At 44.0% G+C, this 57,671-nt stretch carries 52 protein-coding genes (1 of these 52 only partly in view); 10 read left to right on the top strand and 42 right to left on the bottom strand.

Annotated elements, in window-relative coordinates; translation table 11 throughout:
• The 5 genes from N6H06_RS12315 to N6H06_RS12295 all read right to left on the bottom strand — a co-directional run.
• On the bottom strand, positions 1-35 hold the start of the coding sequence (locus tag N6H06_RS12315) for a cytochrome P450 family protein (RefSeq protein WP_263706870.1). The gene continues 1,225 nt to the left of window position 1, outside the view; 35 of the gene's 1,260 nt are visible here — the first part of the coding sequence; its start codon is at positions 33-35; its stop codon lies beyond the left edge, outside the window.
• A gap of 125 nt (positions 36-160) precedes the next feature.
• Entirely contained in the window at positions 161-1,174 is a 1,014-nt protein-coding gene (locus N6H06_RS12310; RefSeq protein ID WP_213029181.1) for an NAD(P)/FAD-dependent oxidoreductase, read from the bottom strand.
• Between the two features lie 355 nt (positions 1,175-1,529).
• On the bottom strand, positions 1,530-2,735 hold the full coding sequence (locus N6H06_RS12305; protein ID WP_263706868.1) for a sensor histidine kinase: 1,206 nt from the start codon (positions 2,733-2,735) through the stop codon (positions 1,530-1,532).
• Positions 2,736-2,999: 264 nt separating this feature from the next.
• A complete protein-coding gene (locus tag N6H06_RS12300; RefSeq protein WP_062748476.1) occupies positions 3,000-4,262 on the bottom strand; it encodes an AAA family ATPase in 1,263 nt (420 codons plus the stop codon).
• A 106-nt stretch (positions 4,263-4,368) separates the two neighbouring features.
• A complete protein-coding gene (locus tag N6H06_RS12295) occupies positions 4,369-5,037 on the bottom strand; it encodes a GntR family transcriptional regulator (RefSeq protein WP_062748478.1) in 669 nt (222 codons plus the stop codon).
• A gap of 171 nt (positions 5,038-5,208) precedes the next feature.
• Here N6H06_RS12295 and N6H06_RS12290 point away from each other — a divergent pair, with 171 nt between their 5' ends.
• Positions 5,209-6,270 (top strand): tartrate dehydrogenase, encoded by a 1,062-nt coding sequence (locus tag N6H06_RS12290; protein WP_263706863.1) that lies wholly within the window; start codon positions 5,209-5,211, stop codon positions 6,268-6,270.
• Between the two features lie 213 nt (positions 6,271-6,483).
• On the opposite strand, the gene N6H06_RS12285 is transcribed toward N6H06_RS12290, so the two are convergent.
• Both N6H06_RS12285 and N6H06_RS12280 read right to left on the bottom strand, forming a co-directional pair.
• On the bottom strand, positions 6,484-6,684 hold the full coding sequence (locus tag N6H06_RS12285) for a hypothetical protein (protein WP_062748482.1): 201 nt from the start codon (positions 6,682-6,684) through the stop codon (positions 6,484-6,486).
• A 13-nt stretch (positions 6,685-6,697) separates the two neighbouring features.
• Positions 6,698-6,976, bottom strand: coding sequence for a YuzF family protein (locus tag N6H06_RS12280; RefSeq protein WP_263706860.1), 279 nt, complete (start codon positions 6,974-6,976; stop codon positions 6,698-6,700).
• Positions 6,977-7,191: 215 nt separating this feature from the next.
• Between N6H06_RS12280 and N6H06_RS12275 the strand changes: the two genes are divergently transcribed.
• A complete protein-coding gene (locus N6H06_RS12275) occupies positions 7,192-8,475 on the top strand; it encodes a glycosyltransferase family A protein (RefSeq protein WP_263706858.1) in 1,284 nt (427 codons plus the stop codon).
• Positions 8,476-8,613: 138 nt separating this feature from the next.
• On the opposite strand, the gene N6H06_RS12270 is transcribed toward N6H06_RS12275, so the two are convergent.
• Complete coding sequence (locus N6H06_RS12270) at positions 8,614-9,090, bottom strand: GNAT family N-acetyltransferase (RefSeq protein ID WP_062748488.1); 477 nt, start codon at positions 9,088-9,090, stop codon at positions 8,614-8,616.
• Between the two features lie 259 nt (positions 9,091-9,349).
• On the opposite strand from N6H06_RS12270, the gene N6H06_RS12265 reads away from it, so the two are divergent.
• Both N6H06_RS12265 and N6H06_RS12260 read left to right on the top strand, forming a co-directional pair.
• A complete protein-coding gene (locus N6H06_RS12265; RefSeq protein ID WP_263706857.1) occupies positions 9,350-10,693 on the top strand; it encodes a nucleotide sugar dehydrogenase in 1,344 nt (447 codons plus the stop codon).
• Positions 10,693-11,385 (top strand): glycosyltransferase, encoded by a 693-nt coding sequence (locus N6H06_RS12260; RefSeq protein ID WP_263706855.1) that lies wholly within the window; start codon positions 10,693-10,695, stop codon positions 11,383-11,385. The genes N6H06_RS12265 and N6H06_RS12260 overlap by 1 nt, the downstream gene beginning before the upstream one ends.
• A 104-nt stretch (positions 11,386-11,489) precedes the next feature.
• Here the strand turns inward: N6H06_RS12260 and N6H06_RS12255 are convergent, their stop codons facing one another.
• The 4 genes from N6H06_RS12255 to N6H06_RS12240 are packed head-to-tail and all read right to left on the bottom strand — an operon-like array spanning position 11,490 to position 14,969.
• Positions 11,490-12,395 (bottom strand): glycosyltransferase family 4 protein, encoded by a 906-nt coding sequence (locus tag N6H06_RS12255; RefSeq protein WP_213029175.1) that lies wholly within the window; start codon positions 12,393-12,395, stop codon positions 11,490-11,492.
• A gap of 57 nt (positions 12,396-12,452) precedes the next feature.
• Positions 12,453-13,148 (bottom strand): glycosyltransferase family protein, encoded by a 696-nt coding sequence (locus N6H06_RS12250; protein ID WP_062748495.1) that lies wholly within the window; start codon positions 13,146-13,148, stop codon positions 12,453-12,455.
• 16 nt (positions 13,149-13,164) lie between these two features.
• Complete coding sequence (locus tag N6H06_RS12245) at positions 13,165-13,992, bottom strand: hypothetical protein (RefSeq protein WP_062748497.1); 828 nt, start codon at positions 13,990-13,992, stop codon at positions 13,165-13,167.
• Positions 13,989-14,969: a glycosyltransferase family 4 protein gene (locus tag N6H06_RS12240; protein ID WP_062748499.1), complete on the bottom strand. Its 981-nt coding sequence runs from the start codon at positions 14,967-14,969 to the stop codon at positions 13,989-13,991. The genes N6H06_RS12245 and N6H06_RS12240 overlap by 4 nt, the downstream gene beginning before the upstream one ends.
• A gap of 204 nt (positions 14,970-15,173) precedes the next feature.
• Between N6H06_RS12240 and N6H06_RS12235 the strand changes: the two genes are divergently transcribed.
• Entirely contained in the window at positions 15,174-16,106 is a 933-nt protein-coding gene (locus N6H06_RS12235; protein ID WP_213029172.1) for an SDR family oxidoreductase, read from the top strand.
• Positions 16,107-16,434: 328 nt separating this feature from the next.
• On the opposite strand, the gene N6H06_RS12230 is transcribed toward N6H06_RS12235, so the two are convergent.
• The 15 genes from N6H06_RS12230 to N6H06_RS12160 all read right to left on the bottom strand — a co-directional run bounded on the left by N6H06_RS12230 (position 16,435) and on the right by N6H06_RS12160 (position 30,217).
• Positions 16,435-16,986, bottom strand: a complete 552-nt coding sequence (locus N6H06_RS12230; protein WP_263706850.1) for a GNAT family N-acetyltransferase — start codon at positions 16,984-16,986, stop codon at positions 16,435-16,437.
• 12 nt (positions 16,987-16,998) lie between these two features.
• Positions 16,999-18,222 carry an MFS transporter gene (locus N6H06_RS12225; protein WP_263706848.1) on the bottom strand — a complete coding sequence of 408 codons (1,224 nt, stop codon included), beginning with the start codon at positions 18,220-18,222 and terminating at the stop codon, positions 16,999-17,001.
• Between the two features lie 5 nt (positions 18,223-18,227).
• The gene (gene tsaA, locus N6H06_RS12220; protein ID WP_062748506.1) at positions 18,228-18,707 is read right to left on the bottom strand and encodes a tRNA (N6-threonylcarbamoyladenosine(37)-N6)-methyltransferase TrmO; all 480 of its coding nucleotides are present in this window, start codon (positions 18,705-18,707) and stop codon (positions 18,228-18,230) included.
• The gene (locus tag N6H06_RS12215; RefSeq protein WP_062748508.1) at positions 18,704-19,057 is read right to left on the bottom strand and encodes a hypothetical protein; all 354 of its coding nucleotides are present in this window, start codon (positions 19,055-19,057) and stop codon (positions 18,704-18,706) included. Before N6H06_RS12215 ends, tsaA begins: the two co-directional genes overlap by 4 nt.
• A gap of 10 nt (positions 19,058-19,067) precedes the next feature.
• Positions 19,068-19,826 carry a class I SAM-dependent methyltransferase gene (locus tag N6H06_RS12210; RefSeq protein WP_213029169.1) on the bottom strand — a complete coding sequence of 253 codons (759 nt, stop codon included), beginning with the start codon at positions 19,824-19,826 and terminating at the stop codon, positions 19,068-19,070.
• Positions 19,819-20,499, bottom strand: coding sequence for a hypothetical protein (locus tag N6H06_RS12205; RefSeq protein ID WP_062748512.1), 681 nt, complete (start codon positions 20,497-20,499; stop codon positions 19,819-19,821). The genes N6H06_RS12210 and N6H06_RS12205 overlap by 8 nt, the downstream gene beginning before the upstream one ends.
• An 11-nt stretch (positions 20,500-20,510) precedes the next feature.
• Positions 20,511-21,947 carry a coproporphyrinogen-III oxidase family protein gene (locus N6H06_RS12200; protein ID WP_062748514.1) on the bottom strand — a complete coding sequence of 479 codons (1,437 nt, stop codon included), beginning with the start codon at positions 21,945-21,947 and terminating at the stop codon, positions 20,511-20,513.
• 11 nt (positions 21,948-21,958) lie between these two features.
• A complete protein-coding gene (locus N6H06_RS12195) occupies positions 21,959-23,251 on the bottom strand; it encodes a radical SAM/SPASM domain-containing protein (protein ID WP_062748515.1) in 1,293 nt (430 codons plus the stop codon).
• 239 nt (positions 23,252-23,490) lie between these two features.
• Complete coding sequence (locus N6H06_RS12190) at positions 23,491-23,622, bottom strand: hypothetical protein (protein ID WP_011245356.1); 132 nt, start codon at positions 23,620-23,622, stop codon at positions 23,491-23,493.
• A gap of 173 nt (positions 23,623-23,795) precedes the next feature.
• The gene (locus N6H06_RS12185; RefSeq protein WP_263706838.1) at positions 23,796-25,235 is read right to left on the bottom strand and encodes an SLC13 family permease; all 1,440 of its coding nucleotides are present in this window, start codon (positions 25,233-25,235) and stop codon (positions 23,796-23,798) included.
• Positions 25,232-26,419 carry a glycerate kinase family protein gene (locus tag N6H06_RS12180; RefSeq protein WP_263706836.1) on the bottom strand — a complete coding sequence of 396 codons (1,188 nt, stop codon included), beginning with the start codon at positions 26,417-26,419 and terminating at the stop codon, positions 25,232-25,234. The genes N6H06_RS12185 and N6H06_RS12180 overlap by 4 nt, the downstream gene beginning before the upstream one ends.
• Before the next feature lie 179 nt (positions 26,420-26,598).
• The gene (locus N6H06_RS12175; RefSeq protein ID WP_062748520.1) at positions 26,599-27,150 is read right to left on the bottom strand and encodes a PepSY domain-containing protein; all 552 of its coding nucleotides are present in this window, start codon (positions 27,148-27,150) and stop codon (positions 26,599-26,601) included.
• 220 nt (positions 27,151-27,370) lie between these two features.
• Positions 27,371-28,093: a PepSY domain-containing protein gene (locus tag N6H06_RS12170; protein WP_263706835.1), complete on the bottom strand. Its 723-nt coding sequence runs from the start codon at positions 28,091-28,093 to the stop codon at positions 27,371-27,373.
• 78 nt (positions 28,094-28,171) lie between these two features.
• A complete protein-coding gene (locus tag N6H06_RS12165; protein ID WP_062748524.1) occupies positions 28,172-29,527 on the bottom strand; it encodes a sensor histidine kinase in 1,356 nt (451 codons plus the stop codon).
• 3 nt (positions 29,528-29,530) lie between these two features.
• Positions 29,531-30,217, bottom strand: a complete 687-nt coding sequence (locus N6H06_RS12160) for a response regulator transcription factor (protein ID WP_062749100.1) — start codon at positions 30,215-30,217, stop codon at positions 29,531-29,533.
• Positions 30,218-30,565: 348 nt separating this feature from the next.
• On the opposite strand from N6H06_RS12160, the gene N6H06_RS12155 reads away from it, so the two are divergent.
• The 4 genes from N6H06_RS12155 (at position 30,566) to N6H06_RS23085 (ending at position 34,734) form a co-directional block, all read left to right on the top strand.
• Positions 30,566-31,306 carry an SIS domain-containing protein gene (locus tag N6H06_RS12155; protein ID WP_062748526.1) on the top strand — a complete coding sequence of 247 codons (741 nt, stop codon included), beginning with the start codon at positions 30,566-30,568 and terminating at the stop codon, positions 31,304-31,306.
• An 84-nt stretch (positions 31,307-31,390) separates the two neighbouring features.
• Positions 31,391-32,101, top strand: coding sequence for a GntR family transcriptional regulator (locus N6H06_RS12150; RefSeq protein WP_062748528.1), 711 nt, complete (start codon positions 31,391-31,393; stop codon positions 32,099-32,101).
• A gap of 56 nt (positions 32,102-32,157) precedes the next feature.
• The gene (locus N6H06_RS12145; RefSeq protein WP_062748530.1) at positions 32,158-33,510 is read left to right on the top strand and encodes a DapH/DapD/GlmU-related protein; all 1,353 of its coding nucleotides are present in this window, start codon (positions 32,158-32,160) and stop codon (positions 33,508-33,510) included.
• A 642-nt stretch (positions 33,511-34,152) separates the two neighbouring features.
• Positions 34,153-34,734: a 3D domain-containing protein gene (locus tag N6H06_RS23085; RefSeq protein ID WP_318527552.1), complete on the top strand. Its 582-nt coding sequence runs from the start codon at positions 34,153-34,155 to the stop codon at positions 34,732-34,734.
• A gap of 114 nt (positions 34,735-34,848) precedes the next feature.
• On the opposite strand, the gene N6H06_RS12130 is transcribed toward N6H06_RS23085, so the two are convergent.
• The 12 genes from N6H06_RS12130 to N6H06_RS12075 all read right to left on the bottom strand — a co-directional run bounded on the left by N6H06_RS12130 (position 34,849) and on the right by N6H06_RS12075 (position 54,152).
• A complete protein-coding gene (locus N6H06_RS12130) occupies positions 34,849-35,730 on the bottom strand; it encodes an ROK family protein (RefSeq protein WP_263706826.1) in 882 nt (293 codons plus the stop codon).
• Between the two features lie 47 nt (positions 35,731-35,777).
• Complete coding sequence (locus tag N6H06_RS12125) at positions 35,778-37,226, bottom strand: ABC transporter substrate-binding protein (protein ID WP_263706824.1); 1,449 nt, start codon at positions 37,224-37,226, stop codon at positions 35,778-35,780.
• A 29-nt stretch (positions 37,227-37,255) separates the two neighbouring features.
• Positions 37,256-38,110 (bottom strand): carbohydrate ABC transporter permease, encoded by an 855-nt coding sequence (locus tag N6H06_RS12120; protein ID WP_238583345.1) that lies wholly within the window; start codon positions 38,108-38,110, stop codon positions 37,256-37,258.
• Between the two features lie 150 nt (positions 38,111-38,260).
• Positions 38,261-39,190 carry an ABC transporter permease gene (locus N6H06_RS12115; RefSeq protein ID WP_062748535.1) on the bottom strand — a complete coding sequence of 310 codons (930 nt, stop codon included), beginning with the start codon at positions 39,188-39,190 and terminating at the stop codon, positions 38,261-38,263.
• A gap of 97 nt (positions 39,191-39,287) precedes the next feature.
• Entirely contained in the window at positions 39,288-40,784 is a 1,497-nt protein-coding gene (locus tag N6H06_RS12110; protein ID WP_062748537.1) for a response regulator transcription factor, read from the bottom strand.
• The gene (locus N6H06_RS12105; protein WP_193754499.1) at positions 40,765-42,513 is read right to left on the bottom strand and encodes a sensor histidine kinase; all 1,749 of its coding nucleotides are present in this window, start codon (positions 42,511-42,513) and stop codon (positions 40,765-40,767) included. Before N6H06_RS12105 ends, N6H06_RS12110 begins: the two co-directional genes overlap by 20 nt.
• A gap of 71 nt (positions 42,514-42,584) precedes the next feature.
• On the bottom strand, positions 42,585-43,193 hold the full coding sequence (locus N6H06_RS12100) for a YesL family protein (protein WP_062748541.1): 609 nt from the start codon (positions 43,191-43,193) through the stop codon (positions 42,585-42,587).
• A 2-nt stretch (positions 43,194-43,195) separates the two neighbouring features.
• Entirely contained in the window at positions 43,196-44,497 is a 1,302-nt protein-coding gene (locus tag N6H06_RS12095; RefSeq protein WP_263706819.1) for a glycoside hydrolase family 125 protein, read from the bottom strand.
• Positions 44,494-47,181, bottom strand: coding sequence for an alpha-mannosidase (locus N6H06_RS12090; RefSeq protein WP_263706817.1), 2,688 nt, complete (start codon positions 47,179-47,181; stop codon positions 44,494-44,496). The genes N6H06_RS12095 and N6H06_RS12090 overlap by 4 nt, the downstream gene beginning before the upstream one ends.
• A 233-nt stretch (positions 47,182-47,414) precedes the next feature.
• On the bottom strand, positions 47,415-49,352 hold the full coding sequence (locus tag N6H06_RS12085; RefSeq protein WP_213029157.1) for an endo-beta-N-acetylglucosaminidase: 1,938 nt from the start codon (positions 49,350-49,352) through the stop codon (positions 47,415-47,417).
• 291 nt (positions 49,353-49,643) lie between these two features.
• Positions 49,644-52,751 (bottom strand): alpha-mannosidase, encoded by a 3,108-nt coding sequence (locus N6H06_RS12080; protein ID WP_263706813.1) that lies wholly within the window; start codon positions 52,749-52,751, stop codon positions 49,644-49,646.
• Between the two features lie 12 nt (positions 52,752-52,763).
• Complete coding sequence (locus N6H06_RS12075; RefSeq protein ID WP_062748549.1) at positions 52,764-54,152, bottom strand: glycoside hydrolase family 1 protein; 1,389 nt, start codon at positions 54,150-54,152, stop codon at positions 52,764-52,766.
• A 240-nt stretch (positions 54,153-54,392) separates the two neighbouring features.
• Here N6H06_RS12075 and N6H06_RS12070 point away from each other — a divergent pair, with 240 nt between their 5' ends.
• Entirely contained in the window at positions 54,393-54,881 is a 489-nt protein-coding gene (locus N6H06_RS12070; protein WP_263706812.1) for a hypothetical protein, read from the top strand.
• A gap of 197 nt (positions 54,882-55,078) precedes the next feature.
• Here the strand turns inward: N6H06_RS12070 and N6H06_RS12065 are convergent, their stop codons facing one another.
• The 3 genes from N6H06_RS12065 to N6H06_RS12055 form a co-directional block, all read right to left on the bottom strand.
• A complete protein-coding gene (locus N6H06_RS12065) occupies positions 55,079-55,411 on the bottom strand; it encodes a GyrI-like domain-containing protein (RefSeq protein ID WP_318527560.1) in 333 nt (110 codons plus the stop codon).
• Positions 55,412-55,877: 466 nt separating this feature from the next.
• Positions 55,878-56,639 carry an SDR family oxidoreductase gene (locus N6H06_RS12060; RefSeq protein WP_062748555.1) on the bottom strand — a complete coding sequence of 254 codons (762 nt, stop codon included), beginning with the start codon at positions 56,637-56,639 and terminating at the stop codon, positions 55,878-55,880.
• 191 nt (positions 56,640-56,830) lie between these two features.
• Complete coding sequence (locus N6H06_RS12055) at positions 56,831-57,439, bottom strand: TetR/AcrR family transcriptional regulator (protein WP_062748557.1); 609 nt, start codon at positions 57,437-57,439, stop codon at positions 56,831-56,833.
• Positions 57,440-57,671 lie beyond the last annotated feature (232 nt).

Raw genomic sequence — 57,671 nt, 5'->3', positions numbered from 1 at the left:
GCCTGTTCTGGTGCTCTTTGACCTGAATGTTCCATATACAAATCTCCCCTTTTTTGAAATGTAGTGGATATTTAGATCGATGTACGTTGTCCAATAAACGTCCCTTTTTCTTCGTTGTTCGCTCCATCCCCACTTATTTCTTTTTTACAAACATTCTTTCTCACACCACTGATTTATTTTTCTTATCCATTAAGCTAGTGCTGTGCAGCGGCTGGACTTTTGCCGACGGTTCAATGTAAACCTTTGCGTTGCTTACCGCTGTCGCTGCTTCTCCAAACCCTGTCGCAATCAGCTTTATTTTCCCCTCATATGTACAAATATCGCCTGCAGCATAAATTCCTTGCCTATTCGTTTCCTGTCTCGAATTTACAACGAGCGAGTTTTTCTCGATAGCAAGACCCCAATCTTTAATCGGTCCTAGCGACGAAACAAACCCATAACTAACGATCACGTCATCCGCCTCAACCTCGATTTCGCTATCTCCTTTCGCTTCCTTAAGAATGACTTTCTCTAAACCATCCTGACCTTCTAAACAAACCGGTACATAAGGTGTCAAAACGTCTACTCTAGATGTTTCAAGGAGAGCAACACTATGCTCATGGGCGCGGAAGGTATCTCTTCGGTGCACTAAAGTGACCTTTTCAGCAATTGATTCTAACATTAGGGACCAATCAACCGCAGAATCTCCCCCACCAAAAACAACTACTTTTTTATTCGTAAATTTGCTTAAATCATTGATAAAATAATGGACATTTGTGTTTTCTAGACTTTCCGGTACCTCAATAGGAAGTTTTCGTGGCTGAAACGCCCCGTTTCCTGCTGTTATAATGATTGATTTTGAAAGGTGTTTTCCTGTTTCGGTGTAAATGGTAAAAACATCATTCTCCTGTTCGATACGCTGAACCGATTGTCCAAGACACAACGCTGTTTCTTCTTTAAACAGGTTCATTTGTTCTTGTAAATTGTCAACCAATTCTTGAGCCTGTACTTTTGGAAATCCCGCAATATCATAAATGTATTTTTCAGGATACAACGCTGACAGTTGTCCACCAAGCTGTGGCAGGCTCTCAATGATCTTGACTGATGCTTGCCTCATCCCCGCATAAAAAGCGGCAAACATCCCAACTGGCCCGCCTCCAATTATAGTCATATCAAACACTTCATCATTCAGCATATTAACCACCCCTATTATCACGAAAATTGGATAAACACCTTGATATTTCTAAAGAAAGACTTTTCTATAACGAAAAATATACAACAATGAACCAATAAAAAAATCGTACAGTTGGGTAAGGACCAACTGCACGATTGGGTATGAATGCTTTGTGTACAGAATGACGTTCTGAAACACTTCTTTTGTTGAAATATCCATCTTTTTTACCAATTTCTTTCAATATATCACCTTTCTCCTCCCTGAGATCTAGTTACATTTTCTCCCTGTCTACAAATTGGCTAGTTTGTTTGCACCACTCAAAGGGCATCAACCTTATGGACGTTTGGGCAAAAATCAAACTTGAGCAATTTTTCATTTATTTGCCTGTACAAGTTAGAGGAATGCTCATACAGATTCTTGTGCCATTTCCTTTTTCACTTTTAATATCCACTTCCCCATTTAATATGCGAACACGTTCAGCCACGCCAATCAGCCCATAATGGCCAACTTGCTTCCCTATTTTGTTTGTATTAAAACCAATGCCGTCGTCTTGGATTGAAACAACAAGCCTCTCTTTTTCAGACCAAATCGAAATACTTACGCTAGAAGCCTGTGCATGCTTAGCTATATTCATTAGACACTCGCCAATCATATAGATGCAATGTTGTTTAATCAAACTTGTTAAAGGAGGCAACGTCTCAAAAGATCGATTGACCTCAATCGATGTTGCGTCTGTAAATTTTATAATTTCCTTTTCCACCTCATGAACAAAATCGACTTCATCTATGGAATCAGCTCTTAAATCATCAATCGCTTCCCTGGCCTCCTTTAGTGCCGTTCGCGCTTGATACATCGATTCTTGGACAATTTCTTTTGCACGCTGATTATTTTTGTTCTGAAGATGGATATCAACTGCTTCTAATTTCATGATAAGCCCAGCAAGCCCTTGAGCTAATGTATCATGCAAATCTCTGGCAATTCGTTTTCGCTCACTTGCGATCGTAAGCTCTTTAATTTTTTGATTGGCTAACTGCAACTCATATAAATAATATTGCATCCGTCTCCACGCGTTCGCTTGCCTTACGTATAGAATTGAATAAAACACAGCGATAGCGATAATAAAAAATAAAATAGGAATAAAAAAGGGCAGTTCTTGAATGCCATAATTAATACTAATTGCGTAAGAATAAGGCAAGTATAACAGCACTACAATAAAAATCACTTTGAGAGAATGGTTGAATATATGAATGCTTTGAGCAATTAATATTGGTAATAGACCGAGTAACACGGCTGGTGACCCATGTGGCATAATGAATGCTGACACAAATATGATGCTACACTGTAGGAAAAAATAGAGCCACGTATAGCGATGTTTAAACAACCCAGAAAAAATATGCAACGTTAAATATAGGAGCATGAAAACTGTAAAAAAAATAGCTTGTGCGTATATCATCTCTTCTAAAAACTGCAATACAATCGTCGCTACCCATACTAAAACAACCCAAAACAAGATGCGAAACCGATAGATTGGAAGGTTGTCAAAAATATGGTGGTCCTCTATATGTACATTTTCTTTTACCATGTTCCCCTCCATTTTCACTTGACCAGGCCTTCAATCAGAGTTCCTGCGAAATTATTCCCATTATACATGATTTTTTTTGTATAAATCCAAAGATGAGGGCTTAAATTTGCGGATGGTTATCAACGTGGCGGCTACGTTATTGTTAAAAAAGGGGAAATAGATATAGGAAGGAGCCATTCATCGCAGGAATTGATGAATCAGCTCCTAATAGAAATGGAGTTAAACCCATTATGTTTCACACTCGTTTGTTCTTCATGCCTTCTTCTAGTGAAAGCCTAGTTCGTCGCCGCCTTCCCACCACTTGCCGGTTTTGCTTTTCTTCTGTTCTTTTTTCATCGATTTGATCAGTTTGTTCATATCTACTTTGCCAGCAGTATGCTGTTCCATTGCCGCCGCTATAAACAATTCTTTGAGCTGTGCAAAAGAAAACCCTTCAGTTTCACGAACAATTTTGTCTAAATCTACTTCTCGGACGACAGATTGGAAATCAAGAATCTCTACATAATGATGACGTAACTCTTTATTAGGAAGAGGAATTTCATAGCCGCGGTCAAATCGGCCAGCACGATTGATCAAACCTGGATCAATTTCCTCAGGGTAGTTGGTTGTGCCAATTAAGAAAATCCCCTCTTTTGAAGTAGCGCCATCAAGAGTATTTAAGAAATAAGAACGAGCCTCTTCAGGCATAGAGTCAATGTCTTCAATCACTAATATCATCGGCGCAAGACGTGTCGCTGACTCAAACACTTGGCTGATCGATTCACTTGAAGTAAATTCGGTAATTTGCCAATAGGCGACAGGGGCATCAACCGTGCCAGCAATTGATTTAACGAGCGTTGTTTTGCCATTGCCAGGAGGGCCATAGAGCAAGATCCCCCGTTTATAAGGAATGTTAAACTTGGTAAAAAAAGACCGGTCTTCTGCGAAGAAATGATCCAACATCTGGTAAATCTCTTCCTTTACATCAGCCCGCAGAACAACCTCTTCCCGGGAAATAGCGCGCGTTACAGGTTGCTGTTCTTGAATAAACCCGTCCATCCCTTCTTTAAACACAAGCACTTCGTTACGACTTTTATGCCACAGCCGGTTCCGTAACGTTTGCAGGAAGTTCTCCATTTCTAAAGGGCTTGTCGCCAACACACACTGCATGTACATAATGCTTGTATCGTCAAAAACAGGAATACGGGCGAAAGCAATGCCCGCATTTGCATAGGCATAGACATTATTCTGGAGTGCCCGGTGCACCCGATAAACGGGTTCACGGGCTTCTTCATCATATTCGAACGTCTGTGTCTCCAGCTTATCGAAAATTTTGGCTACATGCTCCACTTCTGGATTTTCATTTTTGACGTCTTCTTCAAAAATCGTCCATAACTCAAAATGGGCATCATCCGTTTGATAAGGTTCATAAGTTTTGCCATAGGCGGCAAACAAAGCGTCTTGAATGCCTCCAATCAGCCTTGCATACCCGGGATAGCCTCTCACGTCGTTTTTCTGATCTGCACTTTGCTCATAAATGCACTTCATCTGCGTTTCTCCTTCTCCTTTTCTCTAAAAGAAGTTCCTGAAAAAGTAGCCTTCTTCCATATAAGTATAGCGTAACATTTGACCTAGGAGTATCTGTGCTTATTCATCAGCGATTTCCATCAATCCATGTTTTTAAATGTTCGAGATCGTGGGTAAGGTGTTTCACAATTAGTTCGATTGCTTTTTCTCGCTGGCGCTCTCGCAACGCTTCATAGATGCGACGATGTTCAGCCTCAATAACACTGGCACGGTTTTCTCCTTTCATATTAATGACTCGGCAATAGTAAATGAGCACATCTAAACTTTCCAACTGTTTTTTCAAATATGGGTTATAGCTGTATTTTGCCAACAACTGGTGAAACGTTTGGTTGCAGTCGATAATCGCTTCTTGTGGCTTATTTTCAGCAATCGCTTTTTCAGCTAGGGCAAGCTCTTCGCCAATATGGTCCAAATCAGCATCGCTGGCGTGTTCAATGCACATCTCCACGGCAAGGGACTCAAGCGCAATCCGTATTTTGTAAAGCTGTTCCGCATCCGTAGCAGTTAATTGGCACACGACAGAGCCTGTTTTTTCGTCAGGTTGTAACAAACCGTCTTTTTCGAGAAGCCGCATTGCTTCCCTAATCGGAGAGCGGCTTACACCTAGACGCTTCGCCAACTGCGTTTCGTTGATTTTTTCTCCAGGTGCCAATTCGCCACGGTAAATCATGTTTTTAAGATGGTTGTAGAATTGCAGAAAATAGGGAATCGGTTTTTCCAACTTCGTATTCGTCATGCTATCCCTCCGGCTGTCTTTCCTTAACAGTAACGGAACTTTTTTAGAAAATCAATTTAGGAAAAACCATTACTGCCCTTGCCACATCACCACTGCTGCTATATGATAAACATATCGGTCGACCGTCGACGGGTTTTATGTAAGCGCTATTTTTTATAGGAGAGTGATACGATGCAAACTTTTTCGATTGCCAGCATTCCTGGAGATGGCATTGGCAAGGAAGTAGTCCCACTGGCACAAGACGTCTTGCAAACTGTTTCCGACATCCATGGCGGTTTCCGCTTGTCCTTTACATCTTTTCCTTGGGGCTGCGACTACTACTTAGAGCATGGCAAAATGATGGCAGACGATGGTCTTGAACAGTTAAAATCCTATGATGCCCTCTTTCTTGGCGCTGTCGGCAATGCCAATCTCGTTCCCGACCATATTTCCTTATGGGGCCTATTAATTAAAATTAGGCGCGAATTCCAGCAAGAAATCAACGTCCGCCCTGCTAAAGTCATGGAAGGCATTCAGTCACCTCTGCACCATCCAGCTGATTTTGATTTGGTCGTTGTCCGTGAAAATAGTGAAGGAGAATATAGCTCCATTGGGGGGCGAATTTATCAAGAAGAGAATGAGCTAGCCATTCAAAATGCCGTTTTCTCGAAAAGAGCTGTTTCCCAAGCAGTTCGGTATGCTTTCCAACTCGCCAAAAAACGCAAAGGACACGTCACAAGTGCAACAAAGTCAAATGGCATCGTACATACCATGCCGTTTTGGGATGAAGTCTTTCATGAAGTAGCCAAAGATTATCCTGATGTCCGAACCGATTCCCAGCATATTGATGCATTAGCGGCTTTCTTTGTCACAGATCCTTCTCGCTTTGATGTCATTGTTGCTTCTAATTTATTCGGCGACATTCTAACGGATATCGGTGCAGCAATAATGGGCAGCATCGGCATTGCTCCAGCAGCAAACGTCAACATGAATGGCAAATATCCTTCGATGTTTGAACCTGTTCACGGGTCCGCTCCTGACATTGTTGGCAAGGGAATCGCTAATCCAATTGGCCAGATTTGGACTGCTAAACTAATGCTTGATCATTTAGGCTATGAGGAAGCGGGAACGCTTCTATTAGACGTCATCGAAGGAGTTATCAAGGATGGTTTTATCACCCCTGATGTCGGCGGCACATACAGTTCTAAAGCAGTGACGAACGAGATCATCGCCAGGCTCAAAAAAATAGGATGATCAACGATTCATTTGCTCTCCGATAGTGGCAAAAAACGCGCTTCCCGCCTTTTCGAGACAGGAAGCGCGCAATCGATACACCTCAAGAGCATTTGTCATACAGCCAGTCGCGCTTCTTATAAAGCGTTCCATTCGACAATAACAGCGCGTTCTCTGCTCACTTCTTTAAGGCTACTGGCCGCTTTTGATAGGATTGAATAGGAAGACTAGGTTTTACGGGAAGCGGACAAAGTTGATAGCGCTAACTGCGATGCTTACCTGGATGCTTGGGCCGTACCCATTCGACGTGATAATAACAACAATATTCGCTGTTACACTTAAGAGAATGCCTTCTAAAAGGTTGTTATCTGTTGCGATTTCAACCGTTTGGCCAATTCGGGTCGCCAACTCATCTGTAAATAAATTTTCAAACACGTTTATCCCCCCTTTACTGTCCGCTTACCGCTTCAATTTCTGCAATACGCACAAGCACTTGCGAGCCGGTGTCTTCGATTATCACGATGTAATCAGTCTGGACAGTAAGCAATGTCCCTGTTATCACGCCAAATGGCGTCGTTACTGTTACAGGCTGACCAACTAAGCCAAGCAATACATCCCTAATGCTTCCTGTTCCATTAGGAGGAGTTGAGCCATTTAACTTCGCCAACCTGATTTCCAATAACAAATTTAACAACTGGAGAGTGAGAGATAATTCTCCGTTTGCCATAATGATTTACACTCCTTTCTTGTCTACAATCAATAAATGCGAAATTTGTCATCTTGTATAGATAAGTTCCTACTTTTTAAACCTATTTCGCTAAAATTCCACTGAAACCTAAGTTCCCTTCAAATGGCTTACTTGAATACCATGGTTCATAAGACTGCCGTCTGTCATTTGCTCTATTAGAAAAAAATAGTCGGCAAAATCAGGAGGAATGAACGATGAGCGACATCTCGGTATTTTGTTTAAACTATAGGAGTGGCGCTTTATTGCAACAAGCGCTGTCTTCAATCAGCACTCTTAAACCCCGAATCAAAACGCTTTACCTTATTAATTCGTCAACAGCTGTTGATCAGCAAACATTTCCCTACGAAACAAAAACCATTGCTGTATCCAATCGAGAGATCGCTGGCACTTTAAACAATCTCCTCCCAATATGCGACAGTACGTATACCCTTTTCTTGCATAACGGCGACACCCTGCTTCCAAACGCACTGCCTAACCGTTTCACACTTCCTCCCGATAAAACGGTGATGACATTTAAACAGGCAATTGGGAGCCAGTATGTGGAACAGCCTTTCTTCGTACGGACAGCTCTCTTTCAGGAAAAGCAGTTCGCTGATATCGTTCACTTGCCTTTTCCAGAAGCATTATTTCCCGCTTGGCTGCAAAACGTAGAAACACGTCAAATTGTTCACACAGAGGATCCTTGTATTAAACGGCCAAGAGCCAACACATCAAAAAGCGAACGCGAGAAGTATGCGCTCATGATGAAATACAGCCGCACAAAAGCGGAGATCGCTTCGCCGAGCCTTGCCATCATCATGTCCGCCTTTAATATGACTGATTATCTTGAAACAGCCATTGCTTCTTGTTTTTTACAACAAACACAGCCTGACCAATTGCTCATGATCGACGATGGCTCAAAAGACGATAGCTACGAAAAGATGCGCAAATGGGAAAAACAACGGGGCGTAAAGGCGTTCAAACAAAAAAATCGCGGTAAAGCCCGCGCTTTAAATGCATTGCTCCCTCACGTCGAAACCGATTTTGTGATGGAATTAGATGCAGACGATTGGCTTGACCCCGATGCACTGTTCACGATTAAGAAAAAACTGCAACGTCTCCCGAAACAAGCTGCCGTTTTATACGGCAATTTTAGAAGGTGGAAACAACAGCCAACAGGCACTCTCCTTTATAAAACGGTAGCGAAAGGAAAACCTGTCCGCACGGCAAGTGAACTCTTGTCCTATCCATTTCCACTAGGTCCCCGCATTTATCGCACAGCGATGTTAAAACAAATCAACGGGTTTCCTGTCACGCCTTTTGAGAACGGACGTTTGTATGAAGACGTGAGTGTTTTAGTGAAATTAATCAAGCAACCCGATTCGGTTTTTTGCTATGAAGATTTTACTGTTTATAACATCCGCGAACATCCTACAAGCATTACCCGACTCAATCGCCATAAATGGAATGCGTTTTTGCCTCACGCAGATGGTGATTGATAGACAGATATTGGTTTATCTAGGTTGATACCAATCCATCTTGAAAACAAATAAAGGATTATTCATAGTAGTCCTGTGACTAAAATGAATAATCCTTTGTATCATGAATGATTTTTAATCGGTTGATCAACCAAACCATTATACCTTTAAACTCATAATGAGCTGTTCGCCAATTGGACCGATTTTCCTCTTTCCTGTATCTTGAAATCCCGTTTTTACATACAGTTGTTGGGCAGCTATGTTTTTATGGTTGACAGCCAAAACAATTTCATTGCATTTAGGGAATTCCATAGTGACGAACTCCTTTAGTAACAACATAGCCTGCTTTGCATAACCTTTTCCTTGTTTCGCTTCGTTAATGGATAATGCAGTGAGCAACATAGCCTGTGGATTGTCGGAATACTCTTTTACTCTATCCGTCGAGTGCATTAAAAAGAAGCCCACTGGTTCTGTCTTGTGAAGGATAACGATTCGATACTGACCTTCTGCCACTTCCTTGTAATCGTTTGGCAACGATGTAAATTGAGCTTGCTCTTTAGGCAGTTCAAACGTACTCAATGTATCTATGTACTGGTATGAAAAATGCTTTAATTCTATATGATTGGTTCTCTCCATCGTCACTCCCCCTCGACCTCATTATACAACAAGAACAAATGTTTTGTATCGCCCAACTGCTTTTGCTAACATTTCGTCCCCCGCATTACAGACTACTTCTATTCCGATTTACAAAAACCATTTATCGATTACCGTACCGGCCACACATCGACTTGCCTAATTCGTTCTCCGATGGAGCCAAAAGCCGTTTCCGTTTTTTTGAAACGAAATAGAATGAAGAAGCCGCAAAAAGAATGGTAAGAAAGGAGCTAAAAACCAATTGCGTCCATATGAAAAACCGCAACTTTATGACCCACTTCACACGAAAGTTGGCGTTATTGGTTTAGGATATGTGGGCCTTCCGCTTGCGTTGTTATTTACTAAAAAAGGCTACCATGTTACAGGAATCGACATTGACACAGACAAAGTTGCCTCGTTGCAACAAGCGTCAAGCTATATTCCCGATATTGAAAATCGGGAACTTGCTCAAGTGTTGGCTACAAACAAGTTAACGTTTGCTGCTGATTACCGCGGAATCGAAGACTTGGATATTATTGTCATATGCGTCCCAACGCCGCTAGCAAGCGATAACAAGCCTGATTTGCGCTATTTAAAGCACGTAAGCGAAGCCCTTTATCCTAGACTGCAAGAAGAACAGCTCGTTATTGTCGAGAGTTCGACTTACCCTGGAACGACACGTGAAGTAATCCAACCCATTTTAGAAAAAAGCAATCTGGTTCCTGGTAAAACGCTGCACTTGGCTTATTCGCCTGAGCGGATTGATCCAGGAAACAAATCGCTTTCGATTGAGGAAGTTCCAAAGATTATAAGTGGGCTTTCCGAGCAATGCCTCATGCGTGTTGCAGCCTTTTATGGACGTGTGTTCCACACAATTGTTCCAGCCTCCTCACTGGAAGTTGCTGAACTCGCCAAGCTTTTAGAAAACAGCTACCGCTTTATTAATATTTCGTTCATCAATGAAATGGCGATGTTTTGCGACAAACTCGGCATTGATTTATGGGAAGCGATTTCGACGGCAACTACTAAGCCTTACGGGTACCAGGCGTTTTATCCTGGCCCCGGAATTGGCGGGCACTGCATCCCGATCGACCCTTTATATTTATACTGGGTCGGTGCACAGCGTGGCTTCCACACCCAATTTTTATCGTTATCCGAGCAAATGAACCAGACGATAACATCTTATGTCATCGAACAGATTAAAAAGCTAGCCGAAACAGACAAATCCATTTCCGATTCATCGATTGTGTTATGCGGGCTCTCTTATAAAAAAGATTCCAATGATGTCAGAACCTCTCCTGCACTTGACATTATGAAGGCGCTCATCCAGCTTGGCGCCAACGTCTGTTATCATGATCCCCATGTTCCATCACTGGAAATAGGACAAACGCTCTATTCTTCGCAGCCACTCTCTCAGGAGTTGCTAGAAAATGCCGATCTTGTTGCCATTTTGACCGACCATTCCAACTTGCCAATAAAATCAATTCTCGAACATGCAAAAGTGGTGTACGACACAAAAAATGTGACAAAAGGGTATAAAGGCAAAGCGAAGACGGTTGTGTTAGGAGGCGGGGGAACGAACTACCCAGCAGATGGGAAAAGCTGATGATCTCGGTTATTACATGCACAAACAGAAACGACAATATGAAGATGGTATTTGACAATTATTCGCGCCAAACAATGCAGAACAAAGAGCTTATTGTCATCTTGAATCATGACAAAATGGATCTTAGCGCTTGGAAAGAGCAAGCAAAAAAACTGCCTCGCGTTTCCGTTTTCCAAGTACCAGAGCACCTGTCTGTCGGAGAATGCAAAAATATCGCCGCCGAAAAAACAGCCTATCGCCATATTGCGAAATTTGACGACGACGATTATTATGCCCCGCTCTATTTGGAGACAGCATGGTCTGCCTTTGAAAAACAACGTGAGGTGGATATTGTCGGAAAAAGCAGCGTTTATTTCTATTTCCAAAAAAGCAAATGCTTAGGTTTATTTCCTTCTTTGTATGAAAATCAGTTTGCTGAACAAGTGGTTGACTCGACGTTAGTATTCAAAAAAGAACTACTAAAAGACGTTTGCTTCCCAAAAATGAAAATTGGTTCCGATAAAAAATTCCAAAAAGATTGTGCAGCAAAAGGATATCGGATTTTTTCCACTGATCGCTATAACCACGTCGTGATTCGAAACGAAAACCCTAATTTCCATACGTGGAAAGTAACAGACGAGCAATTATTAAAGAAGTGCACCAACCTTGTACACACGGAAGACTATCAAGCATTGATATCCAGCACTAGCTAATCCGGGCTGACGATTGCAAAAATGACTGTAATAAACTAGGCCATTGGCAAAGCCAATGGCCTACAGACTGTCTATCAACCTGAGTAATGTATTTCTCTGCTCTTTCATTTTTTTAAGGATAAAAAGAATGTCTCCCATTCTTTTTTGCATCGCTCTAGTGTCCAGTGGTTGACGACGGTTTTACGGATCTCCTTAGAGAACTGTTCCCTTTTCGCAGGGCTTTCGATAAGCGTTTTCACGGCCTTCTGAAAGGCATTCGCTTTTCTTGGAACAATGAATCCGTTGGTATTGTCTTTAATAAGTTCTGGGACAATGCCGACACGTGTGGAGATGATCGGCACTCCGCACGCAGCGGCTTCTAAAACAGGCAATGGAATATGTTCGGATGAACTAGAACAAATAAAACAATCTAATTGTTGGTAAAAACCGACCATTTTCTCACGAGGCACACGATCTTGGTACGTGCGTATATCCAGCTCTACATCCAGCTTCTCTAATCCTGCGGTAACGAGGTCATACCCTTTTAGCTCCCGGTAATCTTGTTGGTCTATTCGTCCTACCCATCCTACTTTGAAGCGATCGTTTTCCTTTTTAGGGACTCGGGGCTTAAATTGCTTTTCATTGATCCCCACCCTCGTTTTCTTAATTGGCACCAACGGACGCAACAACGTTGCAATTTCATCAGAGCCGGTGTTTAAGCCGCGGAATCCTTTTAAAAATTGGATAAACGCTTTTTTATCCCCAGCGTTTTTCATGTGGTTGTCAAGAATACGGATCGATGTCATCCCTGTCGCCATTTGATCATAGGGAATGGTCGTTTGTTTATGAAGCTTCCTAGCAATATTCACCGACATCGGATAAAACAAATCATAGCGGCTCCGATCGCCCGCTTTTACTTGATTTACATATTTTAGGTGCAATTTGATTTTTTCATATTGAAGAGACAGTAGATCTTTTGCACGGTAGTCAAACGCCCAGCCAGGCCCCCCTGCCACTAACAGAATGTCCATCGTACCACCACCCTTTCAATTGCCAACTGTATCACTTGTCTTTTTAGCGCCAGCCATTTACATGTTATCACCTTGCTTTTTAAAATAGGCAATATGCTTTTGAAACAATTGGTCGATCCGATTGTCGTAGTCTTTATTTTTCGTAATCGCAGTGGGGCCGGACATTTTTTGGATCCAACTATCAGGCCGTTTGATCGCAATAATAGGAACTCCCTCTTTCGCAGCTTTACAGGCAATAAACGCATCCCTCATGTTCTGATATGGAAAATCGCTTGGTTTTACTACAAAGGAACTGGAATGCATGCATGACGTTCCCACCCCCGGAATGAGGACTTGGGAATCAACGTCTAAACCTTTATAGGAAAGATGGGGGTTCGTTTTGTTTTTAAACACTTGCTTAATAGGGGCTCGGTAGTCAAAACTCGAACCATGCACGCAAGCAATGATCTTGTTGTTATGGGCTTTCATTAAAGCCACCATTCGTTCAACATAGTTTGAAGGGTATATTAAATCGTCGTCTACGCAAAAATAGTAGCCTTGTGTTTGGGGATATCCTCGAAATGCCATTTGCCCACCTAAGTTTTTATTAGAAAAGGACAGTTTGATTTTGCTTTCTTTTTTTAAAAACGCCGGACAATCATTGGCTCCGTTTATATGGATGTACATGAGGTCACACTGTTTTAAAAGAGTCGGTACAATCTTTGGCAAATGGGAAAATCGACTCGGCAGTGCAGCCATGCCAATTGCAATCATGAGCTTCCCCCCTTTCTTAATGCTGTTTAAGTAGTTGTTCCAGCAAGTGGACTTCTTTGGTTGGCACCATATTCTTAATTTCCGTAAACAAACGATCTTGGTAGAAAGCCAACAGCGATTTTTTTAGTGAACGATACGGGGGAAGTTGATGATATGGGTTGGTATGGCCTTGTTCCACATAGTTTTTAAAATGGTCTGGCCCGTTTCGTAATATGCCTAAATGGAAACCATGATGAGGCCGATAATGATGCTTGTCGATGTTGCCAAAACCAATTCTTTTCTCCACTAAGTTATAGAGAAATTCTTCATCGCGGATACCTGTACGAAATGCTTCTTCAATTTTTTCCGGACGTTCCAAGTAATAGGCAATTAAAGAATCCATTTTCTTGTAATATTCCTTTGTTTTAATAAAATGGAGCCCCGTTAGCCGTTTTGACTGTGGGCGAATTTGATTGCTGTAAGGCAAGCCAATCTTTTGGCAATGCTCTAAATGCCCCTCTAATAAGGGAATGTCTTCTTTAATGATTAAAAAATCGACATCGCCGATATAGACATAGTCAAATCCAGCAAATTCACTAGCTGGCAATAAAAAACGCCGTGCTTTGCCTTCATTTGCTAGCGATACTTTTTTTAACAATTTGGTTTCCTTGATTTCCACGTTTTTCGATAATTGTTGTTTGATCCGTTCCAGGCTCGCGTGTTCGTTCGCTGACAGTTGGCCGTTTACAAAGATCTTCACAAAATAATGGGGGTAGCTTTTTAAAAAGCTATAAACGTAATAAGGAATGAACTTTTTGTAATTTCCGTACACATAGGTAGTTACACACAACCGTTTCGAGCTCATGTCGATTCTCCTTTGCTTGGCTTTGGTTTGATCGCAAACAAGACTTCCAACCAATCGCCAATCGTCTTTTCAACTGTAAAATGAGCCACCATTTGCGCCCGCGCTTCTTGTTTCAATTCCAATAGATAATCCTTGTCTGTTTGCAGCTCTCGAATTTTGCCTGCAAAGTCCCGTAATGCGAGGCTGTCGATGATAAGCGACCGGCATTTAGGACCTGCTACAGTTTTGACATAGCCTACATTAGTCGACAATACCGGTACGCCGCTCGCGTAAGCTTCCATCGCTGGAGCCGGGCCCCCTTCGTTGGAAGAAGTAATTAACAGCAAATCCAACTTGTTATAAAAGGATGGCATCTTTTCTAACGGCACCGTAGAAGATCGGGTTGCTTCTACAAAAGCAACATTTGGGTCACTCGCAAATGCTCGCACAAGCGCCTTGTATAATGTATGGTAATTTTTCACTTTACGCTTGTCATTTCCCACCCAGCCGATGACGATTTTCCCCTTATTATCGGCTGGCTTAGTCGGAGACGGGCAGAACCGCTTCGTATCAACAAATGGCCGGATAAAAGAAACCGTTTTATGAGGAAGCCGTTTCTTCACCTCGGATGCCAATTTAGGGCTGATCGCCCCGTATCTAGATGCTTTCATCATGCGCCGAAAGAAGTCATGATTGGCTTTAAAGTGGTCGCTCCATTCCCGGTAAGCTTGGTGGTTTTTCGTCAAGTAATTATAGGATCCGATTTGAGATGAATCGACACGGATGCCAATAAAAGAAAGGGTCTGAGCAATCCCCAACCCCAATGCAGCGATTACGTCGTAAGAAGAATTAATCGCCCCAGCGCCATTTTCGGCCACTCTTCCTTTCAGTTCCGTCAATGAGCAAATTTCTAGAGAAGGATGATGCTGTTGTATCATTTTTGCTTTTGCCCCTAACACCCACCAATCATAATCGTATACGAGCAAGTGTCTGGCCACCCTTAAGCTCTCCTTTGCTATATTTAGGCCAGCTATATTCATGCCTCGGTCTGACCGTTATTCTGATAAACCATCGTATGCCCAAAAGCTTTTTATTATGCGTCGCTAGCACGGTGAATCACGACTCCTGTTCAATTTTGGAAACACCGCATTTTTACCTGCATAAACTAAGATGGATGTTTACAAATACAAGGGGGTGTCCGCGTGGCAACTTACCTAGTTACAGGGGGAGCTGGCTTTATTGGCTCTAATATTGCCAAAGCGCTTGTGGCCAAAGGAGAAAAAGTCAAAATTTTAGACAATTTTAATACAGGAAAAAAGGAAAATATCGCTGAATTTATTGATGAGGTTGACGTTATCGATGGCGACTTTACAAATGAGAAAACGGTCCAATCTGCGTTAAAGCAGGTAGATATTGTTTTTCATCAGGGAGCGATTCCGTCTGTACCAAAGTCGATTCAAAACCCGCTCGGATCGAACCATGCCAATGTCTCTGGTACGCTTCAGCTCTTGCAAGGTGCGGTTGAAGCAAAAGTAAGTCGATTTATCTACGCGGCTTCGTCATCAGCTTATGGGGACTCGGAAACATTGCCTAAACATGAACAATTGCCTGGCAACCCTATGTCCCCTTATGCTGTCAGCAAATACGCAGGTGAACTTTATTGTAAAGTTTTCTATAACCTCTATGGTTTGGAAACCATTTCGCTTCGTTACTTTAATGTCTTTGGCCCTCGTCAAGACCCCAATTCCAAGTATGCAGCCGTCATCCCTAGCTTTATAAAGGCGATGCTAAACGACAAACCACCGACTATTTTTGGCGACGGCACACAATCGCGTGACTTTACGTTTATTGATAATGTTGTTTCTGCCAATTTATTAGCAGCCAACGCTCCAAAACTACAAGGAGAATCGGTAAACATAGGGGGAGGCGCCAGCATTGACCTCAACTCACTGGTAGATGAAATCAATTCGCTCTTGGGCAAACACATTCAGGCAAGCTATGGGCCTGAACGGCCAGGCGACGTGAAACATTCCCTTGCCGATATCCACCTTGCCGAAAAACTCATTGCCTACCGCCCTACTGTTTCATTCCAGGAAGGATTAAGACAGACTGTCGATTGGTTTAAACGCCACTGATTTTGAGCTTACTTATCGCTTAGCCTGTCGATGACCGTGCCACGAAGCTGAGTCAACATAAGCGCATGCTTTTCACATGTAGGTGTATCTTCACTACATTTCGTCGAACTGATCGTTATCTTTTTATTTGTTCCTTGAATACTAGGAGTATGTTTTTATGTATCGGCTTGTTATACGGATGCCTTGCTCGAATGTTGGTCATAACGGATGACCTAAAAAAAACAGCACCTCCATTAGGTGCTGTTTTGCGTGGTGATTAGTCGGGGGGATGACGCTCTGTCACTTTTCCTTCCTGAAAAAGATGGCTATTTTAAAAACAATGCGCCGCCTATTTTACCCTTTCGGCTTCCTTGCCTAAATCGTATCTTCCTAGATCCACTGATTTGTCGTTGATTTTCCCATAGTAGTGGACATCGACAAAGCGGCCATTTTTAAAAACCGCCTCTTTACGGACACCTTCGCGTTCATAGTGGCCTTGTTCCATCATCACCAATACCCGTTCATTGGTGGCCAGCACTTCTGCTTCGATACGCCTTAATCCAATACCGTTAAAGCATATATGTTCTAGTTGGCGAAGAACTTCTGGCCCATAACCGTTTCCCCAAAAGGCAGGCTTAATCATAATCCCTAATTTGCACGTACGGTTTACTCCATGGATATCGTGGATTTGCGCAATGCCAACTGCTTCTTCAGCCATAATCTTAAAATGCTTTTGTGATTTGTTCGTAATCCAAGACTCCAATTTTCCTCTAAGGAGTAATCGGCTTTGCGGGTAGTTGTATCCTAAAATAGCGGTTTGAAACACAGCTTCATCGTTGTACATTTCATCAACCAATTCAATGTCCTCTAGATTCAAAGGCTGAAGAGCCAATTTCATCATTCACCACTCCCTTTAGCTAATTCTTTCAAGCGTAGTGGTCGCTTTCTGATTAAATGGATGGAACCAGTAGCGCACGATCAACGCTAACGATAATATACACAGCAGGGCGAATACGATGCGGATATGGATAAACTCTGCCGCTACACCCCCGATTAAACCAGCAACAGGCAACGTCGACTTGCTTAGCATTAAAAACAGCCCATTGACACGGCCTATTAAATCGTCAGGGACTATTTGCATTCTTAACGTTTTATTGACGACATTAAAAATAATGATCGGCACTGTATGGACCATCATCGCTAGGCCTAGCGTAACCCACCCTGTGCTAAGCGAGATAATACCAATGCCGCCACTGCTGACCATTAAGCATACGAGCAACATCCGGTTCGTTCGTTTGAATGTTTTCGTAATCAATGGAATAAAAAACGTCAGAAGTACTTGCGAGACGGCAGCAATTGTATAAATGAGGCCCGTCTGAGAAGAATCCAAAGCCAATGTATCCCTCGCAAAAAAGACAAGTAAGGCGACAACGACAGCATTGGATATGTTCACCAACATCATAATTAAAAGAAGCGGTTGAAGAACTTCGTGTTTTTTTACGTAGCTTGCTCCTTGGACTAGATGTTTCCAAGAGCTGCCACCGGCAATTTTTTTAATGTTTTCTTTTTTGATTCGGTAAAACAAGACAACCGCGCAAATGATAAAAAACGAAATAGCGTCAAGAAGCAACACGGTAAAACCACCGAACATGCTAATCAACATCCCTGCCAAAGCACTGCCAAAAAGCAGTGACGTGGAGTCAAGGAACTGAAATGACGAATTAACATTCACAATTTTATCTTTTGGAAACATCGACGGAATGATGCTGTTTAATACAACGCTAAACATCGCTCCTCCGCAAGCAATAAAAAATCCGCAAACAAAAATCCAGATAATCGGAATTTGGTTTGCTGCTGCGTTTCCAATCACAATCGTTAACAAAAAGAACCCTTGTAAGAAAGCAGAGAGAAACAGCAACAACTTATGGGAAAAGCGATCCGCCAACAGCCCTGCCAATGGGGAAACGAACAAAAATGGAATCGTCTCTAAAAAGAACATGACGCCCATATAAAAAGAGGAGCCCGTTAATTCATAAATGATCCATGGCATAGCAATCAAATAGAGCTTATCGCCTATTTTCGAGACGAGCGACCCGAAAAAAAAGAGGATGAAATTACGGTCTGCTAATAGCTTCAAGTGCTTCAATCCTTGTAGTAGTTTTTCATCAACTCGGTTATCCACCCCGGTTGCCTAACTTCGCCAATGGGGCCAAACTCGTTGACATAGGGCTTAATGTCAATCACAGGGGTACCATCGATCGCGTCTAACGCTTTTACGGTAAGCCTATTTCCGTTCATTTCCAACAACGCACATCTAGACACACCAATCGCGTTCGGCCTGCCTTTGGCTCTTTGCGCAAAAATGCCGACGCTTGGCCAGCCTGTATTATTGCGTGGATGGCGGTCTTGGTAGACAATTTTGCTTTGGTCAACTTGATCCATGTGGAAGACGATTTCCAAATGGGAAAAAGAATCTAGTCCTTTTAAAGCAGAAAGGGGAATATCCTCGTTCACAACAATTTCGCTAATGACCGATCCCCAATGGTCATCGGTCATTTCAGTTCGCGGCGAACGGACGTGGCCAATGTATTTTATCGTTGTCGTTTGCTGTTTGTCTGTCATGTCCACACCTCGTCTCGAATCAGCAAATGGCCTTTTTCAATTTTTTGCACACAAATGAAAATCTCTTCTTCCTGACAGCCTTCACAACGGGCTATGACTTGCTTGATTTTCGGTAAAAGCGCTTTTAGCTTTTCGGATGAATGGCTTTGTTTGCAAACCATTTTGACAATTGGAGCAGGACAAGGGCTCGTCAGCCAATCTTGTTTATAGGCGTGCTCGATTTTGTTCCACAGTACCCAGCAATGGTCTGTTGGGATCGCCAACTCTTTTGTGACCGTATTGGCGATTTTGCCAAGAACCTCTTGATTCGCGGGACAGTCGAGCGGTGAATGAAGTGTAATCACTGGCATCCCTTTCCCCTCATTTCGTAAGAAGGAACATTGCTGTCCTTACAGGAATGTAAAAATCATCTTCTCGTTTTTCAATTCCCATCGTCTTTAAAAAATGGGCAGGCGCTTGCTCCAATTTAGCGCGGATTTCACGCTCTGCTTCCAAACCAGAAGAAGCGATTTCACACCACCGTTTGATGCTGATGCCTCCTGGCTTTTCGCTTAAATTGCTAAACCCTTCTACTACTGTTAGTCCTTCGTGTATAAAAAGGTCGAGCCATTGTTCATACGAATAGCTTTTAATATGCGTTTCGTCATGGAGGAGCTCCAATTCATGATTGAATTGGTCAACTTGTTTGTCTCCATACCCTTCCAAGTCAATAATCGCTATTGTTCCGCCTTTTTTTACTACTCGTTTCATTTCTTTTATCGCTAACGTGATATCGGTAAAATGGTGGGCTGCAAGCCGCGTTACGACAATGTCAAATTGCTCCGATTCAAACGGCAAGTTCTCGGCATAGGCACAAACGGTTTTAACGCTTTTCCCTTTTGTAGCAGCAAGCTTTTCGACATTTGCCAGCATAGATTCAGAGGGGTCAACACTCGTCAATGAGCGGGGCGCAAGCGCCAACCCCAAATGGCCCGATCCACAGGCAACATCGCAAATCGCTTTGTCATGCACATCTCCTAACAGCGTCTTTAACTGGTCGATCGAGGGACTTGCTTTGTGAACCTCGCTATTTAAAAAATTGTCTGCGATTTGGTTAAACCGTTGGGCACTTTTATTCATGAATCGATTTTCCTCCTCCTACTAGGCGAACAAGATGGACAATTGGCCCTTCCGCCTCACTGTTCATTGGATTGAGCGAGTGTCCCAATCCTTTTAAAATCGATGTTTCGACTGGCGCTGTGCTGTTTATACAGCTTCTGACAGTTTGGCTGTACTTCGCAGGGGCGATCAGATCATCGAGGCTTATATTCTCACCAAACGCAATATAATCCTCGCTTCCATATACAAGACTGATCGCTTCAACTTGTTCGGCAACAGTAACCGCCTCATCGACATATAAGCCAATTAACACAGCTGACGAAGGGCTTGTAACGCTTTGCAGCTTCTCTAAAACGAGATTTGCTCCTAATGACATCCCTATAAACGTAATGCCATACGCAGGGTGTGCTGCTTTTATCCGTTGGTAAACCGCACTTAAACGCGACGCCCGATAGCCATACTCTTCGTCTGATATGCTTTCTCTGCGGTTGACTCGATCTGGAAAATCAAACCGGCAGACACCAATTTTTTCATCGACCAAGCTTGCTTCCAATTGATCATATAGTTGCCGCTCGCCTTCAGCGCCGTCTTCATCGAATTTTCCCATTTGCCCCGATTGGACAATCAAAACGATTTTTTTAGAACCAAAAGGGATGTTTTCGTGCAACCGATATCTGGATGGATTCATTTCCATGCGATATCGCCTTACTTATGGCAAATTTCCGAAGAAAATTGTCCGATTTGCCCGTGGAAATAGACAGAGATAATTTCTTCATGCAGCGCTTCCCCTTCAAGGGTAGGCAACAAGCGGTCGTCATCAAGTTTCATTAATAAATTACTTTCGAGCAATGATCGAATGACTCCTGCATAAGGTTCGTCATTGATCAAGTCGACATGAAACTCTTTTTGGTAACGGCTCAACTGAATTGGTTGGTTTGACTTGTAATTAAACCCTAATGATGTGGAAATCGCTTCATTACCCGTTAGCATTCTGCCAAAAGAAGACGGCGATTCATCGTTTTCCATCCGTTCCACGTAGCGATTAATATCGCTAACATTATGGGTTTGTAAAATAGTGCCTTCCTTGTCATTTAACCAGCCATACACCCCTGGTCCATAGGCAATCATGGAGTCATAGCGCTCCCATTTATTTTTCGAAATTTGTGGAATATTGCCTTCAGGGTAAGTGTTTTTTCGGCTCCACCATCCGCAAGGGCTAGGCTCATAGCCATACTTGAGGAACACCTTCAAAATCTCCTCGCGCATTTGGTATGTTTGCTCCAACGTCGGAAATAGCCCCTCGGCTTCCATTTTTTCCCGCACACGGTCATTATTCCATAATGACACATTGCCAATCCCCATCTTTTGCCTATCGGCATTGCGCAAACGGTAAATTGTAATCGTCGGCACACCCATATCGCAGAGCACTTCGATGTCACGGGCAACACTGTTCGCAGTTTGGTGAGGCAACCCAAAAATAATATCGACATTGAACGGTTTGTTAGACAAAAGCAACTTGTTAATCGCATCAATCGACATTTTTCTGTCATGTTTGCGGCCGACCGCTTTAATCACCTCGTCTTCCAACGATTGCACACCCATGCTAAAGCGGTTAAATCCCATTTCCAGCGCCTGTTCAATTTCATCGCCCTGGTAATTGTCCGGATTTCCCTCGAGTGATATTTCACAGTCATCAGCGATCGTGTAGTGTTCCCTAATGTGTTTAACGATCTTTGCCAATTGGTGCGGTTTCATCAGTGAAGCAGTCCCGCCGCCTAAGTAAATCGATTCGATCTTTGCTTTCGTCACCCAAGGCGCTTGTGCGATCGTGCTGGCTGACTCTTTAATTAAAAGGGTTACCCACCTATCGAGCACTTCTTCTTCTTTTCCATTTTGAGGCAAGTACTTTTTCACGTAATTACAAAAATAACAGATGTAGGAACATAAAGGCACATGAAAATACAATGTTGCTGGCTTGTTTGCGCCATCAAAGTGGTTATACAAATCAGCTAAAGCAGCTCCTTCTACTGTTTCCCCGAAATTGGCAGTTACATTAATGTTATAATTATTGTGAGAAATTTGCAATTCAGGATGCCTCTTAAGCAATTCGCCTACATTCAATTCCGTTTGATTCAGAGCCATCTGTACTCCCCCTATTGGTCAATTTGCAATTGCAATTTGTAACCTGCTCGCTTCCTCTCTTCCCAGTAACGGTTTGCCTCGAGCATAAAGCGCTGCAAATATTCGGTTGCGCCACAACCAAGCTTATCGCCAGAAACATTCTTAGCCAATGGCGGGCAACGGAACTGGCACCAAATGCCTTCTTGGTAAACAGCACAGCTTTGGCACCCTGTAAATTCATCAAATGTAATGCTTCGAAATTCGTCAAAGCCGTGTTCCCATATGTCTTTAAAAGAATGGTCTCGTAAATTGCCTGCTTTGTAATCGTCGTTGCTCATGCAATTGCTGCAAGGATAGACATCTCCAGCACTGTTGATGTAAGCAATCGTCCGTCCACATTTCTCTTGGTTCGTTTCTCGTTCAACTTTTTGGCAAAACTTAACCGTTTCTAAACTAAACATCCGCGTCGCTTCAGCTGGTTCACTGGCAGGTGGTTTCTCGAATTCGGGCTTGCTGAAACGGTCCATGCATTTCTTATAGATAGCAATCGATTTATCGACTAGTTCCGGTGGCAATAAGATGTCGGGATGCATAAGCGCTCGGCCAATTGGATGGGTTTCGAGCCATTGGGGGCGCGGATAGCCGTTTTGGGCACACCATTCAAAAATTTCCTCAGCGTCATCTAAGTTATAGCGATGGACAGAAATGGCCGTCCTGAACGCGTGGCCATACTTTTTCATCCATTCGAACTTTTGTCTCAGTTTTGGAAAATCCATTCCCCCGCGAATCGTCCGTTCCGGGTCAGCGGTATCAAAGCTAATGAAAAAAGACGTGTTTGGCGCCAGCGCCGCCAGCTTTTCTTCTGTAATGAGAAGGCCATTGGTAAAAACTTGTGTATAAAAAGGTTTTGTTCTCGCGTAGTTGATAATTTCCACCGCATCTCGATGGGCGAAAATTTCTCCCCCGCTTAAAAACAGTTGGAGAATGCCAGCGTCTGCAAGTTGGTCAATCGTCTCTTTGATTAACTCGGTTGACATCTCATTTGGCCTTTTGTACGCCGAGTTAGCGTAACAATGCTTGCAGCGCAAATTGCATAAATTTGTTGTTTCAATAAACGCAATCGCAGGCGCGCTTAAATGAAATTTATTTAAATCCACTAACGGGTCAGGGATTATGTAGCGATTTAAAGCTGTGAGGTCAATGCGCTCCCCTTTATTAAACCGGTCGAATTCTGCCTTGGCCGCCTCTTCAAAAAAATGAACTTTCCCGGTCGGCAACAGCCCGACAATCCCCCCGTCGTTTACTTGATACGGAATCATTACCATTCAAACCACCACCCACTATGTTAATGGGAGATGCTGTTGCATCTCCCCTCAAACTGTAGCCAAACGCTCGCATCCTTCGTTGTTCGTCTCGTTCATTTGCTCATGAACCCCCGTTCTATTCGCATCTTCACTCGACTTCACGCCTCGGCTGACAAGCGTTTTCTATCAGTTGAGTGATTTTGTCGACGTTGTCGACAACCTCCAGGAGATGCTGTTGCATCTCCCGAAGGCCCATTTCATTAATTGAGTTCCATGTCTTCTAATTTGACGCTTCCTGTACCTGCTCCTACCACAGCTAGTGTGATACCGTCTTTTGGTTGCTCTTGGTCCAAGCGGATTCGTTTTAAGTTGCTAGATGATTTCTTTTTCATCGCCATCCCTCCTCCCTCGCGGTTTAAACATAATGATTATGTTTGCTCAGGTTATTCTGCTTTCCCAACGAAACCCCTGCTTCCTTGCAACAAACTCCATATTGGGAAATGTTTTCATTACTATTTCACTAGGCGGAAACCCTCATTTTAGACAAATTTACTAATAAAGCTTTTTACAAAGATAACCCCGTCCATCGCCAATACGTATTAAAAAATATGACGATTAACCCAAAATAAACCAATGCCAGTAAGCAGCTCAAACGAAATAAGTCATTCGCCTTAAAACTCGGTTTTTCTTCAAAATAAATTAAAAGCGCTTTAGAACTAATTGGAAAAGTTAAACAATAATTAAGAGCAACCATTTTCATAAACAGCAACGCTTGTGGATTGAATCCTTTTGCTAGCGCTAAAGCTAACAATGGCGGGACAAGTATGACCGCTCTCGTAGTATGGGAGGGTATGTAAAGGTGTGCGCTCATACAAATAGCAATCAGAAAAAAGATCGTCAAGGATTCTGAATGGATTAAATACCGTTCTGCTCCTTCCAACAGTAGCTGTACGGCCCATTCTGCTGCTCCTGTTTGCATCAATGCTTCCCCTAATGCAATTGCTGCCCCTACGTAAAGAAGCAAATTCCATGAAACAGCCTCTACCCCTTCTTTCCACTTAATTACCCCTATCTTAGGCATAAGCAAAGTGAAAGCGCCAATGATCGTCACGGTCGCTATGTGAACCCCATGGGTCGCTTCAGTTAGCCACAAACCCATCATGGCGACTATGACTAAAACAGTCCGTTTTTCAGCAGAAGTCATAGGCTCTGACATCTGATTTTCATTATGGAATTTCAGTTGCCGCGCCCGTTTGTCTAAAAACAACCACCCAATCATCAAGCAGGCACACATACTGGCCAAAAAGGCAAAAGGCATCCCCCATATTAGCCACTGGACAAACGATATACGCTCGTGTCCGAGTGTCGGCAAATAGTCATTGGCAATCAAATGGGAGCTAGCACCGATCAAGGTTGCATTTGTTGCCAAAAGAATAACAGTCGGGATTAATAGCGCAAGCGCTTTTGTAAAACGCTCGTTATCCGCTTGTTTCGACAAATCCCGATATAGGGGCAGCAGTACTGAGGCCCGTCCAGAAGTGGAGGGAATGAACAACGTAAGCACTTGGGTGATTATCGTAACAACGAACAGCAGCAAAAATGTCGAGCGCGCCTTGGTAGTGAGCGCAAACGACATTCGTTTGGCCAAGCCCGTTTTCTGCATACAGGCGCCAATCATAAATGTCCCTAACATTAACCAAATTACGTCAGAGGAAAGAGATTCAAAGAGCAATTCCTGCGGGACAGCTCTCGTGAGAACAAGCAATAACAGTGCGCCTAAAGCGACCATCGCTGGTGGAAGAGCCGTAAACAGCCAACAATAAATAGCCAATATTAACATCATGAGAGACATTCTGCCGTCGGCCGTAAGCTCTGATGGGGTCACGGCTAACGACAGAACAACAGCTGCAAAAAGCACCTCCCACTTCCCGCGCTTGCGCTTATTATCGGAATTTACAAAACGTTTCCTGCGTTTTGTCCTCACTCTCTTCGCCTCGATCGTCATGACGCTTTCCCGCCTTGACCTTCTTCCTTATCCGCAAGGGACAAGCCCACTAATACCATCCTTATGGATGCTTCTGTGCAATCGCGAATCCATTTTTCTGTTTTTTCCATTGCCGTCTCTAAACTTGACGGCGTTTGCAAAATGCTCGTAAAAACGTCAATTCCATGACGGTAATTGATGTTGGCTCCTTTCCCAATTGTGCCAGCAATCACGATCACCGGTTTACCATAACTTTTTGCCCGTGCCGCCACCTCTGCTGGGATTTTCCCTTTTGGTGTTTGAAAATCAATGCTTCCTTCTGCCGTGAATACTAAATCGGCTTGTTGGATATGACGGTCAATGTCTAAATATGTCAAAATCACTTCATACCTTGGATAAAGTTTCGCTCCCAATAATCCATGAAAGCAAGCGCCTAACCCTCCTGAAGCACCACCTCCTGGAATGTCCCTTACACGGACGCTAGTTGTTTCCACGATTTGTTCTGCCAAATTTTCAAGACCACGATCCAATAAATCAATTTGCATCTGGTATGCGCCTTTTTGCGCCCCAAAAATACGGGAAACCCCATTTTTTCCACATAAGACGTTATGCCAATTACAGGCAACATCTATGGGGATATAAGCTAGACGGCGGTCTATGCCACTAAGGTCAATAGCAGCAATAGATGGCAAAACAACAGCCCCCTTCCTTGCGTCGACTACCGATCCAGTTTGATCGAAAAAACGAATGCCTAACGCTTGTCCCATCCCTATGCCCCCATCACTAATGCCTGAATCGCCGCAGCCAACAAGGATACGCTCCGCCCCAAAATCGAGGGCTTTTTTGATCAATTCCCCTACACCAAATGATGACGTGAACAACGGGTTCCTCTTCTCTCTCGGTACAAGTTTCAACCCCGCAGCTTGAGCAATTTCAATCACAGCCGTACGTTTCTCACCAGTGCCCAAAAACCCAAATATCGCTGTCACTTGTTGGTTTATTGGTCCGGTCACCTCCGCTGAATGCAATGTGCCGTCCGTCCACGCTACCATCGTTTCTGTAAACCCTTCCCCTCCATCGACTAAAGGGACAGAGATCACCTTCGCCTCAGGCAAAACCCGAATAATTCCCTCCTTCATGTTGGCAGCGACTTGTTCTGCGCTGACACTCTCTTTAAAGCCTGATGGAGCCAAGACAATATTCATAAGTGATCACTCCTAACTTTTATAGACCAAGAATAAACAGCAAAAAATAGAAAGCGCTGTGAAGTATATGAAAAGACGATTAAAAAACGGTTTTATTTTGCTTAAAACCGATATAGAGCAACAAAAAAAGCAGCCAGGCATAATGCCTAGCTGGTCGTATAAGAGTGGTTTATTATAATTTAGTCATCCATGTCCACTTTTAAGACTTCTCCGCTTACAGCAGCAATATCAATGGTTGTTTCATCATTCTTGCCGGTTTCGACTTCGATTTCATACACATACTGGCCATCCTCTTTATCCACTTCCACTTCCGATACGGTACCATCTACTTCTTCAAGGGCCCGTTTGATGGCTTCATCGGTGGAAAGCGCATCAGCTGGCAGTTTGCTGCCTTCGTCGTCATCTTCGTTATCCTCGTCGTCTATGCGTTCACTTTTCCTTTGTTTGACCTCGCCCGAATCAGCAGCAATGTCAAATTCATATTCTTGGCCGTCTTTGTGGATTTCTACTTCATAGTGATCTTCCCCGTCATCACGATCTCGCTCCAATTGCAGAATATGGCCGCCTCCTGTTTCACGAATGGCAATCTCCTCAGCTTCTTTATAAGTGATGCCTGACTGATTCTCTGCCTTTTCATTCGCTAATACGGCATCACTACTCAAAGCGTATCCACCCAACGCAAGCCCACTGATCAAAACGGTTCCCGCAAGCACCAAATTCATTCGTTTCATCATGTTCCACTCCTTTGTTGTTGTTACGTTTATCATAAGCAACAAAGATTAAAACAAAGGAAAGGAAAGATTAGAAAACAATGAGAATCTCTTTAAAATGTGTTTAGTCATTAAACAATGATTAACCTAGTGTCACACAAATGTTTCTAGCCCTACCTTGCTGTCTAGTGTCAACCAAGTCGTTAGTGAAAACGAACTTTCTGCACTGGCGTTGTCTTTTCTAATCATCGTCACGGCCTTCAATAGCGACGCTCTCAATCGCCCCGGTAAATGCATTGACGACAATTGTTCCTTCTTCGCGGTCTGTTTCAATTTCAATCTCATAGACAAGTAAACCATCTTCTTCGTCTAGTTCACTGTCGACAACCGTTCCATTCAACTCCTCTAAAGCGATTTGCTTTGCCTCTTCGACGGAAATTTGCCCGCCAGTTTCAACTGGTTTTTCTTTGGAACGTATGACGTCACCGTTAACCCCGTCAATGTCCACTTCGATTTTTTGGCTGTTCTCTTTTTCTACAATCACTTTATAAACGTTCCTTTTCTCATCATAATCGATTGACTCAACTATGCCGTTCCCTTCAGTAGCAGCAACTTTTTCGGCGTCTGTTTGTGGAATTGGCTCCTGATTCTCTCCATCATTTGGCAGGTTGTCATTGTTCTTCTTTTCTTGTTGAAGCTGCTCAATCTTTCCAGTGGCTCCATCAACAAAAAGCACATACGTATTGGCGTCTTCCTCTAGTATAATTTTATATTGCTCTTTTCCCTTGGCGTGCGTCAGTTCAGAGGAGACAATGTTGCCGGCATATTTGGCACTTACTGTTTGCCTGACTTCCTTTTCCGTCAAAAGCGGGTCATTTGTCCCCATTACGAGCGTAGTAATACCAAATACAGCTGCTGTAGTAACGACAACAATGCCTATTGCCCAATACCATTTCCTTTTCATAGCCATCCTCCTCCCTTCCCATTTTCCCACAACTTTATTACAGCTACAGGAAAAAGACATTAAAATCTGCTGAGAAGCTCATTGATTCAGGTGCAGCGGAAGATAAACAGTTGCGGTTGTCCCTTCGCCCTCTTTGCTTACAAGCTCGATCTTTCCATGATGGGCGTCCACGATTCGCTTAGCAATCGGCAGTCCTAAACCAGTTCCACCTGTTCCCCTTGTGCGGGACTTATCCACGCGGTAAAAGCGATTATACACGTTGTCTAATTCATCTTTCGGAATGCCTATGCCCCTGTCTGTTATTGCGATTTGTGCTTCGGCTTCAACTGAGGCAACCGTGATTTTGACAGGCGCGGCACTGTATTTGATGGCATTGTCCAATAAAATAAACAGCAGCTGCTTTATTTTTTGGGGGTCGCCTTCCAATTCAACTTTGTTTGTGGCTGCGTCTACAATGATTGACCGTCCAAATGCTCTCTCTAAATTTAGCGCAGATTCCTTTGCCACTTCCACTAAGTCGATTTTTTGGCAATCAATTTTAAACTGTGACTCATCTTCGGCCAAGAGCAACATTTGCTGGGCCATTTCCTTCATACGGACAGATTCTGAGTAAATGGCCTCTACCGCTTCTTCCAAAACCTCAGGCTTTTCCTTCCCCCACCTTTTCAACAATTTGGCATAACTTTCCACGACCGTTAATGGCGTTTTTAGCTCGTGGGAAGCGTCGGAGACAAATTGTTCTTGTTTTTTATAATTGGTTTCAAGCAAATCCATCATTCGGTTAAACGTTTGCGCCATTTTGGTCAGTTCGTCATTTGACTTCTTTTCAAACGCGATACGTTTAAATGTGCCACGTTTTTGGATTTCCTCCATTGTCTGGATCATGGCAGCAATCGGATTAACAATCAAATTGCTTAAGACGCGCCCGCCTATAAAAGAAGGAATTACAATCATTAAGATAGCGATCGCCAAAATGACTTGCAACACTCTGAGCGTATTCTCCATAGTCCCCTGTTTTTCCGTTAGTTCAAGGGACACTACTTCTCCATTCTCCCAAATGACTGGGTGAGCCGCTACAGTATACAACTCCCCCTCTATGCGGTGCATTTCGCTCTGTTCCCCTTCACGGTAAACCGTAGGTAGCTCTGTCATCTCTCGACTTCTCGCTACGTCAAGCAAACTTTTTCCATCTTCCGATATGATCCGAATCATCGAATCGGCAGGCAAATAAGCTCTTAGAAAGCGAGGCATATCCAAACTGGCATCAGCGGTGTGCAATGCCTCGGCCATATTATCCATTTGTGTTTCAGCACGCTCAACTGCTTCATTCTCCATTGTTTTTTGGAAAACGACATAAATCGCCCCATTTGCCGCCAACACTAATAAAAGCAGCCAAATAGTGGAGAACAAGGTAATCCGGTTTTTAATATTCATCGCTCATTCCTTCATCGTATAGCCAACTCCCCGGACCGTATGGATGTATGGCTTAGAAAAGTGTGTGTCAACTTTTTTGCGTAAATAGCGAATATAAACATCGACAACGTTCGTTTCTCCGTAATAATCGTATCCCCAAACGTGCTCGATGATCTGTTCGCGGCTCAGTACTTGGCTTTTATGAGAAACAAGAAAAACGAGCAAGTCAAACTCCCTTGGCGTCAATTCTATCGGTTTAGATCCTCTTGTGACTTCCCTAGTTTGCACATCGATTGCCAAATCGCCTAGTTCGTACCGCTCCTCTTTTTGCGAGGCCTTATAAGCCACTGACATGCGCAAACAGGCACGAATCCTCGCAAGCAGCTCTTCAATTTCAAAAGGTTTTGTAATATAATCATTTGCCCCTAAATCGAGGCCGCTAACTTTATCAGGCAATGAATCGCGTGCTGTTAGTAAAATCACTGGCGTCTTACTTATGCTACGGATGCGTCTCAACACTTCCATTCCGCTTAATTCAGGAAGCATGACATCGAGGAGCACCAAGTCCCATTGTCCTCTTTTAAAAGCTTCTAACCCAGAAAACCCTGTCGATGCCGCTTCTGTTTCATACCCTTCGTGTTCAAGTTCTAACTGTATTAGTCGGGCAATCTTTCTTTCATCCTCAATAATCAAGATTGATTCTCCGCTCATTCGCTCCTCCGTTTCTCCCTGTTCCGTCCCTCTTTTCTGGATAGGATACTCGAACCAGCCAGTTTTTATAAAATCATAGCACAGGAGGGGACAATACAAAAGGCATGCCAATTAGGCGTTTTGCCCCTTATTATACCTGTCCTTTCTCACCACATTGCGCTGACCTTTTCGCGCTTATGTCCGTTCGTTTACTAGCTATTACAGCGAAATAACACTATTTCCATCACCTTACAAGTAGAATACTTCTTGCCAATTCTTCTTAACGTATTTCCATCAAAACCTTCCTATTGACTTGTTAATACTACTTGTTATAACATGTGTGTATAACAAGTTTAGGAGGAGAAATGAATGGAAACAAAAGCGGAAATTACACGTTACTTGGATTATTTGACTGAAACATGGAAGTCTGTCACGGAAAACGAAATTGACCACATCAATCAAGCTGCTGAGTTCATTTTTAATTCTTGTAAAGACGGAGGTCGTTTTTATGTGTTTGGATCTGGCCACTCACATATGATTGCCGAAGAAATCTATATTCGTGCCGGAGGGTTAGCCTATGTAAAAGGAATTTTACCTCCAGAATTAATGTTGCATGAGATGCCTAACAAAAGTACCTATCTAGAAAGATTGGATGGATACGCCAAAAGCATTCTAAATCTATACAAAGTAGATGAAAAGGATACATTAATGGTCGTTTCGAATTCAGGAAGAAATAATATTCCTGTAGAAATGTGTTTGGAGGCAAAGAAACTAGGAACGAAAGTGATTGCATTGACATCAATGGACCATGCAAAAAATGTGTCTTCTCGTCACTCCTCCAATAAAAAAATACATGAAATTGCAGATGTGACGATTGATAATCATGCTCCTAAAGGAGACGCTGCCTTTCAAATGCCTGGTATCAAAGCAGGATTAGGACCAACCTCTGATTTTACAGGAATAGGCATTGCCCAAACGATTATCATTGGTGTGATCCACAAGTTAAAAGAAGCTGGATTGGATGTCCCTGTATTCCAAAGTTCCAATTTAGATGGTGCAGACAAATATAACGATCACCTATTCGACACTTACTACGGTTACTGGAAGTAATCCCTTATCCTTCTCAATTTTCAAGTGAAATGAACATACATGTTATAATAAGATGTATTAAATTTTCTTTAAGGACTGAAAAGGATGAAGGAAACATTACCGAAATATCAAGTTGTAAAAGAATATATATTGGCGCAAATAAAAAAAGGGGTTTATTTGCCTCATCAAGTTATTGAATCGGAATTAGAATTGATGGAAAAGCTGAATGTCTCAAGAATAACCATTAGAAGAGCGTTAGAGGAATTGGTGCATGATAAAGTATTGACTAAGAAAAAAGGGGTTGGCACATTTGTGAACCCCCTTCCTAAATACACGGGTTTTAAGCCAGGTGTAAGCTTTACTTTGGAAGCAAAAAACAGAGGGATGCAACCCTCCACCGAATTATTACAATTAACAAAAGTGGTTGCTGATGATCAACAGGCAGATGATATGCAAGTGGCGATTGGCGATCCATTATGGCTAGTTGAGCGGATACGGTACGCAGACAATATCGCTGTATCTTATGAATTAGAGTATTTTGATCATCACTTGGTGGGAGAACTTACAGGAGAAATATGTAAGCATTCGATTTATGAATTTTTGGAAAAAAAGGGCGTTGAATATGAGTTTGTCGATCAAAAAATTTCTGCAGTGTTAGCTGACGAGACGTCCTCTGCTCATTTAAGTGTTCCTATAGGGTCTCCACTCATATCAATTAAAAACATTGCTTGTTTAAAAAATGGCAAACCGTTTAATGTTGGCTTTGCCTTATATCAAACCAATTCCTTTTATTTAATGCATACGATTTATCGATAACGACAAAATGGCCCAATCAAGCATTAAGCTTTTCTTTCGTAAAGGAGAATCATACGATGAAAGTAATATTGGTGTGTAGCGATTACCAAAAAAAGATGTTTCCATATGATAAAGAATGGCAAACGGCTTGTCTAGAAATTTTAAACACGCCAAATATGATTCGGCAAATTGACTTTTTTCTACAAAATGGCATACAGCCAAATGATATATATGTGTATCTATCCTATCAGCACAACCAAGTGATTCCTCTTCTTAAACCATACGAAGGCATTCATTTAGTTAAGAATTATAAAGACTTCCGAGAATTTCTTTCAGCATATGCCTCGACCTTTGATGATCAAACACTTATTGTGAAATCTGATTATGTATTTGTCAACGACGATCTCCATAAAGTGATAAACCACCAAGGCACAGACTTTGCATTGTTAACCGAAAAACAGGAAAGTACGAAAGCCATTTGTGCAAAAGTGGCAAATGAAAAAATTACTTATTTTTTAGGGCATCCTCGAGATCATTACGTGACACACGAAGTTGCTGGTATCTATTGTTTAAGCAAACAAGCATTAGATTATGTTATTCATAGTTCGAATGGGTTTGATAAAAGGATTTCTGGTTCTATGATACCTGATCAGTTTTATATTGAAAACGGCTTAAATCAATTTATTGAATCCGGAAATCAAATTAAAAGTGTCATTGCTCAATATAAAGTATTTCAACTATTGTTTCCGTGGAGTATTCTCGATGCCAATAGTTATCATCTGAATCGATTAGTCGCCCTCCTTTCAGAAAAGTCTATTAGCTCCAGTGCGAAAATCGAAGCATCTGCTTCTATTAATGGGAAATTGAAGGTGGGGGAAAACTCCTATATTGGAAAAAATGTAATCATTAACGGCAATGTCATTATAGGCGAAAATGTTGTCATCGACAATGGGGCCATTCTAAACGGCAATATCCTCATTGGAGATCATTCGTATGTAAAAGATTATGCAAAGATTGAGGGGCCAACAGTAATTGGTAAAGACAACAAATTTGGTCACAACGCAGAATTCAAAGGCGTTTCTATGAAGGGTGTCTCTGCCATTCATTATAGTGAAATGTTTGGTGTTATTGGACGTTACGTAGACATTGCGGCAGCATGCGTATGCGGCATTTTGAGATTTAATGATACAGAACAACCTCATAAAATCTCAGGCCAAACTTACACAGCAAAAAATTCAAACGCCGTATTTATAGGGGACTATACCCGTACAGGAATCAATAATGTATTTTTACCTGGAAATAAAGTCGGTAGTAATTCCGCGTTATACCCTGGCTTAATTGTTGAAAAGGACGTGCCTCATGAAACCATCGTGCTCAAAAAACAAGAAACTGTTGAGCAGCATTGGGGGCCAAACAAATACGGTTGGTAATCGTTCAAAGTGATTCTTGATGAAAAATCACCTCTTTGTTAAGCAACCGACTAAATTTAAAATGGCTCCCTACTTCATTTAGAAAAATAGCCTACTAGCATTACAAAAACATTACACAGGTCGTAGCCGTTATTGAATGGTCTATAAACGATTAAGAGATATTCCTTTAATCTAACTTACTTGATTATGCCCAACTGATCTCCATTCGGTTGGGTTTATTTTCTCTCAAAAGGACTATTGAAAAACATGAGAGGGTATTGCCATAACTGTTCCACTCTCCGTTTAAATAGAGAGCGAGTCTCACATCTACTTAAACGTGACTACCCCGTTTATAAGAATTGTTCCGCGCCGATTTTTCGCATCGGATTGAGGCTTCCAATCTTGCATTTCACCCCATTTATAGTCTCTCCTACCCTATACTATTATTCTGACTGTTTCGCTGATTACTAGCTATTACAGTGAAATAACACTATTTCTATTCCCTTACAAGTAGATTACTTGTTGCCAATTCTGTTGAAAACGGCTTTTGCTTTCTGTATAGTGTGTACTTGCGAACACAACATCCCCTTTTTAACTCGTTATGTTCTAAAACAAACAAACTAGTGTTGGGGATTCACTAGTTGAATAAGGAGAGTGCAAGACATGAAAAAACTAATCGCTTCACTTGCAGTAGTCGGCTCAATGCTTATTGCTTCTCCTGCTTTTGCTTATGAAGTACAAAGTGGAGATACGCTAAGCGGCATTGCTAACGATAATCAAGTTTCAGTAACGGCATTAGTGGAGGCCAACCCGCAGATTTCTGATAAGAATCTGATTTTTGCTGGGCAACAGCTAAATATGCCAGGAGCTGAAGAAAACAACGAACCGCAATTGAAAGGCGAGACGGAAACAAATGAACAGGCTCCTTCTGAAACCGATTCTAGCCCGAAGGAAGCTTCAACCACTTTGACTGTTGAAGCCACTGCCTATACAGCCAGTTGCAATGGTTGCACAGGTGTTACCTATACAGGAATTGATTTAAATGCCAACCCAAACCAAAAAGTAATCGCAGTTGACCCTAATGTGATTCCTCTTGGCAGCAAGGTCTATGTTGAAGGCTATGGTGAAGCCATTGCCGCAGATATTGGCGGAGCTATTAAAGGCAATAAAATTGACGTGTTTATCCCTAATGAAAGCGAAGCTTTGCAATTCGGCCGTCAAGAAGTAACCGTCCACGTCTATTAAACAAAAAAACGGGCGCCTGCTGGCGCCCATTGATTAAAAAAACGTTTATCTGCTAAATAAATAAAAAGGCTCTTTAGCGTTTATATACATAGTCTGAACCTCGTTTTATCGTCATTATTGCCCTTGTTCTTGCATGAAATGGCGCATAGCGCCAATGAGATTGGCGTTTCCTTGGAAATGACAACATTCAAAGCGTGGCATTTGAAGGGTGTAGCCGTAAAGTTGATCTTTCAATTGCCTATAGGCATGGCCGACACCGTCCAATAAATCATCACGTGCTGAAATGCCACCGCCAAGCAATATTTTTTCTGGATTGTAGACATAGTGGACATTGTGGATACCTGCTGCTAAACAAAAGTAAAAGGCATCGATGGCCTTTTTTGCAGCATGATCGCCTGCTTCATAAGCAGCAAACACATCACTTGCGGTTAAACGATCCCCTTGCTGATCTGTCCACGTTGCGTAGCGGCGGACAATAGCAGAAGCCGAGGCCATCTCACTAAATGGCACAGCTGTTCTCTGAACAGGGTCAATGGATAAGAGTGTGTACCCTAACTCCCCACCAAGTAAATCAAATCCCCTGTGCAACTGGCCGTCTTTGATCAACGCTCCGCCAATGCCTGTGCCAATGACGATTACAGCCAAATCCTTGCAGTCTACACCGTTCCCTTTCCACACTTCAGCTAATGCTGCGCAACAAGCATCATTCTCAATCGAGACGGCAAGTCCAGTCGCTCGCTGAATTTCTTGCAGCAAATGGCCTTCGTGAATGTAGGGAATCGCGCTTGTCCCTTCAATCGATCCATGTTTTGTGACCGTGCCAGGTGAACTGACTGCTATTCCTTTTGTGCCGTTACGGCCTGCCCAACCGCTAATGAGCGCCAGTAGCTCTCTTTTCGTTGCCGGTGTTTTGATTTGCTCATGAGCAAACCAGTTGCCCTGTTCGAAAAAAGCTCGCTTGATATATGTGCCTCCAAGATCAATCGCTAAATACATCGTTTTCCCTCCACAAAAAACGGGCAGATGCATCTGCCCGGCTTTGCCTATTCTTCCATAACCTCTTTCCATTCTTCGTACTGTGCCTGTACCTCATCCATTACTTTTTCGAGCCCCGCGTCTTCCATTCGTTTAATGGCCATTGGCACGTACTCCTCCGGATCAACGCTTCCCGTATAAATTGGCGCCAAATATTCGCTCGCGACATTGGACAAATTGGCGATTTCTGTTCGTACGTTGGAAGGGTCAAAATGGAAACCAAGAATTGGCGATGGGACCGCCGATTCATTAAACGTTTCAAATGCTTCCCATTTGTCTTCTGGCTCATTTTCAAACAACTGCAAAATAAAGTGGTTGCCTAAAGCATAAGTCGGCATGTTGTAATTTTCGACTCGTGCTGGTAAGTCACGGATAATCCCTTCCTCTACTTGTTCATAGTGGGTCCCTTCTATACCGTAGTTTACGAGATTGCGAACATATGGGTCTGTGTTTAATAAATTTAAAAATTCAACGGCTTTTTCTGGATGACGCGAAGTGGCAGAAACGACTTGCAGCGAGCCAGTCACCGATTCATTTTTAATAACGGGATCATTGATCGGCTGTGTAACGATTGGGTAGCCCGCATCACGTTCCCATAAAAGTTCTGCATATGGATTGTATTCTTCTACACGGACAAACCAGTTCTCGACATTATAAGGCCATGGATCATTCGAACTGGCAGCATCGGCTGGAATATAGCCTTTCTCATAAAAGTCGCGGATTGTGTTAAACACCGCCATCGCTTCTTCCGTTTCCAGGAAGTTAATGGCTTGTTCCGTATCCCCTGTTAAAGGAAAAGCAACGGGCATGTCTGCTCCAAGCACATAGTCAAATGGCATGATTGGTTGGAACGTGCTCGATGCAGGGAACGGGGTGATTTGCGGTTCATTTTCCTTTATTTCGGCAAGCATCGGTTCCAAGTCTTCATAGCTGGATACTTGCGACGTGTCAAAGCCGTATTTCTCCACTAAGTTTCCGTTAAAAACAAACACGCGCTGCTGCCCTATTTCTTTATTGGCTGGAATCCCGTATAATTCACCTTCAATGCTCGCTCCTTCAAGAAGCGCATCATCAATAGCCTCTTTCATTTCTTGCCCATGTGAATCAAGTAAATCGTTAAGCCCTAGATAGGCGCCTCTTTGGGCATTTAACGTGTATGTTCCCCCTGATGCAAAGGCGATGTCAAAATTTTCTCCAGAAGAAGTAATAATATTCATTCGTTCATCGTAATCGCCCCAGTCCACTTGTGTCATATGGACGCGCACACCAATTTCTTCTTCTGTATAAGCATTTAATTCAGCCATGACATCATTTAAATCTGGCTGTGGCGTGCCAATCATATACCATGTCAATTCCGTAACGTCGCCAGCATTATTGTTGGCTGGTTCGTCACTGGAGCAGCCTGCTACAATCAGCGCAACAGCAGAAGCTGCCGCTGCGATTCTTAATGTTTTCATGTAAGTGCCTCCCCCTTTTGCAAACATCCTTATTCTTTCACCCCGCCAATTGTCAGGCCGCTAATGAAATACTTTTGAAAAAACGGGTAGGAAACAGCGATCGGCAATGTCGCGATGACCACCATTGCCATCTTAGCGGCGTCCTGCGGGATCGTTGAATAAATTTGGTGCGCCGCTGCGCCTAATTGGGTGTTTTGCCGCATGAATTCCATATTGTTTTCAATCCTCATCAATAGCGATTGCAGCGGTACCAAGTCAGGATTGTCTATAAACAGCAATGCATTAAACCAGTCGTTCCAGTAACCGAGCGTTGTAAACAGCGAAATGGTGGCAATACCAGGAACCGCCAGTGGAGCAACAATTTTAAAAAATATGCGCCATTCTCCAGCTCCGTCAATGCGCGCTGACTCCAAAATCGACTCGGGTACGGAGCGCATAAAAAAGGTGCGCATGATAATGATGTAAAACGCATTCATCGCAAGGGGAATAATGAGCGCCCAAATCGTGTTGCGAAGGCCTAGCACTTGCGAAACGACGATATAAAGCGGAACGAGCCCTGCTCCAAACAACATCGTAAAGAATGCAAAAAATGTAAAAAACTTACGGTAGCGAAACTGCGGCCGAGATATCGCATAAGAATAAAGGGCAATCATCGAAACGCTTATGATTGTTCCTAGAACTGTTACTACAATGGTAATGCCATACGATTGCAGCAACTGATCACGCATATTCCACAAATACGTGTACGCATCTACTGACCATGACTCTGGGATCAGTTGGTAGCCATTTAACGCTAACGATTCTTCGGCTGTAAATGAAATAACAATGACATAAAGGAACGGAAAGATGCACATAAACGCAGCCAAGCCAAGAATGACGACCATAACGGCGTTTGTTTTTGGCCCAAATGTGTGGGCATTTCCTGCTTGCTTGCGTATGCGAGCAGCGGTCATTTTCCCAGTCTCGCGGTTTGTCTCCATTTGACACCTCCATTCAATCGCAACATTGGCAATGACGATTCATCACACAACGTTTTAAAAAAGCGCATAATCTGGATCTATCTTTTTGGCAATATAGTTGGTCAATAGCACTAAAATAAAACCAACAAAAGCTTGATAAAGCCCAGCCGCCGTCGTCATACTAATGTCGCCCATTTGCATGAGCCCACGGTACACATATGTATCGATGACATTTGTCACCGAGTACAATGTGCCGGAATCACGGGGCACTTGGTAAAACAAGCCGAAATCAGCACTGAATATTTTGCCGATATCGAGAATCGTCAATATGACAATGAGTGGCATAAGCGCTGGCAGCGTCACGTGTTTAATTTGTTGCCATTTGTTTGCCCCATCAATCATCGCTGCTTCATAATAATCGCGATTGATTCCAGCAATGGCAGCTAAGTAAACAATGCTAGCAAACCCAACACCTTTCCAAAAATTGATGAACGTTAATACAAATGGCCAATAAGCAGGCTCATTGTACCAAGATATCGGCGGAATATTAAAAAAGCCTAAAATGGTGTTTGCTAATCCCCGATCCATGCTTAAAAACGTAAACACAAAGTAACTGACGACTACCCAGGATAAGAAATGGGGAAACAACATGCCTGTCTGGTAGATCTTGGCGAGCTTCCGGTTGACAAGTTGGCTGAGTAAAATCGCTAACGCTACAGCTAAGATAAGGCCAACCACTATAAATACAGCATTGTACAATACTGTATTTCTCGTAATAATCCAGGCGTCGCTTGTTGAGAAAAGAAACTGGAAATTCTCCCACCCGACCCATTCGCTTGTACGAATGCTTTCGATAAATCCGTCTGGATGATAGCGAAAATCTTTAAATGCCAATATATTGCCTGCCATCGGCAAATAGGCGAGCAACAAAAACCAAATCGTTCCAGGGAGGACCATTACAAGCCATACCCGGTTATCATAAAGATGTTTCATAAAACGTTTCATGACCGCCTCCTTTCTTCTTTTAAGAAAGCCCTTACATTCATTGTAGCAAGGCATTTGTGTCGCATATACTGAACAATGTTTACATTCATTGGACGAATTAAGGGTTTTCACTTAGCCGTACAACATGCCTAAATTCATTAGGGGTTACCCCGACTTTCTTTTTAAATTGCTTGTAAAAATAAGTGGCGTCCGCATAACCGACATCTTTTGCAATCTCTCCAGCTTTCCGTCTACTCTCGGTTAGTAGCTGCTTGGCCAGAGCAATCCTTTTCTGGTTGATGTATTCAGAGAAACTTACTCCCATTTCCCGTTGAAACAGTTGCCCTAAATAGATTGGGTTAATAAAAAAACGCTGTCCCAGTTGCTTGAGCGATAAATCGGATGCGACATGCTCGTCCACGTAGGCTAGCACTTCTTGCAATACAACGTGGCTGACTTCCTGCTTTTTTTGCAACTCGGCGGCTTTGTGTTCAATCAGCCCATTGACGATATCTAGCAGCTCTGAAAGGATGGGCGCTTGGAATAATTGTTGCATGTCAGCCATGCCTGAACGCTCGCTTCCCATTTGTTCGGTGACTAATATCACTTCTGCGGCGATTCGCCTGGCCGCCTCCCCATCGATGCCGTTACCGACAATGGCCGCCTGCGCCCATGCTTTCGCCTCTTGAACCTCCCCGTCCGTCAAATGCTTTTGCAGACGAGAATAGTGGACGCGGCTCTCGGCAGGCACTTGTTGCAAAAACCGCATCGCTTCCTTTTGTGTCACGATTTCCGTTTGGTTAAACAATCCACGTTTCGTTTTAAAAGCAGAGGCGACATCCAATGTTCTCGTTAACGGGGACAAGCTTTTGTGTTCACACTCTCCTTTCACAAGCAGGAAAGGAACGGCGAACAGGTCGTCGACAAGCGTAATAATCGAAGTGATTGCTTCCTCTGTCAGTGCTGTGTTTGTCAGAAGAAAAAAATCATTTTCCGGCGTCCGGCAGCAAACACCTGGAGCAATGACCGCTTCCGCTTGCTGTTGAAAAAGCTGGATGGCTTGATCGTCCAACTGGTGGATGGCTGGAATCACGAGTACGTTTAGCTGCCTAAAAAAAGAGCTCTGGCTTGGACGATACAACTGCATCCGTTCTTCGTATTGCTGCCTTCCCATCTCTCCTGTCAGATAGCGCCATATGGCGTTGTCGCGTAAAATGAGCGCAGCCACTTGCTCTTTTTGCTCGTGCTCCCGCTTCCGCTTTACTTGTGCAATGGTTGCCACCAATTCACGGTCATCAACCGGTTTGAGCAAATAGTTTTCAATCCCCAGCTTTAAACCGCTTCGGACATACTCAAAGTCTTGGAAACCAGACAACACCACCCATCGCGTAGAAGGCTGGATGTTCTTCCATTGCCTGATCAATTCTAACCCGTCACATTGGTGCATACGAATATCGGTAATAACAAGATCGCACGGGAGCTCGCTATAGCAAGCCAGTGCCTCGCTTCCATCAAGCGCTGTGCCAATGACTTTACAGCCGATTTCCTCCCACTCAATTAAACGTTGTAATCCTTCGACAATTAATGGTTCATCATCAACAAGCAGGACTCGCATCACAGTCGCTCTCCTCCCTTTCTAATGGACATGTTAGTTGGACAGAAGTGCCCTCACCAGCCACGCTATGGATGGATAACCCATAAGGCTGTCCATATTCCAGCTGAAACCGTTTATGGATGTTGGCCAACCCGATAGACTGCTCGATATGTTGGTACTCTTCCTCACGTAGCTTCGCTTTTACCGCTTCTAGGCGCTCGCTGGTCATGCCTTTGCCGTTATCGTGTACAACGATCGTCAACACATCTTCCTTTTGCTGAATCGCGATATGCAGCCGATTGTCCTTTTTGTCAGGCATAAATCCATGGATCATGTAATTTTCCGCTAATGGTTGTAAACTAAACCTTAAGATACTGTCCATTAACAATGAGGAATCAACTACATATTCAACCGCGAGTGCATGTCGGTACCGTTGCTCCATTAATGCCATATACTGCTTCGTATGTTCCAATTCTTCGCCTAACGTAGCACTGCGGTTTTCCGACAAAGCGTACCGCATAATCGAAGCTAAATGAAACGTCATCGCTCCAGCATCAGTGGCACCTTCAATCACTGCTTTCATGCGGATCGCCTCCAGCGTATTATAGAGAAAATGAGGATTCATTTGCGCCTGCAGCGCCCTCATTTCAGCTTCTTGCTTTTTTAATTCGAGTACATAGGATTTGTCGATATAGCGCTTTAACTCATCTAGCATCCGATTAAAATTCCCAGCAATCGAGCCTAGTTCATCTTTTTTATTTTGTAAGCTCATATCAATCCGCGCTGATAGATCCCCTTGCTCAACGAGCTGCATCGATGCTTCAATTCGTTGCATCCGCCTGGCGTAGCGACGCATAACGAAATAGCCAACGGCAACCGTGGCACACGCAACGGCTATTAATAATGCAATGGTGGCGTATACGAGGGAACTCAATTCCGTGATTTCAGACCGTGGCACCACCCCTACATAGTAGAGACCTCTGTCTCCATCCTGCTCCACTTTGTAATAGAAAGTTTCGCCGTTTTTCACCATTTCTTTGTAAACGGGCCCTGAGTCCTCTTCTTGTGGCAATTCAAGCGGATCAGGCCTGTTGGCAAATAAAAGCGTTCCGTCTTCCTTATGCATTTGGAGTAAGCCGACATTGTTCGCAGACGCCACTGCTTGCCGCAATGCTTCGCTGCTATAATAGGCGGTAAGCTGGCCAATCCCAGTTGTTGAGGAACCATCATTAATGGGCCGAGTTAAGGTAATCGCTTGCTGCTCGCCCTCCTTTTGAATCCGATTCCAATTCGCATATTGAAACACATAAGCATATACTTGATCTGTTTCATAACTGGTCAAGGTGATGGCATCAATGGCGCCGTCTCCATAATAAAAGCCGCGCATAAACGATTCGACGTTGCTCGGCACAAATGAGCGCTGCAGTGAATATTGATCCAGTCTGTATTCCAAATACGTTTCAGGGTCATTTTTTAATGCAACAGCTATCGACTCAACAAGCTCTGGGTAAAAATACAATTCACGTAAGTGAGTCGCAAGCGAGCGTTCCCGTTCAGCCATATAAACAGCCAGAGCTTCGACTTGTTTTTCATTGGCTTCAAGGGATCTAGTTATGAAGTCATCGGCTACATATTTTGCGATCAGCACAACGAGCAAGCTAATAACAAGCAAAATTATAATGGAGTACATTGCTAAAATCCGGTTGAAAATTTGGTATCTTGCGCGGCTGCGCAGCCGTCTCCCTTTCATCGCCAAACCACCTTTGATTGCGAAAAAGCTTGGCAGAGCATGCTGCCCTCCAAGCCATTTCATTATCGTGTTTATGCCGCCACTGTTTGTTCCATTTTCGAAAACATTTTTTTACAGACAACGCTGCTCCAATACGAAGGCCAAACGATCGCAAAAAAAGGCAATAGTCCCGGCATATGGACCATCATCCATACCGCTGCGCCGATGCCCGTTGCCAGCATAAGCATGGAAAAAGGTTTTGAAAATACCATTGCCACAGACTGGAACAAATACGCTTTTGTTGGCAGTTCATAATGAACATAAATGAAAAAAAACAGCCATGTGCTTGCCAGTAATGAAAAAAGGATAAATAAAATAAAGTAATGGGCTACCATCATAACCGTTCCTGGAACGATAACGCTAATCCGCAAGTTTGCCAGGAGGATAAGTGCCAGTACAGCAAACAGAGCGCCCACCTGATTGCTTGTTGCAAACGATTGTTTGTATGTTTTCCAAAAAAGGGTCCACATGGGCGCGTCTTGATTCCCATGGGCCCACTTACGCGTTACTGCTGCCACAGCGGTAGTAGCAGGCATAACTCCCAACAGACCGAGCCCAGCAACAATGCCTAAAAGCCATAATCCGTTTAACTTCATCATGTTGTATATCCACTCTGAAGCCTGGAAAAATACACGATGCATAGCTATGCCTCCTCTGCAAGGGGACTTCCTTTAATCCATTCGCCGCATAAGCTAAGGACAAACTCACTAAAAAGCGAATTGGACCAAGCGAACCATTCACGCGTAAAGACAGTGGAATCTGACGCAAAAAACCCTTCATGCATATAACCCGTGCCTCCATCGGTTGCCTTTAGCGTGTTCAAAATTGCCTGCTTCTCTTCTACTGTGCTTGCTGTCAAGCCTTGCATCGATAAGGCAATATGCCAAATATAATGATCTGGCGTGTGTGGGCTTCCGATGCCAGAAGCAACTTCTCCTTCGTAGTAATACGGGTTTTCCCTTGTAAACAAAAAGCGCCGTGTATTCTGGTACCGATCGTCATCTAATCGGCAATAGCCTAAATAAGGAGCAGCTAACAAACTAGGGACGTTGGCGTCGTCCATCAGCAACGTTCTACCGTTTCCGTCCACTTCGTATGCATACATCGTGCCATAATAAGGATGTTCAAAAGTTCCATGCCTTTCAATGCCTTCCTCGATTTCAGCTTTTAAAACAGCAGCCTTTTGTTTGAGGTCTGGGTCGTTCCAAACAGCATCGCATATTTCGCCCAAATAGCCAAGCACGACCGCGGCAAACATGTTTGCCGGCACCAAATAGCCGTACAAGCAAGCATCGTCGCTTGGGCGGAATCCGCTCCACGTCATGCCTGTATACGATACTTCTGTCCCTTTCCCGTTCCGGTTCAGTGTATCCGATTGCCGTACGCCTTTTCTTTCAAACCGATACGGCGATTTCTGTTCATGACGTTGCTCCACTTGCCATGTCTCGATAATCGATGCAGCCGCTGTGCGGAAAGGAGCATCGAAATGGTCTGTTATGCCGGTTTGTTTCCAAAACAGGTAAGCGAGTTGGATCGGGTAGCAAAGCGAGTCGATTTCATACTTACGCTCCCATATGCGGGGACCCATCTCTGTCATATCCTCTTGGTGCCCTTGGCCATTGGCTTCTTTATTAAAAGCGTTTGCATACGGATCAAGCAACATAAATTCCACTTGCTGCTTTAACACCCCTTTAATCAGAGCAGCTACTTCTGGATCATCAGCCGCCAACAAGTACGGCCTGATTTGCGCCGCAGAATCGCGAAGCCACATAGCAGGGATATCGCCGGTAATCACAAACGTCTTGCCATCTTCACCTGGCTGCAGCGTGGTTTCATACGTGTTTAGAAACGTTTGTTGGAATAACCGCTGCAGGTAGGCGTCTTCAGGAAACGCCCCGTTCACTTTTTCGATGAGCCGGGCCAAGCCCGCTGGGATGCCCTTCACGGTGTGTTCACTCCTTTAACAAGGTATGTTTTCATTTGATAGGGCCGGACGGCTTCCGACTGAACTTCGCCCAAATCTTCCTCCAAAATGGTAGAGCGCGATAATAAGGCACCATTCCGCCTTTGGACCATTCCTTCTCCTAAACCAGGTTGAAATGCACGAATAGCTGCCGCTTTTCCGTCCTCGGCTAGCTTGATTGAGGTAATGACCATGTTTTCTGCCTCGATCGGAACGGCTTCAAAGAAATGGGGCAAGCTCCCTCGGCTAGCCTTTACCTGCTTGACGACAGGGTGTGTGTAGGCGTGGTAAATGTTTGGCAACATTTTACTTTTCCGTAAATCACCTTGCGTTGGATAAACCGACCATTGCGCCGTTTGCTTCCCTTGGCATTGAGCGCCGGCTGTTGGAAAGTCGCCCCAATCGCCCATTTCAGAAACCGCTCGTAACAACGTAACCGCAATCGCATAGTCGCTTTTAGGCAACACTTCGTATTCGTGCAAGCCAAAAGAGGCAATTGCCACTCCACGCTCTTCATTGCCGACGGCAACATACCCTTGCATATGGTGGTCGTAACTTGGATTCTCCCATTCTTTTGACGGCGTGTTGCTTCGTTCAGCCACTTCGAACACACTGCCAGCTAAGTGCGTTTGACAACGGGCGCCAGTTGGGTAGAGAACACGGATCCGATGGTCAAGTGTTTGATTGTCGATCGTCCAATTGACAAAAAGCCTAGGACTGTTTTTTTGCAGCGATAATGTCGTAACCATTTCACATGTGATCTGCTCATCGCTTCTGCCTGCTTGCCTGTTAGGGTGCCAGCGTAACTCCCGCTTTTCATCTACAAACGATCGATCTGCCGACTTAGGCAGCTCCCATTTGTGGATAATTGCGATCCTTGCCTCAAGCGCTGTATTTTTCACGATTTTAACTGTCGCCTGGTGGCCTTTTGTCGTTAAGCGCGTCCCATTTGCTTCCTTGTACATATATTCATTGCCGATATCGCCGCTATCTTCATAAATACCAAGGTACGGATAATGGGTCCCTGTTTGTTTGCAGATCATATCATAGCTGCCATTATCGTGGATCGTTACCTTTAGCCACTCGTTTTCCAATGACCGCCCGTCAGCAGTGGCAATCATTTCTCCTTTTGCTTCCTGCTTGCCTCGAAGCACATAAATCGTTGTATAACCAAAAGCGGGAAGTTTTACATGGGCTTGCATGTTTACGTGTCTAGCGTAATAAGGCTTTCGGAAGCCATCGTCAGGCAATTCGTAACCAAAAGCTGTCTCCATTTGCGTAAATGTTGCCTCTACTGGATTCCCTGCACGATCAACCACTTTGAAAACAGGAAATGGCTTTTCATCAAGCTCCTGGAGCATCGCAGCAAACAGTTCTCCAGTAAAATATTTTTTTTCAAAAGCAATATTAGTCTCTACGACCGTTTCACTCGCGTGGCCACTGCCGTTAAAGCATACGACTGGAATTGCTTCTTCTCCAAAACGGGTCGTATCAACTTGCTCAGCAAGCCGATCAATGGAGGCTTCTGCCAGACGCTCTGCCAGTTGGATTGTTTTCTGAAAGCGAACCACCATTTCTTCATGAACTTCATCGACGCTGCATCCGCAAATGCTGTCATGGGGATGGTTTTCCATCAGTTGCTTCCAGGCATAGCGTACATATGCCCCATCCACTTCATGTCCGAGCAACCACTCAATCGCAAGCAGTGGTTCAACTTGTTTTTCTAGTAGCATTTGCGCTTTTTCATTTAATTGCTTCAAATAAATACGGCTCGAAGCTGTGTTGACTAGCGTTGACCACCCGTCCGTCCGCTGGTTCCGCAGTTCCCCTGTGATCGTTTGTATCGTTGGCGGTAATTCCGTTCGTACTTGTTCAATATAAGATGTAAAATCTGATTGAATAAATTGTATATGAGGAAACAGTGCTTGCGCTGTCTTAATCGCTTCCGGCAAATTCCGTTGCACCGGCTGGTGGTCGCAGCCATTCATGAAGAGCAAATGGCTCGTCGAGGCATATTTTTTTGCATCAGCCAATTTCGTTGTCCAGTACGCTTTTGCCTCATTTTCATTAACAGGAATTTCATTTCCATTTGAATACCAATTGGCAAACAAGATGCCCAATACCGATGAACCATCCGGCGCCGACCAATTCAGTTCTGAATAGGGAGATTCAAACGCTTTGGCATCAGAAACGGTATTATTAAAGCCCGTTGGCTTCACGCCCCGTCCAAATGCAGCAGCAGTTATGCCTGCTTGTTTAAGAAGCTGTGGGGCTTGGCCATAAATCCCGAACGTATCCGGAAAATATCCAATGAGAACGGGTTCGCCAAATCGTCTGGCATCTGCCATTCCATATAGCAAATTGCGCACATTTGCTTCTGCGCTTGTCAAAAAGGCATCTTGGAGCACATACCACGGGCCAATGTTCAACTTGCCCGCCTGAACCCATTTTTTTAGCGCCTCTTCCTTTTCTGGGTGGACAGCAAGATAATCGGCTAACAGGATCGTTTGTCCGTCCAAGTGAAAACTTGCAAACGATGGATCCTGCTCAAATTGGGCCAGCAGCTGATTCATAAGTACGACAAAGTCATGGCGATGATGTTCAAAAGGCCGGTACCACTCTCGGTCCCAATGGGTATGGGCAATAATATGTGCTGTTGTTTTCATTTTCTCCAATCACCCTCTCAAGTAAGCGCATTCATCATTAACGTACCAATTTTTCCGAAAGGCAACAAGCGCCTGTTAAAAGGTGATAAACAAATTCCAATGAATTTAACATTAATCCACCAAATGAAAAAATACAAAAGAGGTGTCAAGTTTATTGACACCTCACAAGGTCGCTAACTTCAAAAATAATAAGCGCTTATAGCAAAGAGAAGAGTTCGATCCGTGTCTGCATCCTAAAACGAGCCGCTTTTTATGTCGATCATGCGAGCATCACTTGGCACAAATGTTTCACTTAGTGCTTCTACATGCAGACGCACGTCGTTCTGTTTGCTTTCCTCGACTAGGCCTTCTAGGTAAATTCGATCTCCAGCAGATGTGCCAATTAGCTCTTTGCCGTGCTTTGTTTCTTTATAAACGCGGTAATGGTGGACGTTGCTTTGTTTTTCCCATACGAGCTGAATGCCACTCGGGTCTGGGTCGTACTGGCGTACGTTCACGTTTGGAGCGGCAGGCTTTTCGCTATCAGCACCTACGGCCAGTTGTCCAATATAGAATTCTGCCAGCCCAGTCTCATTCCCTTCCGCTGCAAATGCCAGCCCTGTTATCGTCTGACCAGCAAACGCATCCAGCGGCAACGTCCACTGCGTCCAACCATTTATCGATTCACGCTGTTCTCCTTCCACATAACGGAAGTCCTCTTCCCCATCTAAACGGAAGCCCACATTTAAATCGTTGCCGTGCTCGCTTTTAAATGTCCACGTTAGCGAAGTGCCTTCGCTTATCGGCAACTCTGTTTGATAGAGCTCGATTTGGGCGTGTTCTCCTTCCGCTAATGAGCCATGCCATTGTAACGAGCTTCCCCCTTCAAACGCTTCTTCCCAAGAAAATGTTGCCTCTAAATCGCCGCCATGCTGAATCCAGCGCCATGTCGGCAGCACATCTTGAAGGCTGCGGTTATTCCATTCCTGTTCCGACACAGTTTTGCCTTCTGCCGAAAACTGAGTGCCGCTGCCCGTATTAAAGTGAGTCACAAAGGGTACCGAAGTAGCGGTGCTTTTCGCGGGAAACCAGTGCGCCATGCCAGGCCAATTTGACTGGCCGTCTGTTTCGGCTGGATTTCCTGTCGAGCCAACCCAAAATTGTAGTTCTTTTTCATAAAACGCTTCCATTGTTTCACTTGACTGAAATGCCCAATCTGGACGGTATAACCCGAGTGATGTATGCGCCTTTTCTCCTTCAGGAAACAGGCCTTCCCACTGAACAGGGGTACTTGTCCCTCGTGCTTCCACATCCACTCCGGCATAGAGGTCATACGGAGACCTGCCAAGTGCTTGTGCCAATTCGTTCGATTGGCGCTGGTCACGCCACCAAAAGTTCAAAAACATGCTGTCAGCGACGCGGGTCGAGCCATTTTGCAAGTACATTTTATTTCGATCCGTTAAATGGTTTTGCCAGGCGATCGCCCCTGTATCAATCATCGAGTCATACCACATGATGTGCATGCCTTCTGGCTTTTGTTCCTGCAAATAAACGAGAAAAGCTTGCATGGCTTCGGCTGTTCCTTCGTCTGCCCCTTCTGTTTCTTGGTTAATAAACCAGCCGTCAAACCCATAATAGTCTGCGACTTCTAGCAATTTGTCAGCAAGGGGGAATGAACCGTCCTCCTCTTGCTCTAACATTTGTTCTAGCCACTCTAGCTGCCCTCCATAAACCGTCGGCGGGAAGAACACATTTCCTAAAATCGGCACCCCATTTCGGTGCGATGCATCAATGACATCGGCACTTGGCGGAACGATAATGCCTTCGCCAGCTGAACCAGCCCAATAAACCATCAAATCTGTATAATGCCAATAGCTGAACGTATTTTCATAGAAAACTGGCGCTCCTTGCGATGGAACACCTGATGTATGCCTGTTTAGCGCGGACAACGAAACAAGGTGTGCGTCCTTGTCTGCATTAGCATTTACCCTATCCGCAACGCGGCCTGGTTCCAGCGGAACATGGCTTCTGTTAAAGGGTGCGTCTGGATCACTGTCTGGTTCCCATTGGGCAAGTTCCTCTGGAAACCAATGGGAGGACAGCGGGCCGTTGTACGTAGATGCGGCAACTGGATCATCATGGAGCAATACACACGCTGTGCAAACAAGACCGACTAAAAAAGCTTTTCTCAAACTTTAGCTCTCCTTTCGATTTCAAATTCAATTCTATGACACTATACGCTTTTCACCTTGCTATTCCTCGTTCTCCGACACCATTCTATGATTTCTCCAGCGTTCTTTGCTTTTTCCACTTAACATTCTCAGACTGATAGAAAGCGCTTGTCAGATGAGAGTGCAGGCGAGGGAAGATGCGAAAAGAACGGGGGTTTATCAGCAACGGTTTTCTTGCGCATGAACCGATCGTTTCAAAGCATATAACTGAGACAAACGACCACTACAGTCTGAAGGAGGGAAAGCCCTCCCTTAACGGACAGATCCGCCCACTTCAATCGTTTTTAATTCATACGGCTTTATCGCAAAGGTTATTTCTCCTTCCTGCCAATCGGATAGCGGTTCCTCCATTAAATTCACTTCACGCCATTTTGGGGCGGGGCCATGCCAATCAATTACCACCTTACCGCTTCGGCCTTCAAACTCATGCAAACGGATGATCGTGCTTGCTGTATCCTCTGCTTTCTTGATTGCGTCTAGATGCACATGACTGAACCGCACCGAAAACAATTTATAAACGGCTTCTGTTTGTTCGGCTATTAATGGTTCGTTTAAATCCCATGCTTCTCCTTGTGTGTTGGCCTCTCGCCAGTCTCCGCGATGAGGGTAAAAGGCGTACGTAAACGCGTGCTTTCCTTGGTCTGCTTCCGTGTCGGGATAAGTCGCCCCCTTTAATAATGACAGCCTGAGGACATTGCCTTTTATGTCGTAACCATATTTGCAGTCGTTCAACAAGCTCGCTCCGTAGCCCGTTTCAGCCAAATCTGCCCACTGGTGGCCAACCGATTCAAATTTCGCCATGTCCCACGATGTATTCCAATGAGTCGGGCGTTCCACATTTCCAAATTGGATGTCATACGTGGCCGTGGTTGCCCGGACATCTACTGGAAATGCAACTTTTAGTAGTTTTCGTTGTTCATGCCAATCAACATTCGTCGAGAAATCAATTCGTTTTGAGTGGGCATAAAACAAGATATCCTGTTCAATTGTTGTCCGGTGATACGTGTAAGACACGCGCAAAGCAGCCCGGAGCGCCCCGATTTCAATGATCTCCATGCCTTGGAATACCGGTTCGCAAGGCGCTTTCTCTTGGTAAAACAAGTCGATGTCCCAGGCGTCGTGGGCCAGTGGTTTATCTTCAAACAATTGCAGCACGTTCGCTGCACTTCCCTCAGGCAAGACATGGCGCTCGGCTTCTTTGTCATACAAAACAGCGATTTGCCCCGCTTCATTCCACTCTACTTCGTAAAAAGGTGTGCTTAGCGTACCGTCGCGCCAAACAAAAGCCGTTTCCGGCGCTCGTTCCTCCGCCTCTTGTTTCACAGATAAACTGATTGAGCCAACAGCAGCTTGCGCTTGGAGAAGGACGATCCAGCCGTCATCAACTTGCTGAGCCGGCAAGCGTTTGGCCCCATTGTAAAAACATAAACTATCTGCTTGTAAGCCTGGTACGTGGACAAGGCGTGGCATCTCATAAGAACCTGGCACCCATACAGACCAACCGTCTCCGATAGTTTTGCCTGCCAATTCCGCCTCGGCCGCTTTTACGTACGCCCATGCTTCCGCATATTCGACTTCCGTGTCTTGATAAACTTCACGTATGGATGAACCTGGTATAATATCATGAAATTGGTTGCGAAGCACGATCGTCCACGCCTTTTTTAGCGCCTCAGCCGGATAACCACGAAAGCCTTGATGCCATGTTTTCGCGACAGCACGCGCCTCAAGGGAACGGAGCGCTAATTCCAGTTTGCGATTATGCATTTTAACCAATCCCTGCGATGTATAAGTGCCGCGGTGATATTCCAAGTACAGTTCGCCATCCCAGCGATGCACATATTCCTTTGCATTCGCTACCGTTTCATTTAACTGCTGGAAATATGCCCCGGCTTTGCCTGGCTTCACATGGGGAAGGCCAGGTACTTCATCCAGGCGCCTTCGCAGCTCCAACATATCCCGATTGACGCCTCCGCCACCGTCGCCATAGCCATACGCCAACAATAGCTCTTTGTTGATCGCCTTATCACGGTACCCTTTCCATGCGCCAAGCACCGTTTTCGCTTCAATCAGTCCATTGTACGTGTAAAACCACGAGTCTGACGCATTCCATGGTTCGGGCGTCGTAATAAAGTGCGTCAACATGTCAGTGCCGTCTAAGCCGCGCCACCAAAAAGTGTCATGGGGCATACGGTTGTATTGATTCCAGCTAATTTTGGTCGTCATAAACGAAGAGATGCCAGCCAGCTTTAAAATTTGCGGCAACGCCCAGCTGTAGCCAAATACATCTGGCAACCAAAGCACGTGGCAATCACGGCCAAACTCTTCCTTTATAAAGCGCTTTCCAAACACAATCTGCCGTACAAGCGACTCGCCGCTTGGAATGTTGCAATCAGCCTCGAGCCACATGCTGCCTTCTACTTCCCATTGCCCTTCCTGAATCCGCGCTTTGATTTGTTCATAAAGCTCTGGGTAGTCTTCTTTCACATAGGCGTAGAGCTGCGGTTGCGTTTGTAAAAATAGGTAGTCTGGAAATTGTTCCATTAGCCTTAACACTGTCGAAAACGAACGTGCCGCCTTTTCTCGTGTATGAATAAGGCGCCAAAGCCAGGCTACGTCAATATGGGTGTGCCCGAGGCAGTGAATCGTGACTGGATGGTTTTTCTCCTTCGCCGCCAATTCACTGCGCAGCTTTTTTTGCGCCCGTTCGCACGATTCGTAGAATGATGGGCTTTGTGGCATCGTCCAATCCATTTCATGAAACGCTTCATTCAGCATGCGCCGCAATTCTGGGCGATGGGGTTCGTCCTCTGGCAATTCCTCGATCGCTTGCCAGATTGCCAAACCGGTAAAATACAAGTCGTCTGCCGCTTCGTCAAGCCATGCCAACTCTGCAAGTTCTAGTTCATAAACCTGTTCTCTAGGCGGTCCTCCGCCTTCAAGGCCTGTCCACATCCGGAAAGCCAGTTCTAACTTTTTGCCTGCTTGCCCTTTCGGCAGCCAGACTTCTTCATGGTTAGAGTCGACTCCTTGATACGGCTCCCCATTTATAAATAACAACGATTCAAACCCGGAGTTTGTGCCACCGCCAGTCCGGCCGAAGCGGAATCGGCCTACCGGCTGCTTGTCGCCCCAATTGCTAGGAATATTCACTGTTGTGTATAGCCAAACATAGCGGTCACGACCACCCCAACGGCTTCCAAGTGTAACCGTCTCCGCGTCCTCGCTCGGCCCCCTTGGATAGGCGCCAACCGCATCGTCCCCTTCCTCCATGGCGAATGATTGTATCACAATGGGATCACGGTATCGGTACGCTTTTAGCTCATTTAGCCGTGCTGCCAATTTTCGTTCCGTTAAGAACATCGTTTTTCCCTCCTAAAACCCTTTTTGCTCGATGACGTTCTTTAGCCACCAGCCGCTTTTTTTGACGGTTCGATGGCCACCTTTTTCAAGATCAACGGCAACCAAGCCGTACCTGTTCTTGTAAGCATTCAGCCATGACCAGTTGTCCATAAACGTCCACAAATGGTAACCTCGGACATTGGCTCCTTCCTGCAATGCTTGATGGACCCATTTGAGATGCCCTTTTATAAACTCGATTCGATAGTCGTCCTCAATAACGCCTTGGTCGTTACGAAATCGTTCTTCGCCTTCGACACCCATGCCATTTTCAGAAATAAAGCACTCAATGTTTCCGTAATGGTCACGGACATGAATAAGCAAATCATAAATGCCCTTTTCATAAATCTCCCACCCTCTGTGAGGGTTCACTTTTCTCCCTGGCATCTCATATGGATCAAATAAATGCTCTGGCATAAACGGAGCTTCTGGATTCGGCACATGCTCCTTTGCCTTGACGCGACGAGGCTGATAATAGTTCACGCCAAGCCAATCAATCGTATTCATGCGAATTAACTCGGCGTCGCTGGCTTCCACTTCCGGTAAAAAGCCCGTTTTAGCGATTAAACGAACGAGTGCAAACGGATAATGCCCTTTAATAGCTGGATCAAGAAACGAGCGGTTAAACAACAAGTCGCTAATCCGCGCTGCCTCCACATCTGCAGGATGATCGCTCCGTGGATAAGAAGGGGTCAAATTTAAAATGAGCCCGATCTTCCCTTTATGCCCACTTGCTCGAAAGGCAGCTACTCCTTTCGCGCTTGCCAGCATAGAATGGTAGGCCACTTGCACAGCACGCTTAAAATCAACTACATTGGGATAATGCATCGTGTACAAATAACCCGCTTCTACTGGCACAATTGGTTCGTTTTGTGTAAACCAATGGGTGACTTTTCCGCCAAAGCAATCAAAACAAATGCGGGCATACCGAGCAAAGGCATCCACGACATCGCGATTTTCCCATCCGCCTTTTTGTTGGAGGGCCAGTGGCATATCGAAATGATACAAGTTCACCATTGGGACGATGCCGTTAGCGAGCAGTTCGTCGATGACATGCCCGTAAAACGACACCGCCTCCTCATTAACCGCTCCATCACCGTCTGGAATCAGCCGCGACCACGAAATCGAAAAACGGAAAGAATGGTGACCCATCTCTTTCATTAGCTTGATGTCTTCTTGATAACGGTCATAAAAATGGGATGCCTCCTCTGGACCGATTCCTCCATGAAAACGTCCCGGTTCTTGCTCATGCCAATAATCCCATATATTTTTCCCTTTTCCTCCTCTGGAAGCTGCTCCTTCCATTTGCGTTGCTGAGGCTGCTGTGCCAAAAAAGAATGAATCTGGGAACCGATACGTTGTCATCCCTCAACCTCCCTACTCGAATGCCCCCATTATAGCGTTTCCTTGTAAAGCGCTTCCATGGAATCACAATTGTCCTTTAAAAATTTCAATGGAACCATGTTTTTTCCATGCCGTTCCCTTGCTAAAACGTTGCGGTTTAAAATGGATATCGTTACAACTGAGCTTGCCGAATTGAAAACAACCGCCAAGTGTATGCTTTGTTTATAATGGTTCAAAATAAACGTACAGGAGAGTAATTTTATGACTTTAAACAAGCTTCTATCTGGATTACTTGTTTTTATTTCTATATTTACAGGTGGTATGGAGGACCCTTTAACCCCAGATCCAAACAAACCTTTAGGTGACGTTCTCCCAATTGAAAAAGCCGTACAAGAATTTAATTACCTGTACGGGATTGAAGTGGTTTTACCTCAATACTTACCGATTCATTACACCACTCAAGGTGGATCGATTGATCAAGGTGCACTAAGAGTCGACTATATGGATCAATCCAATAATGAATTACTAAGTATAAACGTTTTTGTCGGGGAGGAACATCTAGAAAGTGAGAAATGGGCTAAAGAAGTATTACTAAATAAAAATATTACAGGCTATCATTTCACTATGCCTGATTCCAACATAAATTATTTCATTTTTAGACAGTGTGGGCTAACCTATATCATTGCATTAGCCTCACACCACAAGGAAAATAAGGTAGAGGAACGAATTAAAATCGCCAATTCAATATGATTTTGATAGCCCGAATTATCACTTAATGCCGCCACTCCAAATCCCACCAAAGTTCGTGTTGAATCAATAACAAGATTTTATCTTACCGTCATCACAGAAAACTCTACTACTACCAATGAGAAGCCATCCTTCCTGCCAATTCAGCTAGAACTTGCTTCAACTCATTATGAGAGGGGGGACACCAAGCACAAAGAGATTTACTTTGTCGTGATCGGGATAAGAATGTCAAAATGAGGGTCTTGTAAATCTCGATCCTTTGGATATCGTTCATGTTTAATTGGTAATGGATCATAATAGTGTCTATTTGGATCTTGAAAAGGTTTATACTCACTCTCAGCTAACCATTGCTGAATATACTCGTAAGTTTGTCCGATATCGTCTCCTTTTTGATGTTTTGTAACAACATACGTCATTTCGGGCACGTATAGTTCTACCATACCTTCAAGGAGAGGCTGTGTGCGTTTTACTTCAAATACCGAATAATGTTCAAAGCCATCGCTTCTAGTATGATAAGATAATCCGAGCTGGATTTGGGTTTATGACATCCTTTAACTCTTCTACTCGATGTTCCATCGTATGGATAACTTCTTTTAAATGACTGACATCTGAATAGGGACCATTCCATTTCATTCCCATTGCTCGATAAGCTGGCAAAGTAACGATATCACAGTGAAAGTTTTTCATCGAATGCACTTCCTTTTCATACTATTTTCTGTCCCTAGTCCATTCGCCCATTTCCTGTTGATTCCTTTCTAAAAATATAAGTCGCCCTCCCACTCTCTTTCAAAAATAACCATAAAGATGCCCTTCACAATGATACGTTTATAAACTAGTAACGAGCCGTTCACTACTGGTTTTTTTAGACTTTGATGTGAATCTAATTTATGAGAGGGTATCTTTTTTCATTTCTTTAAAACACAGAAAGAACGGGCCCACGACATGAACGCCGGGTCCCGTTCTTTTTCTAGTTAACTTGAGTTATGCCCTAGTTATCGCTTAAAAAGCTGCGCTCCAGCCAGAATCTGCAGTAACAACAGTGCCGTTAACAAAGCTTGAGTCGTCTGATGCTAAAAAGAGAGCAACTTGTGCGATCTCTTCTGCTTGGCCAACTCGAGGCATGACCCCACGTGGCGCTTGCAAGCGGCTAGCGCCCAATTCGTTAATGTTTTTTAAAGTTGCGGCAATGTTGGTTGCCACACCGCCAGGGGCAATGGCATTGCAGCGAATTCCTTTTTCTGCGTACATATAGCCTGTATTTTTAGTAAGGCCTACAACAGCATGTTTGCTGGCAGTGTAGGCAGCGCCAGCATGAGCGCCATTAAGGCCGCCAGAAGACGCGACATTCACAATTACGCCTTTTCCTTTTTCTAAAAAGAGAGGAAGCGCTCTGCGTGTTGCACGCATGACACTTTTTGTATTCACGTCAAAAAGAAGGTCCCATTTTTCGTCGTTAATATCCCCAATCGGTTCAAAGCCATCCATAATGCCCGCATTATTCACGAGAATATCGAGCGTGCCGTACTCATTTACAGCATGATCGATCATTTGATTTACATCGCTTAACTCAGCGACATTCACTTTTACCGCAGTCGCAACGCCCTCGGCAGCGACAATCTCTTTTACGACTGCTTCTGCTCCATCCAAATTCAAGTCTGCGACAACGACTTTGGCCCCTTCACTTGCATATAATTTTGCAATTGCTGCACCCATGCCAGAAGCTGCACCTGTTACGACTGCCACTTTGTCTTGAAGTTTCATGTAAAGCCCTCCTTATGTTAGTCATAGGCAAGTCGGAAGATCGCTTCTAGTAACCATTCGACTTTCCCACGACTACACTACCTTTATAATTTCATGTTAGGTGTTTTCAACGAAAGTGGCAATGAACAATCTTGGCCAAACTGTAAGTAAGACGACACATCTGGCAATGATGTCAATTAAAATTGATAACGTTATGAACTTGGATGTTCTGCAGGTTTAAATGGGTTTAAATCAATGAGCTGTTGTGCCAATTCTTGTGGAGTATAAGGCATATCATGGGCTAGCCACATCGATATCGTTCCAACTAGCGCCGATGTTGCATACCAACTTGAGATATCAGATGGTGTCTTAAATACGAGAAAGCGATTCGTCTCGTCTTTCTTCACACAGTCTTCCGTGTGGGCAACTAGTTGATTCATTAATTCCATTAGTTTTGGGGTAAAAAAAGGGATGTGTTTTGACACAAGCAATGCTTTATAGATTTGCGCATTCTCGGCAATATGTTCGAGCAACAAAACCAAAGAATCCCGTGCTATGCCTGGCTGGTAAGAATCCGCATTCGCTTTAGCGGTCAAAATTTGGTGAATATCTGCTAGAAGCTCATTTAAAAAGCTTTCGACTAAATCATGAATATCTTTATAGTGTGAGTAAAACGTGACACGGTTGATTTCAGCTCGCTTTGCAATGGCGTTAACCGAAATCTTGCTATACTCCTTTTCTTCAAGCAAGGCAATAAAAGCATTTCGGATTGATTTTCTGGTGCGCAAGACCCGTAAATCTAAATAGGATTTATTTTCCACGCTTTCACCCCCAATAACTCAACACATGTAAATTATACTACAGTGTCGATCGATCTGGTTATGACAAATATGGGGTAATTTTCTCCGTTAAAGCTCTTATCGACGTAGAGTACAACGAACTAAGAAGAGCGCTTCGTTGTCGTATACGTTTGGAGGAGGGTACTAAAAAAGCTGAACTGTATGTCCAGCTTCAGACTGTAGACAAACGCCCGCCGTCGTCGTTTAGAAGGCG

Source organism: Shouchella tritolerans (assembly GCF_025770735.1).
Lineage (GTDB): Bacteria > Bacillota > Bacilli > Bacillales > Bacillaceae_D > Shouchella > Shouchella tritolerans.
The sequence above is the reverse complement of the archived record's forward strand: the minus strand, read 5'-3'. Positions and strand labels throughout refer to the sequence as shown.

Bases quoted from the DNA above. Each gene is read 5' to 3' on its own strand.
- N6H06_RS12180 (WP_263706836.1), bottom strand. From the start codon at position 26,419: ATGAATATTGTCTTGGCTCCATCAGGCTTTAAAGAGAGTGTCAGCGCA.
- N6H06_RS12195 (WP_062748515.1), bottom strand. From the start codon at position 23,251: ATGGTAATGATTCCGTATCAAGTAAACGACGGGGGGATTGTCGGGCTG.
- N6H06_RS12105 (WP_193754499.1), bottom strand. From the start codon at position 42,513: ATGAAAGGGAGACGGCTGCGCAGCCGCGCAAGATACCAAATTTTCAAC.
- N6H06_RS12145 (WP_062748530.1), top strand. From the start codon at position 32,158: ATGAAAGTAATATTGGTGTGTAGCGATTACCAAAAAAAGATGTTTCCA.
- N6H06_RS12150 (WP_062748528.1), top strand. From the start codon at position 31,391: ATGAAGGAAACATTACCGAAATATCAAGTTGTAAAAGAATATATATTG.
- N6H06_RS12160 (WP_062749100.1), bottom strand. From the start codon at position 30,217: ATGAGCGGAGAATCAATCTTGATTATTGAGGATGAAAGAAAGATTGCC.
- N6H06_RS12170 (WP_263706835.1), bottom strand. From the start codon at position 28,093: ATGAAAAGGAAATGGTATTGGGCAATAGGCATTGTTGTCGTTACTACA.
- N6H06_RS12115 (WP_062748535.1), bottom strand. From the start codon at position 39,190: ATGAAACGTTTTATGAAACATCTTTATGATAACCGGGTATGGCTTGTA.
- N6H06_RS12125 (WP_263706824.1), bottom strand. From the start codon at position 37,226: ATGAAAACATTAAGAATCGCAGCGGCAGCTTCTGCTGTTGCGCTGATT.
- N6H06_RS12280 (WP_263706860.1), bottom strand. From the start codon at position 6,976: ATGGCAAACGGAGAATTATCTCTCACTCTCCAGTTGTTAAATTTGTTA.
- N6H06_RS12080 (WP_263706813.1), bottom strand. From the start codon at position 52,751: ATGTTCTTAACGGAACGAAAATTGGCAGCACGGCTAAATGAGCTAAAA.
- N6H06_RS12075 (WP_062748549.1), bottom strand. From the start codon at position 54,152: ATGACAACGTATCGGTTCCCAGATTCATTCTTTTTTGGCACAGCAGCC.
- N6H06_RS12110 (WP_062748537.1), bottom strand. From the start codon at position 40,784: ATGCGAGTCCTGCTTGTTGATGATGAACCATTAATTGTCGAAGGATTA.
- N6H06_RS12120 (WP_238583345.1), bottom strand. From the start codon at position 38,110: ATGGTCGTCATTCTTGGCTTGGCTGCGTTTATGTGCATCTTTCCGTTC.
- N6H06_RS12070 (WP_263706812.1), top strand. From the start codon at position 54,393: ATGACTTTAAACAAGCTTCTATCTGGATTACTTGTTTTTATTTCTATA.
- N6H06_RS12290 (WP_263706863.1), top strand. From the start codon at position 5,209: ATGCAAACTTTTTCGATTGCCAGCATTCCTGGAGATGGCATTGGCAAG.
- N6H06_RS12250 (WP_062748495.1), bottom strand. From the start codon at position 13,148: ATGATTGCAATTGGCATGGCTGCACTGCCGAGTCGATTTTCCCATTTG.
- N6H06_RS12200 (WP_062748514.1), bottom strand. From the start codon at position 21,947: ATGGCTCTGAATCAAACGGAATTGAATGTAGGCGAATTGCTTAAGAGG.
- N6H06_RS12295 (WP_062748478.1), bottom strand. From the start codon at position 5,037: ATGACGAATACGAAGTTGGAAAAACCGATTCCCTATTTTCTGCAATTC.
- tsaA (WP_062748506.1), bottom strand. From the start codon at position 18,707: ATGACAGACAAACAGCAAACGACAACGATAAAATACATTGGCCACGTC.
- N6H06_RS12260 (WP_263706855.1), top strand. From the start codon at position 10,693: ATGATCTCGGTTATTACATGCACAAACAGAAACGACAATATGAAGATG.
- N6H06_RS12255 (WP_213029175.1), bottom strand. From the start codon at position 12,395: ATGGACATTCTGTTAGTGGCAGGGGGGCCTGGCTGGGCGTTTGACTAC.
- N6H06_RS12270 (WP_062748488.1), bottom strand. From the start codon at position 9,090: ATGGAGAGAACCAATCATATAGAATTAAAGCATTTTTCATACCAGTAC.
- N6H06_RS12245 (WP_062748497.1), bottom strand. From the start codon at position 13,992: ATGAGCTCGAAACGGTTGTGTGTAACTACCTATGTGTACGGAAATTAC.
- N6H06_RS12155 (WP_062748526.1), top strand. From the start codon at position 30,566: ATGGAAACAAAAGCGGAAATTACACGTTACTTGGATTATTTGACTGAA.
- N6H06_RS12305 (WP_263706868.1), bottom strand. From the start codon at position 2,735: ATGGTAAAAGAAAATGTACATATAGAGGACCACCATATTTTTGACAAC.
- N6H06_RS12090 (WP_263706817.1), bottom strand. From the start codon at position 47,181: ATGAAAACAACAGCACATATTATTGCCCATACCCATTGGGACCGAGAG.
- N6H06_RS12275 (WP_263706858.1), top strand. From the start codon at position 7,192: ATGAGCGACATCTCGGTATTTTGTTTAAACTATAGGAGTGGCGCTTTA.
- N6H06_RS12215 (WP_062748508.1), bottom strand. From the start codon at position 19,057: ATGCCAGTGATTACACTTCATTCACCGCTCGACTGTCCCGCGAATCAA.
- N6H06_RS12230 (WP_263706850.1), bottom strand. From the start codon at position 16,986: ATGATGAAATTGGCTCTTCAGCCTTTGAATCTAGAGGACATTGAATTG.
- N6H06_RS12060 (WP_062748555.1), bottom strand. From the start codon at position 56,639: ATGAAACTTCAAGACAAAGTGGCAGTCGTAACAGGTGCAGCTTCTGGC.
- N6H06_RS12175 (WP_062748520.1), bottom strand. From the start codon at position 27,150: ATGAAACGAATGAATTTGGTGCTTGCGGGAACCGTTTTGATCAGTGGG.
- N6H06_RS12185 (WP_263706838.1), bottom strand. From the start codon at position 25,235: ATGACGATCGAGGCGAAGAGAGTGAGGACAAAACGCAGGAAACGTTTT.
- N6H06_RS12300 (WP_062748476.1), bottom strand. From the start codon at position 4,262: ATGAAGTGCATTTATGAGCAAAGTGCAGATCAGAAAAACGACGTGAGA.
- N6H06_RS12190 (WP_011245356.1), bottom strand. From the start codon at position 23,622: ATGAAAAAGAAATCATCTAGCAACTTAAAACGAATCCGCTTGGACCAA.
- N6H06_RS12130 (WP_263706826.1), bottom strand. From the start codon at position 35,730: ATGTATTTAGCGATTGATCTTGGAGGCACATATATCAAGCGAGCTTTT.
- N6H06_RS12165 (WP_062748524.1), bottom strand. From the start codon at position 29,527: ATGAATATTAAAAACCGGATTACCTTGTTCTCCACTATTTGGCTGCTT.
- N6H06_RS12210 (WP_213029169.1), bottom strand. From the start codon at position 19,826: ATGAATAAAAGTGCCCAACGGTTTAACCAAATCGCAGACAATTTTTTA.
- N6H06_RS23085 (WP_318527552.1), top strand. From the start codon at position 34,153: ATGAAAAAACTAATCGCTTCACTTGCAGTAGTCGGCTCAATGCTTATT.
- N6H06_RS12205 (WP_062748512.1), bottom strand. From the start codon at position 20,499: ATGGAAATGAATCCATCCAGATATCGGTTGCACGAAAACATCCCTTTT.
- N6H06_RS12100 (WP_062748541.1), bottom strand. From the start codon at position 43,193: ATGCATCGTGTATTTTTCCAGGCTTCAGAGTGGATATACAACATGATG.
- N6H06_RS12310 (WP_213029181.1), bottom strand. From the start codon at position 1,174: ATGCTGAATGATGAAGTGTTTGATATGACTATAATTGGAGGCGGGCCA.